Origin of the sequence: Roseofilum halophilum BLCC-M91 (assembly GCF_030068445.1) — a bacterium.
In the GTDB taxonomy this organism is placed as follows: Bacteria; Cyanobacteriota; Cyanobacteriia; order Cyanobacteriales; family Desertifilaceae; genus Roseofilum; species Roseofilum halophilum.
The window spans coordinates 1-48,147 of record NZ_JAQPOK010000118.1 but is presented as its reverse complement, the minus strand read 5'-3'; the positions used below and the strand labels follow the sequence as shown (position 1 = coordinate 48,147).

Annotated in this window: 40 protein-coding genes; 7 read left to right on the top strand and 33 right to left on the bottom strand. The window is 44.9% G+C overall.

Annotated elements, in window-relative coordinates; translation table 11 throughout:
• From PJF56_RS15910 to PJF56_RS15875, 8 genes are all read right to left on the bottom strand, one after another.
• The coding region (locus PJF56_RS15910; protein ID WP_347179560.1) for a glutamate synthase central domain-containing protein at window positions 1-2,670 on the bottom strand (2,670 nt) is incomplete at its 3' end.
• Window positions 2,671-2,930: 260 nt separating this feature from the next.
• Entirely contained in the window at window positions 2,931-4,313 is a 1,383-nt protein-coding gene (gene mnmE / locus PJF56_RS15905) for a tRNA uridine-5-carboxymethylaminomethyl(34) synthesis GTPase MnmE (protein WP_283763676.1), read from the bottom strand.
• A 19-nt stretch (window positions 4,314-4,332) separates the two neighbouring features.
• Window positions 4,333-5,286, bottom strand: a complete 954-nt coding sequence (locus tag PJF56_RS15900) for a lysylphosphatidylglycerol synthase transmembrane domain-containing protein (RefSeq protein ID WP_283763675.1) — start codon at window positions 5,284-5,286, stop codon at window positions 4,333-4,335.
• Window position 5,287: 1 nt separating this feature from the next.
• Window positions 5,288-6,883, bottom strand: coding sequence for a hypothetical protein (locus PJF56_RS15895; RefSeq protein WP_283763674.1), 1,596 nt, complete (start codon window positions 6,881-6,883; stop codon window positions 5,288-5,290).
• Between the two features lie 26 nt (window positions 6,884-6,909).
• A complete protein-coding gene (locus PJF56_RS15890) occupies window positions 6,910-8,679 on the bottom strand; it encodes an ArnT family glycosyltransferase (protein ID WP_283763673.1) in 1,770 nt (589 codons plus the stop codon).
• A 259-nt stretch (window positions 8,680-8,938) separates the two neighbouring features.
• Window positions 8,939-10,432 carry a glycosyltransferase family 39 protein gene (locus tag PJF56_RS15885; RefSeq protein WP_283763672.1) on the bottom strand — a complete coding sequence of 498 codons (1,494 nt, stop codon included), beginning with the start codon at window positions 10,430-10,432 and terminating at the stop codon, window positions 8,939-8,941.
• A 63-nt stretch (window positions 10,433-10,495) separates the two neighbouring features.
• Window positions 10,496-11,443 carry a glycosyltransferase family 2 protein gene (locus PJF56_RS15880; protein WP_283763671.1) on the bottom strand — a complete coding sequence of 316 codons (948 nt, stop codon included), beginning with the start codon at window positions 11,441-11,443 and terminating at the stop codon, window positions 10,496-10,498.
• A gap of 22 nt (window positions 11,444-11,465) precedes the next feature.
• Complete coding sequence (locus PJF56_RS15875; protein ID WP_283763670.1) at window positions 11,466-13,778, bottom strand: WD40/YVTN/BNR-like repeat-containing protein; 2,313 nt, start codon at window positions 13,776-13,778, stop codon at window positions 11,466-11,468.
• 368 nt (window positions 13,779-14,146) lie between these two features.
• Here PJF56_RS15875 and PJF56_RS15870 point away from each other — a divergent pair, with 368 nt between their 5' ends.
• The gene (locus PJF56_RS15870; protein ID WP_283763669.1) at window positions 14,147-15,250 is read left to right on the top strand and encodes a mechanosensitive ion channel family protein; all 1,104 of its coding nucleotides are present in this window, start codon (window positions 14,147-14,149) and stop codon (window positions 15,248-15,250) included.
• Between the two features lie 78 nt (window positions 15,251-15,328).
• Window positions 15,329-16,444, top strand: coding sequence for a mechanosensitive ion channel family protein (locus PJF56_RS15865; RefSeq protein ID WP_283763668.1), 1,116 nt, complete (start codon window positions 15,329-15,331; stop codon window positions 16,442-16,444).
• A gap of 30 nt (window positions 16,445-16,474) precedes the next feature.
• Here PJF56_RS15865 and PJF56_RS15860 read toward each other — a convergent pair whose 3' ends face one another.
• Entirely contained in the window at window positions 16,475-16,930 is a 456-nt protein-coding gene (locus PJF56_RS15860) for a hypothetical protein (protein ID WP_283763667.1), read from the bottom strand.
• A 318-nt stretch (window positions 16,931-17,248) separates the two neighbouring features.
• On the opposite strand from PJF56_RS15860, the gene cobS reads away from it, so the two are divergent.
• Complete coding sequence (gene cobS / locus PJF56_RS15855; RefSeq protein ID WP_283763666.1) at window positions 17,249-18,004, top strand: adenosylcobinamide-GDP ribazoletransferase; 756 nt, start codon at window positions 17,249-17,251, stop codon at window positions 18,002-18,004.
• 59 nt (window positions 18,005-18,063) lie between these two features.
• Here the strand turns inward: cobS and zds are convergent, their stop codons facing one another.
• Window positions 18,064-19,512, bottom strand: coding sequence for a 9,9'-di-cis-zeta-carotene desaturase (zds, locus tag PJF56_RS15850; RefSeq protein WP_283763665.1), 1,449 nt, complete (start codon window positions 19,510-19,512; stop codon window positions 18,064-18,066).
• A 140-nt stretch (window positions 19,513-19,652) separates the two neighbouring features.
• Here zds and PJF56_RS15845 point away from each other — a divergent pair, with 140 nt between their 5' ends.
• The gene (locus PJF56_RS15845; protein WP_283763664.1) at window positions 19,653-20,990 is read left to right on the top strand and encodes a glutamine synthetase family protein; all 1,338 of its coding nucleotides are present in this window, start codon (window positions 19,653-19,655) and stop codon (window positions 20,988-20,990) included.
• A gap of 55 nt (window positions 20,991-21,045) precedes the next feature.
• Here the strand turns inward: PJF56_RS15845 and PJF56_RS15840 are convergent, their stop codons facing one another.
• Together PJF56_RS15840 and PJF56_RS15835 are read right to left on the bottom strand one after the other, a co-directional pair.
• Window positions 21,046-22,314: a hydroxymethylglutaryl-CoA reductase gene (locus PJF56_RS15840; protein ID WP_283763663.1), complete on the bottom strand. Its 1,269-nt coding sequence runs from the start codon at window positions 22,312-22,314 to the stop codon at window positions 21,046-21,048.
• Between the two features lie 607 nt (window positions 22,315-22,921).
• Window positions 22,922-24,934 (bottom strand): CHAT domain-containing protein, encoded by a 2,013-nt coding sequence (locus PJF56_RS15835; RefSeq protein WP_283763662.1) that lies wholly within the window; start codon window positions 24,932-24,934, stop codon window positions 22,922-22,924.
• Window positions 24,935-25,098: 164 nt separating this feature from the next.
• Between PJF56_RS15835 and PJF56_RS15830 the strand changes: the two genes are divergently transcribed.
• Complete coding sequence (locus tag PJF56_RS15830; protein WP_283763661.1) at window positions 25,099-25,245, top strand: hypothetical protein; 147 nt, start codon at window positions 25,099-25,101, stop codon at window positions 25,243-25,245.
• 484 nt (window positions 25,246-25,729) lie between these two features.
• Here the strand turns inward: PJF56_RS15830 and PJF56_RS15825 are convergent, their stop codons facing one another.
• Window positions 25,730-26,305 carry a hypothetical protein gene (locus PJF56_RS15825; protein WP_283763660.1) on the bottom strand — a complete coding sequence of 192 codons (576 nt, stop codon included), beginning with the start codon at window positions 26,303-26,305 and terminating at the stop codon, window positions 25,730-25,732.
• Between the two features lie 59 nt (window positions 26,306-26,364).
• On the opposite strand from PJF56_RS15825, the gene PJF56_RS15820 reads away from it, so the two are divergent.
• The gene (locus tag PJF56_RS15820; protein WP_283763659.1) at window positions 26,365-27,243 is read left to right on the top strand and encodes a hypothetical protein; all 879 of its coding nucleotides are present in this window, start codon (window positions 26,365-26,367) and stop codon (window positions 27,241-27,243) included.
• 323 nt (window positions 27,244-27,566) lie between these two features.
• Here the strand turns inward: PJF56_RS15820 and PJF56_RS15815 are convergent, their stop codons facing one another.
• The 5 genes from PJF56_RS15815 to PJF56_RS15795 form a co-directional block, all read right to left on the bottom strand.
• A complete protein-coding gene (locus tag PJF56_RS15815) occupies window positions 27,567-29,294 on the bottom strand; it encodes a succinate dehydrogenase/fumarate reductase flavoprotein subunit (protein WP_283763658.1) in 1,728 nt (575 codons plus the stop codon).
• 86 nt (window positions 29,295-29,380) lie between these two features.
• The gene (locus PJF56_RS15810) at window positions 29,381-29,689 is read right to left on the bottom strand and encodes a hypothetical protein (RefSeq protein ID WP_283763657.1); all 309 of its coding nucleotides are present in this window, start codon (window positions 29,687-29,689) and stop codon (window positions 29,381-29,383) included.
• Window positions 29,690-29,884: 195 nt separating this feature from the next.
• Entirely contained in the window at window positions 29,885-32,119 is a 2,235-nt protein-coding gene (locus tag PJF56_RS15805) for a diguanylate cyclase domain-containing protein (protein ID WP_283763656.1), read from the bottom strand.
• A gap of 105 nt (window positions 32,120-32,224) precedes the next feature.
• Window positions 32,225-33,070 carry a ribosome biogenesis GTPase YlqF gene (gene ylqF / locus PJF56_RS15800; protein WP_283763655.1) on the bottom strand — a complete coding sequence of 282 codons (846 nt, stop codon included), beginning with the start codon at window positions 33,068-33,070 and terminating at the stop codon, window positions 32,225-32,227.
• A 19-nt stretch (window positions 33,071-33,089) separates the two neighbouring features.
• A complete protein-coding gene (locus PJF56_RS15795) occupies window positions 33,090-33,500 on the bottom strand; it encodes a universal stress protein (RefSeq protein WP_283763654.1) in 411 nt (136 codons plus the stop codon).
• 92 nt (window positions 33,501-33,592) lie between these two features.
• Here PJF56_RS15795 and PJF56_RS15790 point away from each other — a divergent pair, with 92 nt between their 5' ends.
• Complete coding sequence (locus tag PJF56_RS15790; protein ID WP_283763653.1) at window positions 33,593-34,795, top strand: phosphoglycerate kinase; 1,203 nt, start codon at window positions 33,593-33,595, stop codon at window positions 34,793-34,795.
• A 330-nt stretch (window positions 34,796-35,125) separates the two neighbouring features.
• On the opposite strand, the gene PJF56_RS15780 is transcribed toward PJF56_RS15790, so the two are convergent.
• The 15 genes from PJF56_RS15780 to PJF56_RS15710 all read right to left on the bottom strand — a co-directional run bounded on the left by PJF56_RS15780 (window position 35,126) and on the right by PJF56_RS15710 (window position 47,932).
• Window positions 35,126-35,392, bottom strand: a complete 267-nt coding sequence (locus PJF56_RS15780; protein ID WP_283763651.1) for a ribbon-helix-helix domain-containing protein — start codon at window positions 35,390-35,392, stop codon at window positions 35,126-35,128.
• A 55-nt stretch (window positions 35,393-35,447) separates the two neighbouring features.
• Window positions 35,448-36,533 carry a phospho-N-acetylmuramoyl-pentapeptide-transferase gene (gene mraY, locus PJF56_RS15775; RefSeq protein ID WP_283763650.1) on the bottom strand — a complete coding sequence of 362 codons (1,086 nt, stop codon included), beginning with the start codon at window positions 36,531-36,533 and terminating at the stop codon, window positions 35,448-35,450.
• Window positions 36,534-36,596: 63 nt separating this feature from the next.
• Window positions 36,597-36,845, bottom strand: a complete 249-nt coding sequence (locus PJF56_RS15770; protein WP_283763649.1) for a DUF3134 family protein — start codon at window positions 36,843-36,845, stop codon at window positions 36,597-36,599.
• A gap of 320 nt (window positions 36,846-37,165) precedes the next feature.
• Window positions 37,166-38,239 carry an alanine/ornithine racemase family PLP-dependent enzyme gene (locus PJF56_RS15765; protein WP_347179561.1) on the bottom strand — a complete coding sequence of 358 codons (1,074 nt, stop codon included), beginning with the start codon at window positions 38,237-38,239 and terminating at the stop codon, window positions 37,166-37,168.
• A gap of 25 nt (window positions 38,240-38,264) precedes the next feature.
• Window positions 38,265-39,386, bottom strand: coding sequence for an N-acetyltransferase DgcN family protein (locus PJF56_RS15760; protein WP_283763647.1), 1,122 nt, complete (start codon window positions 39,384-39,386; stop codon window positions 38,265-38,267).
• Window positions 39,387-40,081: 695 nt separating this feature from the next.
• Window positions 40,082-40,291 carry a hypothetical protein gene (locus tag PJF56_RS15755; RefSeq protein WP_283763646.1) on the bottom strand — a complete coding sequence of 70 codons (210 nt, stop codon included), beginning with the start codon at window positions 40,289-40,291 and terminating at the stop codon, window positions 40,082-40,084.
• Window positions 40,292-40,330: 39 nt separating this feature from the next.
• On the bottom strand, window positions 40,331-40,675 hold the full coding sequence (locus tag PJF56_RS15750) for a DUF5615 family PIN-like protein (protein ID WP_283763645.1): 345 nt from the start codon (window positions 40,673-40,675) through the stop codon (window positions 40,331-40,333).
• Window positions 40,672-41,022, bottom strand: coding sequence for a DUF433 domain-containing protein (locus PJF56_RS15745; protein WP_283763644.1), 351 nt, complete (start codon window positions 41,020-41,022; stop codon window positions 40,672-40,674). Before PJF56_RS15745 ends, PJF56_RS15750 begins: the two co-directional genes overlap by 4 nt.
• 208 nt (window positions 41,023-41,230) lie before the next feature.
• Window positions 41,231-43,936, bottom strand: coding sequence for an NACHT domain-containing protein (locus tag PJF56_RS15740; protein WP_283763643.1), 2,706 nt, complete (start codon window positions 43,934-43,936; stop codon window positions 41,231-41,233).
• A gap of 203 nt (window positions 43,937-44,139) precedes the next feature.
• Entirely contained in the window at window positions 44,140-44,469 is a 330-nt protein-coding gene (locus PJF56_RS15735; protein ID WP_283763642.1) for a type II toxin-antitoxin system PemK/MazF family toxin, read from the bottom strand.
• On the bottom strand, window positions 44,457-44,717 hold the full coding sequence (locus PJF56_RS15730) for an AbrB/MazE/SpoVT family DNA-binding domain-containing protein (protein WP_283763641.1): 261 nt from the start codon (window positions 44,715-44,717) through the stop codon (window positions 44,457-44,459). The genes PJF56_RS15735 and PJF56_RS15730 overlap by 13 nt, the downstream gene beginning before the upstream one ends.
• Before the next feature lie 110 nt (window positions 44,718-44,827).
• On the bottom strand, window positions 44,828-46,495 hold the full coding sequence (locus PJF56_RS15725; protein WP_430540893.1) for an NACHT domain-containing protein: 1,668 nt from the start codon (window positions 46,493-46,495) through the stop codon (window positions 44,828-44,830).
• A gap of 300 nt (window positions 46,496-46,795) precedes the next feature.
• A complete protein-coding gene (vapC, locus tag PJF56_RS15720; RefSeq protein WP_283763639.1) occupies window positions 46,796-47,203 on the bottom strand; it encodes a type II toxin-antitoxin system tRNA(fMet)-specific endonuclease VapC in 408 nt (135 codons plus the stop codon).
• Entirely contained in the window at window positions 47,200-47,448 is a 249-nt protein-coding gene (locus PJF56_RS15715) for a hypothetical protein (RefSeq protein WP_283763638.1), read from the bottom strand. Before PJF56_RS15715 ends, vapC begins: the two co-directional genes overlap by 4 nt.
• Before the next feature lie 349 nt (window positions 47,449-47,797).
• Window positions 47,798-47,932, bottom strand: a complete 135-nt coding sequence (locus PJF56_RS15710; RefSeq protein WP_283763637.1) for a hypothetical protein — start codon at window positions 47,930-47,932, stop codon at window positions 47,798-47,800.
• Window positions 47,933-48,147: the final 215 nt, after the last annotated feature.

The following is a 48,147-nucleotide window of genomic DNA, read 5'->3' as shown; positions in this document are numbered from 1 at the left end:
GGTAGGGGCGGGTTTCAAACCCTCGGTAGGGGCGGGTTTCAAACCCTCGGTAGGGGCGGGTTTCAAACCCTCGGTAGGGGCGGGTTTCAAACCCTCGGTAGGGGCGGGTTTCAAACCCGCCCCTACAGCGCGAACGGCCTTATGCAATGCCTTGGACATTTCCGGGGAATTCATGTGATATTCTAAGCCGGTGCGATACTGGACAAAGCCGCGATTTTCCAGTTTTTTGCCTTGCAATTCGGGGAAGGCCTTGGCATGGAATTGTAGGGTTTCTTGTGCTAACTCATCTAGGGATAGGCCGCCCACTCTGCTCACTGTGCCTTCAAAGGCTAGATCGAGCAAGTCTTCACCAATGCCGATCGCCTCAAAAATCTGGGCCCCATGATAGGACGAGAGTAGAGAGATGCCCATTTTCGAGAGGATTTTCAGCAGTCCCAATTCTACCGCATGGCGGTAGTTGTCTAAGGCTTGTTCCAGGTCAATCTTGGGCAGTTTGCCGCGCTCCATGAAGCCTTGAGTGCGATCGCTACTCCACCAATGGCGCACGGTTTCCAAAGCCAGATAGGGACACACAGCCGAAGCACCATAGCCAATTAAGCAGGCAACATGATGGGTACTCCAACATTGGGCTGTATCCACCACAATGGAGGTTTCGCAGCGCAGTTTATTGCGAATTAGATGGTAGTGAACTGCGCCGGTGGCGACCAGAGGCGGGATATAGGTTTGCTCTGGGGTCATGTTGCGATCGGTCAGAACAACGACTTTCGCGCCTTCTCGAACTGCTGCATCCACGCGATCGCACAATTGGTCAATTGCCACCTTCAAAGACTCTCCCACCGGGTAAAGCGTCGAAACTTCCCGCGCTTTTAGGAGGGAATGTTCCAGGGTGGATAACTCGGCCTCACTTAAAATCGGTGTGGGGAGGCGCAGTTGGGTCGTTTTCCGGGATTGGGGATCGAGCAAATTAGGATGGTCACCTAAGCGCATTTGCAAGGACATCACCAATTTTTCCCGCAGGGGGTCAATGGGGGGGTTGGTGACCTGAGCGAAGCGCTGCTTAAAGTAGTCATACAACACATGGGGCTTACTCGATAGCACCGCCAAGGGGATATCATCCCCCATGCAGAAGGTCGGCTCTTTCCCCATTTCTGCCATGGACTGCACCACCATGTCCACATCTTCGGAGGTGTAGCCAAAGGCGGTTTGAGATTTGAGCAGGGTTTTCTCATCCAGGTTCAGGTGAGTATTCCAAGGCAATTCAGCTAAATCATGGGTTCCCGCTTTCAGCCATTCGCCATAGGGGTATTGACTGGCGACCTGTTGTTTGATTTCCCAGTTGTGCAGTACCTGGTGGTTTTCTAGGTCAATGGCCATCATTTGTCCGGGGCCTAAACGACCTTTTTCGATCACTTCGGATTCATCGAGGAGGATGCTACCGGTTTCTGAGGCAATCACAATATAGCCATCTTTGGTTAAGCTGTAGCGGGCTGGACGCAGGCCATTGCGATCGAGGGCTGCACCTACATAGCGACCATCGCTAAACACCAGTAGGGCTGGGCCATCCCAGGGTTCTTGGATACCGGCGTAGTATTCGTAAAAGTCGATGATTTCGGGGTGGTCGTCGAGAGCGGGTTGATTGTGGAAGGCTTCGGGAACTAGGATCATTAAGGCTTCCATGGGGGTGCGTCCGGAGAGTACCATCAACTCGAAGACGTTATCGAGGTTGGCGGAGTCGGAGGCACTGCGGTTGGTGAGGGGCAGCAGTTCTTTGAGGCGATCGCCCCATACAGGAGAGGTGAATTCAACTTCGCGAGTCCGCATCCAGTTTAAGTTGCCCAACAGGGTGTTAATCTCGCCGTTGTGTCCCAACATCCGCAGGGGTTGTGCCAACGACCATCTGGGCATCGTATTTGTACTGAAGCGACGGTGAAAAATAGCATAGGAACTGGTGTAGAGTGGATTTTTCAGATCTAGGTAAAAGTCCCCCAGAATAACCGATCGCACCATTCCTTTATACAGTATTTGTCGAGTAGAAAAAGAAACAATATAGATCTCAACTCCGGAGCGATCGGCATCTAGATGGGTTTTCTTGCGTGTCAAATACAACAGACGCTCTAACTCCACTCCCGATAAACTAGGAGATTCTACCAGCAGTTGCTCAATTTGCGGTTCATTCTCCCTTGCTTGGGGCCCTAAAATCTCCAAGTTTACGGGAACCACACGCCATCCCAGTGGCTTCAACCCTTCTTCCTTCAAATGTTGCTCAAATAAGGCTTTGGCTTTATTTCGGGCTGCCCCATCTTGGGGTAAAAAGACCATTGCCACCCCCATGTGGCGAGTATTCGGTAGGGTAATACCTTCTTTCTGGCTCCAGTCTTGAAATAAGTCCCAGGGAATGCCCGTCATCACCCCTGCACCATCTCCAGAGTCTTGGTCAGCCATGCACCCTCCCCGATGTTCTAAGCAGGTTAACCCGGATAGGGCTTTGGTAATTAAATCATGACTAGCTATGCCTTTAGGATGAGCAATTACACCTACTCCGCAAGCATCTCGTTCTTCCGTCAGTTGGCGTAAAACTTTATCTTCTCGTCCTGAAGTTCCCAGGTCGGAAGAACCAGTGAGTGGGCGATGCAGTTGATCTTGATTGAAAGTGTTGTCCATGGAATTCATTAAGGGTGTTTTCGGATTGGGAGTTGTTTATTTTGCGTTCTTTGTGTGTTATGGGTGCTGGTAAAGTCAGCTATGCAGCCATCATATCCCTATTGATCGATAGAATTTCGTATCAATTACTGCTGGACGTTGACAGAGTTTTTGCTTTCGGTCGGGACAAGTGAATCCAGAGGGTGCTGTGGTTTGACTGGCCCCGATTTTGATGTGGATAATGATTGTATCGAATTCTAGTCAGTTCTGGCAATTGTTGGCGTTGAGAGTTATTTACCGATACAAAACTGGCTAAAGATCCGATCGAGGACGGATTCGGTGACTTCTTCTCCGGTGACTTCGCCCAAGGCTTGAATGGCTCCCCGTAAGTCAATCGTCCAGAAGTCGAGGGGGAGTTGTTCGGAAATGGTGGTTTGCACTTGTTCGAGGGAAAGTTTGGCGCTCTTGAGGGCGAAGGTTTGGCGCTGGTTAATGGCGATATCGAGATTGGCGGCTTGTAGGTTGCCTCCGTTGACTGCATTGAGAATGGCTTCTTCAATGGCTCCAATGCCTTGTTTGTGGACGGCTGCGGTTTTGACGATCGCCACGATATCCCCCGGCAAACCAGAGGGCAGCTCGCCCACTAAGTCGATTTTATTGAGGATCAGGATTACTTTTTCTGGGGGAACTTGTTCATAAATGGCTCGATCTTCGGTAGTCCATCCGGCTTGTGCGTCAATGGTAAACAGGATTAGATCGGCTTTTTGGGTGGCTTGGCGCGATCGCTCTACGCCGATTTTCTCCACGCGATCGCCGGTTTCCCGAATGCCTGCGGTATCTAATACTTGAATGGGAATACCGCCCACGACTAATTGGGTTTCCACAATATCGCGGGTGGTTCCCGGTAGATCGGTAACAATGGCGCGATCGCTTTGACTCCAAGCATTGAGTAAGCTGGATTTTCCCACATTCGGGCGACCGACGATCGCCACTTTTAAGCCACTGCGGAGCAATTCCCCCTGATTAGCCGTGGCTAAAATACTATTTAATTGGTCTAATACTTGATTAATTTCGGTGATGATTTGCGGCTCATCTAGGGGGGGCAAATCGTCCTCAAAATCAATCCGGGCTTCAATTTCTGCCAACAGCTCCACACAGGTTTTGCGAAGATGGCGAATGGGAGAGGCTAACTTCCCTTGAATTCCCGCTAAGGCTAATTCTGCTGCTTGGGGCGATCGCGCTCCCACCAGATCGGAGATACTTTCGGCTTGGGTTAAATCAATCCGTCCATTGAGAAACGCTCTTAGGGTAAACTCTCCCGGTTCTGCCAGTCGAGCGCCCTGCTCTAAGCACAGCGTCAGCACCTGTTGCACCACCATAATCCCCCCGTGACAGTGAAATTCCACCACATCCTCGCGGGTGTAGGAGCGCGGCGCTTTCATAATCATCAGCAGAGCTTCATCCACCGTTGCCCCCGTGTGTGGATCGCAGATATAGCCGTATAGGATGCGATGGCTCTCCCAACGCTGTTTTCCGGGAGCTTCAAAGAGCAATTGGGCGATCTGCAAGGCTTCGCTTCCCGATAGTCGCACAATGCCGACGCTGCCTGCTTGGGGCACAATAGCCGTGGCGATCGCGGCGATCGTATCTTTGGCTGCAACTGAATTCAACATCTCGTAAGTTTCTTCCCTCTCAAGAGTCAGTCTTTTTTACATTTTGCACTGCCGCCATCATTTGTCCTAGGAGGGGTAAACCAATGAGTGCTGGCAAGACATAGCGGGAAGTACAGAGCAATCCCAGGGCTGCCCCAGTTGCTCCATCAAAATAGGATTGATAGAAGAAAATTAAAGCGGCATCGCGAGTGCCAATGCCCGCAAAGGTGAGGGGGAGTAATCCGGCTAAAATGGCGAGGGGGGATAGGGCTAAATTGATCCAAAAGGGAACCCAAGCGTTTAAGGTGAGGATAAATAACCAAATCTGCAACAGATGTAAAAACCAAAGAAAGATCGAGGTGGCGGTAGTGAGCAGAAGTTGTTTTTTGTCTTGCCAGAAATAGTCGTGCATTTCGCCCCAAGAGTCTTGGAGGGTTTGCAGCTTGCTTTTCATTTTCCGGGGGATGATTTTAAGGGTGATGGTAAAAAATAAGCCCGCAAATGGTTTAGAGCCGAGCAGCAGTAATCCTAAAACTAATCCTAGGGCGATCGCCATCGTCATGGCCCAAAAAAAGACATCTTTTTGAGGATAAAGGATCAAGCCAAAGGCACACCATAGGAGTAAGGATAGCATGTCGCAGGCTTTTTCAAAGACCACTAGGGAAAGGGAGAGTGTACCACTTAAATGTCCTCGATCTTTCATGAAGTAGGCTTTAGCAATGTCTCCCATTTTGGAAGGCAATACCATATTGAGAACACTAGACCCTAAAATCAGACGGTTGGCTTCGATAAAGCTGAGGCTATTTCCCGATGGCATCAGTTGTTGCAGTCGCCAAGAGGTGACGAGGGTGATGGGAATTACCATGGCAAGGCTGGTTACCATCCAGAGGCGATCGCAGTTCTGGAAGACTTGGATTAAGCCCTGAAAGTCAATTTTAGAATAAATAATGAGGAGGATAACAACGCTGACAAAAATAGAAATAAATCGTTTCATTTTAAGGGGTTCGTTCTAGTTTTAGGACTTGACCGGGTTTAAGGGATTTAATCCGATCGGTTAAATTTAACCAGGGTTGCAATTGTCCCATCTGGAAGGTGCGACTCATGACGACGTAAATTGAGGTTTGATCGCATCCAATTCCGGCTGAAACAACATTTTCCCAAGATTTGCCATAGAGTTCATCGGTGATTTTCCAACCTTGGTTTTGCCATTCTAAGGTGCGCGAGAAGGTGAAGGGGGCGGGGGTTTTGCCGGTAATCAGAATTTTTTGTAGGGTTTTGCGAATTAAGTTGGGGAAGAAACGTCCTAGGGTGAGCATGATGATTCTTAAAATCATGAGGTTGAGGGGAGTCATTTGTTTTTGTTTGGCCCAACCGAATGCGCCATTGATTTTAATTTTATGCTCATCGACTTGAATATGGTAGTCTGAACTGACTAAATGGGCGACGGCATTTTTGATTTTTTTACCATCTTGAATTTGTAGGGAAAATTGGGTATCTGAGGCGATGAGTTTACCTTCTCGAAAGAGTTTGAAGACTCCTCCTTTGTTGAGAGCGAGATAGAGTTCGGTGTCTTGACGGCGATCGATTAAGAGTCCGGCTGCGGGTAACCAGAGGCGATCGCTGGGACGGGGGGCTGTAGGGGGGCGATCGCGGACAAAATCGCGCCAAGCAAGTAAGTAATTCCAGGTATGATGACCAATGATATGGTCGTCGGCATAACAAGGGGCTAAACCGTTGGCTAGTCCTTTGAGGAATTGATCGTTAATGCTTAAGGCTTCAGGTATCCATTTACCCACGAGTTCAAAGCCATGGGGAAAGAAGTTATAGGTGTTGCGACTGGTGTATTCTCCACCGTAGGAGCCATCAGGATGTATAAAATGACTAGCCAGCGTCACGGCTTTGGCGATCGCCTCTTGCAGTTGAGAACTAGGCGTGAGTTCATAAATCCGAGCTAGACAGGAAATGGTTAAGGTATGATACCCACAATCACATCCTTCATATTCCTGAAACCATCCTTCTGGATTTTGCCAGGATAAGACTTGTTCTAGACGTTGCTCTTTCTGTTCCTGCCAGCGATCGGTTTTTAGTAGTCTTGAAAGCAGTTCTAAACACAATACAATTAAGGCTTGATGGTTCGTCAGTCGGCCGCTTTCCTGGTGATGAGCCAACCAATCGGCTCGTTGGATAAAAAAATCGATCGCCCGTTGGTGATTGAGCTGTAATTGGGTGTAGCTTTCGATGCAAGCAAGCAGGGAAAAGGCGGCGGCTCCTCCTGCCCGTTCGTAAGGGAAATAGTCATCGCAGGAACCATCAGCATGACTCCTTTTAGCGGCAAAAATAATACCCGCTTCTACCCAATCTCGGAGAATGGGTTTTTGGTAGAAGGGGTTGCTAGGAATCTCGGTATCGTAGGCTAAAGCCAGGGGCCAAACGAACTCCTGAGCCATGCCACTGGGAAAATCAATAATTTTATACTGCCAGTAGTTGCGATCGAAGCAGCCATAGTTGGGGCTATGGGGATTCCGATCCTGGAGCGTCAGCAGTTTGGGAATTTGGGCGATCGCCTCTTGTGCAAATAAATCTTTACTCATCTGATTCTCACTCAACGTTTAGAGTTCTAAGGAGCTGCCAAAACAGAAATCGTTCTCTTCTGGTCTGATTCTTCTGACCAAGATTCGCGATATTGTTGGCCATCTATTCTAATCTGTGGGGGTTGCTTTTTCTCCTTGCCATTGATATAAATAACAGTACAAGGCTTAAAAATTCTATAAGGTAAACTCTCAGCTTTTACGGCTGATTCATTTCTGACACCAATATGCCTCAAAACGATCGATCTATGATCCTGCTGAAATCCTCTCCATAGGGGATATTCAAATGATGTATTTTCTAACAGTAATCCCACCTGAGTGCAATTTTGAGCTTCAACCGTTTCTACGGCTTGCAGATATCCAGATTGCAAACCTTTCTGAGTATTAAAGTATTGTTCAATTCTAGGAGTCTTAAAAATACTATTTTCACCCAAAAACGGTCTCACTGAGTTGTTCAATACCCAGGAATGAGACAAAAACAGAAGTAACAGAGCCAAAACATAATTGATCTTGGCATGGAACGTTTTTGAGAAAACCACACCCACCACCGCCGAAAAGAGAATAAACAAAGGTAAATGCAGGCGGCAACGGTAAGGAGACCAAGTGAGAAGAAAACAGAAGAGCAAAAAACCAGATAACACGCAGAAGGAATAAGCGATAAGATAAGGCTGTTTTCTGAGTCTATCTCGGACGATCAAAATGCCAAGAGATAGCATAATTAGCAATAAATGAAAGGGATTACCAGCCGTATCTTCATAGAGGGATAAAGAGGGAACATAAAACCCCTTTACTTTAGGACTGGTGATTCTCGGATCGCTAACATCTAAGCCTAAAAAACCATGAATAATTTCTACGACTTTATTCGTCAATCCCGTAGTTGGAGTGATGAATTTTTCTAACCATAAATTTCTGACAATATCTGCATGTAAGGATAAGTTTCTGATTATTCCAGAGACGAAAATAGCCCAGCTAAACTCTTGATTGGTTTCGTCGGATGGAACACCTAGAGGAGAAGCAAATAAGGCAAAGTTACGGGTATAATGACCCAGGTTAATAGCTAAAAATAGCAATGTGATGATTAGAAAAGGTTTCCAGGCTTTCCAGCGCAGGGTTTTGATTCCCCATAAACCGATCCAAATACAAAAAGGTAGGGCATAAATATAGGCGGTTCCTTTGGTTAACACGGCTAACCCTAAGCTCGATCCCAATCGGAATAGGTTCTCTGGGGTTGCCCCTGTTTTCAGGGTAATCAGGGTAAAGTAAGCGAAACAAACGAGCCAGAATCCCACGACATAATCATTATTGGTACTGGTGGCTTGTAAAATTCCCATGGGAATAGTGGCACAAAACACAGCCGCTAGGATTTGTCCTTTTAAGGAAGCGCCCAAGTTTTTGGCAATTAAGGATACACCGATTAAGCTACCCACCATACTTCCCCATTGAATGAGGTTGGCAAAGCGATCGCTATTGGTCAGAATCTGAAAGTGCATAATCGCAAATTCTGACCAGGGATTTTGATACAGTTGGAAAATGGTATGGGTGGGGTAGTGAGCCACACTAGCATTCTGTATCCAGTGAACCACACGACTCATATGATACTCCATCGAGTCCGAGTGATTCGGTGCTGCGGCGATCGCCAGTATCCCAAGAGCGATCGCAATTAGTCCTAAACCACTTAATAATATCCCTGAAGATACAGGAATATTAAATCCTTTTTGCGGCTGGAGATGAGGATGTTTTCGGTAAAATCGCCAATAAATAGCTATCACGGTAAAACTCACCAAAAGCCATAAAAGCATTACCCATCCGAATTGCAACAGTCTTAAAACACTGAGTAATTCAGTTATGGCCGTTACAATAACACCCCAAGCTACTAAAGCAGATAAACTCGAATCCCGCCAATCAGAATGTCTAGCTTGGAATATCAATCCTAATATAACTAAGGAAATGAAAGGAAGTATAAAGAGGATAATCATACAATTGACCCAAATAAGCTAAATGAAATAATTGCATCCGACACTTTTAAGTTACGACTCGTTACATTGAATAATTATGGATTTAACCTTGACTGAAATCATACAAATAGGCAGAAGAGCCATATTTTTCTAGAGATTCAATCTTTTTTGCTGTCCAATTGAGGCGCTCTAAAAAAACTTCTATCTCTTTTTTATTAACTTCTAGGGTGTAAGAAAAAACGAACCAAACCCTAGCATTATCTTGTAAACCTTCCAGGATGTCGATATACTCATTTTTTAAGCGTTCCCTTCCTTCTATTATCTTCTGGTTGGCAGACAAATCCAATTGTTTTTGATAGTAACTAAATTGATGTTTCGTTCTATAGTATAAATAAATCATATCAGACTCCTTTTGATTATTAAGAACATAATTGATTACCGGCCTAACTTCTTCTATCATTCTAGGATTTTTTAAATATTTCAATGAAGTTACTAGGGGATTTAGTAAAAGAATGATCGTTATTAACATTGCAATTTTTTGATCATTTTCCCAAGTCATATAGGCTAATCCTTCAGACATAACGATCAAGATAAAAGGAACTAAAAATAAAATTAACCTTCCCCCTTGACCATGTAAATAGTTAGTTAAAGTGGAAAAAGGATATTTTTGTATCATTGAAGCAAACAGGGTTAACCCAATGGGCAATAAAAGTATATATAGCTTATATCGACTTTTTAGACTTACTGTCACTCCAATACATCCTGTCAAAAATAACAGGGCAGCTAAACCAGGTGTAGTAAACCCTGTTGGAGCAATAAACATATTATTAAACGTAGTGATATACCATCGCAATGTTTCCGGAATTGATGAAAGAGTGGGTATAGGAGCAAATCCACCTTTCCAGTCCCAAGAATTTTGTAAACCTTGATTCTCTCCTTTAATAAACAAAAAGTATAAAACACAAAAACTTACCAAGGGGATTATATAGATAGTAATGGTTTGATATATTTTTTTCTTATCTTTAGAAAAAACATCAAACAAAAACTCACTGATAAAAGAACCCGCTAATACAAATATAAATGGAAAAGATAGCCATAATAAAACAGCATAAGTGAGTCCAAAAATAATAATTTTTGATCGATTTAAAATATTCTTATGTGTTTGATAAACAATCAATAATAGACATAGAGATGCGGCTAAGTCAGCAGAATATTGTTTGACTTCTGATGAATAGTATATTAAAGGATTGGAAATCGCAAAAAATGTTAGAAAGAATGGAGTTACTTTTGGGTGTGAATATCGTTTGATGACTTGATAAAATAAAAGGACTGATAAGATGCCAAAAATTAAAGAGGGTAATCTAAGAGCATATTCACTTGAACCAAACAAGTTTACACATATTTTTTCTGCAATCAAAAATAAAGGAGGCGCTTTTTGGCGAAAATCTAACGGTGTTAAAAGTTCTAAAAAAGACCTATTTACAATATTAAGTGACAGCATCGCTTCATCTAACCATAAGGAACGATTATAAAGATACTGATGCACCCGGAGAAAAACACCAAAGCTAATGATTATCCAAGCAAAGTTATTTTTCAATATTATCAAAAACGAATGAGATATTAACCTTATTTGATTGATTATAAAAATCATATCAATTTCCTAGTGATTTCTATTAATTTCCATAAAACGCAGCTTCATTTGTATATCTTCCAGTAACTTACGATTGATAGACATCAAATCAGCCACTAAACCAAATATCCAAACTTGAATTCCAATTAAAATCAGTATAGCTGTTAAAATCAAGCTAGGGGCATGAGATCTGGGACTACCACTAAAATACAAAATCAACCATCGGACTCCGATCAAAAAACCCAGGGTGAAAGGAATCGTACCTAAAATGGTAAAAAATTTCAGGGGTTTATAACCCATGAAGGAGCGAATAATGGTAAAAATAGAGAGCTTAATATACCGAGGAATACTTTTAACCAATCGAGAGGGACGAAGTTCTTCATTGGTTCTTATCGGTACAGAACAAATTGCTATTCTTTTTTGTCCTGCTTCAATAATTGTTTCTAAGGTATAGGTATACTCATTAAATACATTCAAGCGTATGGCAGCCGAACGACTGATAGCTCGAAAGCCACTCGGCGCATCAGGAATATCGGTTTGACTAGCCACACGGACTACCCAACTTCCCAAGTTTTGCAGAATTTTTTTAGTGAGCGAGAAGTGTTGAATTTCATGAATGGGTCTAGCTCCAATCACAATTTCGGCTTCACCATTCAAGATAGGTTCAATCAGTTTAGGAATATCATCAGCACAATATTGATTATCTGCATCTGTATTGACAATAATATCAGCTCCTAATTTAAGACAAGCTTCTATTCCAGCCATAAAACCTTTCGCTAATCCTTGATTATGATCAAAGTTAACAATATGATCGATACCAGAAGCTTTGGCGACTTCTACAGTTTTGTCAATGCTGCCATCGTTGATAATCAGCCATTCTACAACCTCTATACCAGGAATTTCGCGAGGTAACTGAGAAAGGGTCAGCCCTAATGTTGCTTCTTCGTTATAGCAGGGAATTTGAATAATCAATTTCATGGCTATGACTCCAATCTAGGTTTTAAGTGAAAAAGATGATTAACGCTAACACAAAGATAAGACTGGAACCAGCTATTTGCAGGGCATGTTTACCAATCGGCAATTTTAATCTTTGTTCTAACTTCAGAAATCCCAAAATAAAATAACTGACTAAAGCGGCAGCTAAGGAGACGATTATCTTCTTGATTTGACTACTATAGACATAAAGCATGAGATCGATAGTCGTCAAAAAATTGTAATTATATTCGTATGTGGGTATGGTTCGAGGAATGCTCAAGGTCTGCCAACTATTACCCCCATCGGTTGACTTGAAAATTTCTGTTTCTGCCGATCCAAAACCGTAAATGGTCTGATCGATTGCATAGGAAGGAGAAAACTGAATTGAACGATAGGCAGAGGGAACATTATGCATCCTAGATAAGGATAGGGAGGGATTACCAATGGGAGTAAATGTCTGTCCACCATCAACTGTTTTTAATAATCCTTGGCCTTTTACACTCAAGATTAAAGTCTGGTCTTGGCTATAGTTGGGTGAAATATTCATTCCTCCGATATATCCATTTTGAATGTCAAGAGAACTGGTAACTTGTTCCCATATTTTGCCTGCATCTTGAGTTTTAAATAGTCCTTGGTTAGTCCCTAAGAAAAGGGTATTATCATTGGCATAATTAGGGGAAATAACCAATTGATAATTATTTCTGGCTAGGATCTCATTGATATTGTTCGTTGGTTGCCAGTTTTGTCCTCCATCCGTGGTTTTATAAATCCCCTCAGAGGTAGAAGCATAGAGGGTTTGATCGGATGAAAAATTGGGAGAGATGACGACAGAAGGGGGATCGTTACCCGATACTCGCTTAATCTTGCCAATAATGGAGAAATTGAATCCACCATCAGTCGATCGAAAAATTATCCCTTCTTGGCTGGCTAAATAAACAGTTCGATCGTTGGCAAAGTCTGGAGAAGGGGTAATCGTGATGCCTCTGACTTCTTTGCTTAAGGGCACAATTTTCCAGGATTCTCCTCTATTATTAGAGACAAGAAATTTACTCCATAACACACTGGTAAATAGGGTATTATCTCGATCGTAGTTAGGAGAAAAAGCAATATCAAAAAATCTTCTCGGATCTTGATTTATACTAATTTCTTCAAATTTCCGAGTAAAACGAGGGATTTCTAACCCTTTATTCATGGGAGACCAGGTATTTCCTTGGTCTTTGCTGATATAGGTTTCTCCTACATAACTAACGGCTGCTATTGTGGAGTCATTATCATAATCTGGAGATACTGCCATGGCGACAATAGTACCTGGAGATAAGGTTTCTAGTTCCTCCCATACATTACCCCCATCTGTTGATTTAAACAGTCCATTAAACCCCCCTAAAAAGACAGTTTGATCTTGGTCAAATCTGTTGGAGATTTGTATGTTGCTAAAATGGGGTTGTTCAAGTGTATCTGCTTGATAATCTTGAGTTATTCCTTGATTATCATGATTCCAGGTTTGTCCGCCATCTGTTGATTTAAATAATCCATCTGTCCAGGTTGATACGAGCAAAGTAGACGGATTGTTCTGGCTGGGTATGAGAAGTATATCTCTAATGTTGAAATCGGATAGCCCATCATTAGCGGTTGTAAAAGATAATCCATTATTTTCTGTCTTGACAATCCCTCCTTTCTGAGTTCCTATCCAAAAGGTTGGATTGGTAGAAAAGTTGGGGGGAAATTCAAAGGCTGTAATCGCACCGCTATTTTGAACTGTAAAGGCTAGATTCCAGGTTTTACCTCGATCGAGGGAACGATAAATGTTCCCTTGAGAGTCTCCAATCATAATTTGATTAGCATCGACAAACTCTATGGCTGTGATATGACTGGAGTTTTTGAGCGTTTGTGACCAATTTTTTCCACTATTTTCAGTTTGGTAAAGTCCGTTTTCTGCTCCAGCAGCTAAGAAGATTTGATCGGAATAGGGGGAAATTGCAACCAAGCTAATCTTTAAGGGATTAATGCCTTGATTAATGGCAGACCAAGATTGACCTGAGTCTACGGATTTATAAATTCCATCTTGGGGAGATGAAAGCAATAATGTTTTAGGATTCTGATGGGAAATATCTAAAGAAGAAAAATCTGCTTTATTATCTATATTGTTGCTCAATCTTTGCCAATAAAACCCGCCATCAGTAGATTTAAATAGATTGTCTCTAACTAGGATAAATAAGGTTTGATCTCGATCGTAAGTAGGAGAAATTCGGACTTGGGAAACAACATCATGGGGGCGATGAGCTAAAGCGCGGTCATGATGATGGTAAATAAGTAGACTTAAAAAGCAAAGAATGCCCAAGAATAAGGTGTTAACAAACTTTTTGATTCTGGGTTTCCACGTTTTCCTTGGGTATTGCGTATGACTTTTAACTATCTGAGCTGTGGGATTGTTCATACTGAGACAGTTATTGTAATGGTGAAATATTGTTGCTTAAGTATATTCTATGATTTTTGAATTTTAGTGATAACATAATAAAAATATACAAATCTTTAAAATTCTTAGTTACAATTAGACTAATTGAATATACTTAATTTTCAGGATGATGGGGTATGATGGGGCAAATGGATGGGCGCGATCGCATCTCTTCCTAGGGCATCATTCACCTTCTGGCTGCAACCCGATATAATAACCCTGATATTATCCGATCCATTTTCTACCCATTCCCTATGGAAAATACTGCTTCCGATCTGGCAACTGTTCCCATCCAGTGGTGGGGCATTGTCTTAGTTGGCTTGGCGATGATCGCCTCCATTATTCTGGGCTTACGCGCCCTCCCTGGAATCATTTTAAGGGCGCTCCTCTCCGTGCTACCGAGCCAAGCTGCCACTATCTTAGAAAAAACTGTTAGTCCATTCAAGGGATTAATCCGCATTGTTTTCCTATTCGCTCTAGTCGATCTGATTCTAATTCTATGGGGCCCCGATTTTCTCAGTTCTTGGGGAGAGAGACTGGTGAGCTTAAACCTCACCGTCGCTACCAGCGTGTTAGCTTCGCGTATTTTTCAACAATTCTTTGATGTTTATCTGATTGATGCTGCCTTTCAGAGTGGACGCAAAGTGAATAGCGAGCTATTGATTGTCAGTAAATGGGCGGTGAATGCAGCGATTATCATTCTGGCGATTCTGATTTTTGCCCAAACCCATCAGGTGAATGTGATCGGATTATTGGCGAGTTTGGGTGTTGGGGGATTGGCGATCGCCTTTGCTGCCCAAAATACCCTCAGCCAGTTCTTAGGCGGTATCGTTCTTTATATCGATCGCCCCTTTGTTGTTGATGACTATATCGGCTTACCCGATGGCACATTTGGCAGAGTCGAATCCATTGGACTGCGATCGACCAAAATTCGCACCTCTGGCAAAGGAACCCTGATGATTGTCCCCAACAACTCCCTCACTCAAGTCAATATTGAAAACTTCACCGGAGCCAAAAAGGTGATGTCTTTACTCTATCTCACCTTTTATCAGCTCATCGAAGAGCAAGAACAAGCCCTAATTCGGGAAGTCATTCTTGCCAGTACCCAAGACATTTTTGGCATTAATCCCCGCAGTACCAACGTCACCTTTAGAACTTTAAACACTGGAGGTTCAGAGGCCAAAACCCAAGCCCAAATCACCTTGTTTATCCTCGGTTCTGGTAAAGCTTCCATGGACATTCGCCGACAAATGCTCGATCGCGCTCGCCAAAATATTACCGTAAAACTCAAGGAGTATGGCGTTCAGTTTGATATTGAAGAACCCAATATTTATGTGGACTCCCCAATTACCATATAATGATACAACAATTTTTAATGGGCGATCGGGGTAAAACTCCGCTTTTCCTATTCCCTATTCCCTATTCCTTATTTCCATATGAATCTTTCTGCCTGGACTCAATTGACGAATTCAACCGTGAATCTACTCGATCAATATAGTGTTCCCTATCCCCTAGTTTTTCTGGTGTTTGTCTTAGGATCGATACTCATCAGTAAAGCCACCCCTAACTTTGTTCGTTTTGTCCTTAACCGCACCTTTTCTGGACAAGTTAATCGCCTCTATGAAGACTTTGTAGAACCCCTCAAAAAAGAATTTCGAGTAGCGGGAAGTTTTATTTTAACTTATTTTTCCCTAGCCTGGCTCGAAAACAATCCTGGACTCTATAAGTTCATCCAGCCCTTTATTACCCTAGGATTAACCATTAGTTTATCGTGGCTCTGTTCCCGTCTCTTCCGTCAACTCGTTCGCATTTACGGTATTTCCATTGTCCGGAAAGTGGGGATAGAAGTTGATGATTTTATCTTAATTATTGAAACAGTCGTTAATGTGTTAATCGGCTTTTTTGCTGTCGTTGCCTTTGCTCAAAGCCAAAAAATTCCCCTAACCGCCTTACTCGCTGGGGTTTCCATTGGGGCTACTGCTGTAGCATTTGCTGCTAAAAGCACCTTAGAACAACTGTTAGGAACTATTGTTTTATACTTAGACCGCCCGTTTATTGCCGGGGAATATATTCGCTTACCCGATGGTTTATATGGGCGCGTCGAATCAATTGGATTACGGTCTACCAAAATTAGAACGGCTGCCAAAAGCACCTTATTTATTATGCCTAATAATACTTTAGCGAATCTGGGAATTGAAAATGTGACCAGAGGTAAAAAGGTGATGGTCTTACTCTACTTAGATTTCACTCGCTACTTGCAAGAGCGAGAACAAGCCTTGGTACAACAGGTGGTTAAAGAAAGTACAGATTCTCTGTTTGGAATCGATCCAGGTAGCACGAGTATTGTTTTGCTTAATGATGAAAATTCTCACCAGAACACCAGAGCTAGGGTTACATTTTTTATTCTTGGATCTAATGAGAATTCTATACAACTGAGGAAACGTTTACTTGAACTCGCTAATCAGAAAGTTACTAAAAAACTAATGGAGTTCGGAATTGAATTTACGCTACAAGAACCGAATATTTATGTGGAATCTCCAGTGACGATTTGAATCTGGTTAGCTTAAACAATACTTTTTCTCTTAGGCTAAGGGATCGTCATCATCCATTTGAACATCTAAATTAGCGGCTAATACTTCTGCCATCATTACTTCTAGAGCAGCAGTATTTAAAGAACTGACAGGTTGATTTTGTAGTGGATTAGAAAGAGGGATTAACCGCAGGATACGGTTGTCTTGGACTAAATCAAAATAGGTTTCTTGGTCGTCAGATTGTTGAAGTTCTAAATAATCAAAGCTTTGGATATTCAAATATAGGGTATGATTAGCCAGGATGGTCGATCGCAGGGGATCGGAAAAGACTTCTTGAATATAGGCTTCTCCAGTCGCTTGGGTTTGTTGATCGAACAGTTCAACGTAACGCACACGATGGAGATCCCCGATCGCCTTCTGAATATCCTGTGGATTCACAATAATGCCTCTGTTGAGAATGCAAGGAGCAGGTAACCGTGTATTGCCAGGCAATTGATCGTAATTCATGGGAAAAACTCTCTAATTTCAAAAGAGGACGACAAGACTACTGACGATTTGACATCCCAAGACTGCACCCTAGGATAAAATAGCCTATAAAGTAGCCTATGAGACAATTCTATCCTAACTCTTTGGCGAATACTTGCCAGATTCTACGGATTTTTGGATCGAATTAGAAGTATCGATCGCCCAGGTAAAACCGCAGCAATGGAGTTGCTGTGTTTCCGATCGGACTCACCCTGAAGCTAGGGAAGATTCAGATAAGCGACCAAGAAAACAAAGTATATGTCTATTTGCAGATTAACATAGAGCATGGGGGGAGTGGCAATGAAATGGATCTGGAATTTCTGGGGAGCGATCGCCTTTTACACCCGTATTCCTATCCCCCCCTCTTGGCCCTTAGAATTCTCTGGGATCGCCCGGTTTGCCCCTCTGGTGGGACTGTTGATTGGGGTCATGCTAGGGGGGATTTACTGGGGATTATGGGTTCTGGAAATGCCCAATTTAACCCGCAGTTCAGTCATGATTGCGCTCTGGGTGGGTATCACTGGGGGATTACACTTAGATGGAGCAATGGATACGGCTGATGGTTTAAGTGTTACGGATAGCGATCGCCGTTTAGAGGTGATGAGCGATAGCGTTACCGGTGCATTTGGAGCCATGTCTGCCATCCTGATTCTCCTACTGAAAACCGCCGCTCTGAGTTCCTTAGAGCTACAACACCTGTGGATTGTGCTGGCTATTCCCGCATGGGGAAGAGCGGGACAATTGATTGCTATTTGGCGCTATGAGTATCTCAAACCCACAGGAAAAGGAGCCTTTCATAAAACCGCCATTCAATCGTATAAAGACGTTTTACCCTCCCTAATGCTCCTCATGGTTCTGAGTAGTCTACAAACAGCCCTCCATCCCCAGGAGAGTCTCCAGATTCTCAGCTTAACCTTGGGATGGGCGGCGATCGCCTGGGGAAGCGGATGGTGGTTTAATCACCAACTCGGAGGACACACCGGAGACACCTATGGCGCAGTCGTCGAGTGGACAGAAGCCTGGGGTTTAGTCTGGGCCGTCTTAATTCAGTCATGATACTAGAGATAAGGACGGAATGCCCTACCGCCCTATATTTGATATTAATTACGGCATTTTCAATCCTGTCTTTTACCAGTCCGCACTAAAATGGCTTGAGCGGCTTGTCTTCCGGAAAGGGTTGCGCCTTCCATGCTGTCAATATAATCTTGCTGGGTATAGCTTCCAGCGAGGAAAAAGTTAGGAATGGGGGTTTTCTGCGCGGGACGATACAGATCCATTCCTGGTGCTTCCCGATACAGAGATTGGGCGAGTTTGACCACAGAATACCAGGTCATGTTGAGATGGCGGGAAGAGGGGAAGAGATCTTGCACTTGTTTTAGCACATGGTTGGCGATCGCCTCATTACTTTCCCGAATGAACGGATCTCCAGGCGTTAACACCAACTGTAACAGCGATCCTTGACCCTCTCGATAATAATCTCCAGGACTTGCCAGGGCTAAATCGGCAAAGCAGGAAAAATCAGCATCCGCCGTATAGAGCAAATTATCAATTCCGGCTGCTTTTTCTAATTGCTGGCGTTGAGTTTCATCATTCAATTCTGTCACCCAACCATCAAAGCGCAATTGCACCGTCGCCACCGGAACCGTATCCAACTGATAAATATTATCGAATTCCGGCCACTTGCGCCAATCGGAGGGGATAAGCTTTTGAATTCCCGGCACATCACAGGCACAGACATAGGCATCAGCCGTAATCGTTTCTTCCCCTTCTCCATCGGCAACTACTAAGCCAGTGACCTCAGTTTCGCCCTCAGTTTCTGTAAATTGAATCTCCCTCACCCGGCGACGAGTATAGATTTTTGTGCCCCGTTCTTCTAAATAATTAATAATCGGTTTATGCAGATATTCATGGGGCGAACCTTCCAACATTCTCAGCACCGACGCTTCCGTTTTCGCGGCAAAAAATTGGAAGATAGTCAGCATACAGCGAGCGGAAATATTTTCTGTGTCGATAAACCCTAAAGCATAGGCGATGGGGTTCCACATGCGCTTCAGGGAGCCATCCGAGCCACCTTGTTTGCGAAACCAATCGGCAAAACTGATAGAATCGAGGTTGCGAATCGTCCGCATTGCGCCGTCAAAGTCCACCAAACCGCGTACAATGGGACTGGTTCCTAGGGCGATCGCATTCATCGCCTTATCCTGAACCGAAAGTTGGGATGTGGTGAAAAACGCCTTCAACCCATTCAACGGCGCACCCACCGGAAACCGGAAATCCAACTCTCCCGTCATTCCCCCCCGGTTAATAAACGTATGGGTATGTTCCTTCAAGCGTAGATTCTCAAACGCACCCACCTTACGCATTAACTCGAACAGATTGTAGTAGCAGCCGAAAAAAACATGCAATCCCATTTCAATATGATTGCCCTCTGCATCCACCCAACTGCCCACTTTTCCCCCCACAAAGGCGCGGGATTCAAAAATCTCCACCTGATGACCAGCATCAACCAATTCAACAGCAGTAGAGAGGCCAGCTAAACCTGCCCCAACAATGGCAACACGCATCGAACGTCCTAAATATCCTTAACAGTTTCTTTACAGATTGTAACAGAGTTTGGCGAGGCTATAGGGACTTCTCCGGTTCATCTCTCAATCCCTCTTTATTCTATGATCGGGAGAAGCCCCCAAATCTGAACCCAATGGCCATGGATCGTGATATTGAAGCATCTCTCAAAAAAGCTGGAGTCCAATTTATCCGCGTTCTCTGGTGTGATAATGGCAACATGATCCGAGGAAAAGCGATTCATGTGGGCATGTTATCCGATTATCGAGAGCAGGGAGTCGGCTTGGCCATGGCTCAACAAGGGATGCCAGTCATTGGCACTACCCCAGCCCCTGGAAGTGGTTTGGGGCCGGTGGGAGAGGTGCAATTGATTCCGGACTGGTCTACACTGATGGCTCTGCCCTATACCCCAAGTCATGCGCGGGTGATGGGGAATATGGTTAAAGATGGCGAACCTTGGCCGGTTTGTCCTCGGCGGTTTTTACGGGATATGGCGGCTGATGCCAAGTTGGAAGGGTTGGAAGTCATCGCCTCCTTTGAAAATGAATTTTATTTACTCGAACGCTCTGGAAACGGGGAAATTATGCCCACTGACCAAGTGCCCTATGGTTCTACCTATGGCATGGATATTCAGCAACGGATGATTGATGATATTGCCACAGCGCTCAATGAGCAAGGGGTGTTGGTGGAGCAGTATTATCCAGAGTCGGGGCCGGGACAGCATGAAATTTCCGTGTTGTATACTCAGGCCTTGGCGGCCGCTGACCAGCAGGTGGTGTTTCGGGAAACGGTGAAGGCGATCGCCCATTATCATAATCGTATTGCTTCTTTTTTACCCAAAATTTTCCCCGATCAAGCCGGAAGCGGCGCTCATCTCCATCTGAGTTTATGGCATAAAGGGGAAAACTTACTCCCCGACCCCTCCGGACTCTTAGGATTATCCGATCGCGGCCGCTGGTTTATTGGCGGTATCCTCCATCACCATCGCGCCCTGATGGCCTTCACTAACCCTATCCCCAACTCCTATCGCCGTCTCCAACCCCATACCTGGAGCGGAGCCTTTTGCTGTTGGGGATTAGACAACAAAGAAGCCGCCATCCGGGTCATAAACAACCCAGAAGGCACGGGTTCGAGCCATTTTGAACTTAAAACCATCGATGCCGCCGCCAACCCCTATTTAGCCCTAGGAGCCATCATTGCCGCCGGTTTGGATGGGGTACGAAACCAGATCGAACCCCCAGAACCCGTTGATTGCGATCCAGGCACCTTACCAGAAGAGGAGCGCCAACATCTCGGCATTGAATGGTTACCGGCAACGCTTCTAGAGGCCATAACAGCTTTACAGGAAAATCAGGTATTACTTAAAGCCCTCAGTCCTCCCCTGGCTCAAGCCTATTTAGCGGTGCGTCAAGCCGAATGGGAAACCATGAAAAATTGGGATTTGCAGACCGAAGTGAAGATGCTGTTAGAGCGGTATTGAGATGGGGCAGAAGGGTAATCGGTAATCGGTAATCGGTAATCGGTAAAGAACACCCTCAACGCCCCCTTGCCAACCGAGCATGAGCCTGTACAAACTCCCCCGCAGATAACGCCCCAATAATCGACAACTCTCCCCCCAACGCCAACCCCGCACACATCTCAGCAAACGCCCTCGCCTGACCTGCACCCGCTAACCCCAAAATCTGCAAACAAGCCTGCTGACTCGGTAACCCTGTCCCTCCTCCCACCGTACCCACCATCAAATTCGGCAACGTCACCGCCGCATATAAATCCCCCTCTGAAGTTAACTCAAACCGCGTCACCCCCACCGCAGACTCCGCCACACAAGCCGCATCCTGACCGCAAGCAATATACAGCGCCGCCAACCCATTGGCATAATGGCCTTGAATGCCTATCGTCCCGCTCATAGTTCCCCCCAAAGCCGACATCCGCCAATAGTTCACCATTTGTTCCGGAGTGGTGTGCAACCGTTGCGCCACCAACTGAGCCGGTATCGTCACTTCTGCGGTCACTTTTTTACCCCGTACCCCAGAAAACGATTGGGCACTCGCCTTTTTATCCCCCGATAAATTCGCCTCAATAAACCAGTGTTGGGGAGCCACGGGACTCTCGCGGAGGATATACTGACAAATAGCATCCGTTGCCAACGTCACCATATTTTGACCCGCCGCATCCCCCGTCGTAAACTGAAAATCCAGATAAACATGATTGCCTTCTACCGTAATTCGGGTATCGATTAATTTCCCGTAGCGCGTGGTACTTTCTGCTTCTTGCTTAAACGTTTCCTGTTCTCCCACCACCCAAGCCAAAAATAAGCCAACCTCTTGTAACTTCCTAAAGGCAAATCCAGGAGTCCGGTTCACCGCTTCATTGAGTAATAAGGCTTGACATCCTCCCACTTCCGAAATCAGTTGGCATCCCCGCGAATAGGAGGCAACCAAGGCCGCTTCTGTCGTCGCTAAAGGCACATAATAATCCCCTTGGGCAAACAGTCCATTCACCCGCAGGGGGCCAGCAATACCCACCGGTAGTTTAACCGTACCGATGAAGTTTTCAATATTATGCTGATAGGCTTGCAGTTGCGAGAGGGTTTGTTCATCTAAGAGGTTAGCTTGGGTTTCCGGGGAAGTCTCCAGTTGCTTCCAATGCTGTTCTACCCGTTGAGGACTGAGGCGAAATGCGCCGCGAAACTTGCGCGGTAAGGGTTTGGGGTTGGGTTGGAGTTTTTGAGAAAGTTCCGTGAGTCGGTTCTGTTCTAGGAGTTCCCGGATATATTGGTTGGCTTGACGTTGGGAGGTAGACATGAGGGATAGGGTTGAAAGGCTGCATGGTTATTGTTTAACTAATTCGCCGTAAGTCCCCCACTGAATTCGGTACTCCGAATCAGTGGCGGGATATACAGCGCTTCGCGCGGCAGAAGGGTAATGGGCAGAAGGGCAGAAGGGAAAACCCTTTTTTACGCTATGCGTGCCCATTCTTCAGGCTTTTCATGGGACAACACTCTCAAGGAACATTTCGATTACTGTACCTCATAACATCGAAAAGCGCTGTAAGTAATGAGTAATGAGTAATGAGTGATGAGTGATGAGTAATGAGTAATGAGTAATGAGTAAGAAATACCACAAGTAAAAACCTAGGGAGTAAGTAGAAACCTAGGGAGTAAGTAAAAACCTAGGGAGCAAGATGCTCCCACTCCAGTAATATCAAGGGATTAAAGGAGTGCGGGCATCTTGCCCGCTTCTTGAATCCCATTAACTCCAGTAATATCAAGGGATTAAAGGAGTACGGGCATCTTGCCCGCTTCTCTTGTCCCATTAACTCCAGTAATATCAAGGGATTAAAGGAGTACGGGCATCTTGCCCGCTTCTTGAATCCCATTTTCATGTCCGCTTGCGGAAACTGGACTGGATATTACCGGGGATCGCCAATTAGGAGGAATGCCGACCAATAGAAGGGATGATCTTCATCGGTGGTATTAATTTGTGCTAACTTTGCCTCCCGTAGGGCTTCTCCTTGGCTCATGCCCGATCCTACATATCGATAAAAATTGCTCATCATGGTCTGCGTATGTTCATCGCTCACCGACCATAAGCTGGCCATCACTGCTTGCGCTCCAGCCCGTTCAAACAGGTAGGCCACTCCCGAAATCGAATTTCCCTCTAGGTCGGATTCGCGGGCGGTTTGGCAGGCGCTCAGGTTAATTAGGCGGGTGTGGTCTAAGCCGAGTAAGGCGGCATCGGCGATCGGCCACTGGGTATTATTGGCGAACAGAATAGTATGGGCTGTCATTTGTAGCGTTTCACACCCGTTTTCCTGGAAACAGCCGTGGGTGGCCAGATGGAGGAAAGCAAACTTAGGCACATCCTGCTTAAACTGGTCGAGGGTGGCTTGGTCGCCCAGATAGGCTTGACTGTTGGGGAACAGTTGAGTAATGGTTTTAACTTCCTCCTCCGCTCCCGGTAAGTTGTGCGGGTCGTGGGGAACCGGGTTACCCATGGCGAGAATGGCGTTGGTTTTGGTACTGGGTTCGCGGTTAGGGGGCGTTTTCGAGAGGCGAGTCAGGTAGTTGATGGGATATTTTTCAATCAGAAACTGTTCATTGGCTCGATCATAGAGGCTTTCAAAGGGAATGTAGCGCAGTTTCCCCGTGGCGATGATGCTCAGGTTTTCCGGGTTATAGGCGCTGATTTCTTTTTCGATAGGACGGATGAGGATGTCGTAGAGGTCGCTGCTGGTGCTTTTGTAAAATGGACTCAGTTCTTCCAGTTGTTCCGGGTATTCATCCAGGAGTCGGTTAAATTCCTCCACATCCAGGGAGGTTTGCACGACTTGGAAGCTGTCGCGGGTGAGCAGAAACAGAGCCAGGGTATTGGGAACGTTGTTTACATTGGCGAGGGGAACCGGTTGCAGGACAACGGTTCCTTCCGGGATAGTCGCTTGCAGTTGGGCAATATCGGTGGGAGTGGTTTCAAAAATATCCGCTACTTTGGGGAATTGTTGGGCTATTTGTTCTCCGAGTTGAATATTTTCCGTCTCTAGGTCACCAATGCGGCGGGAAAGTTCGTCATCGGAGAAGTCGAGTTGCAGTTGTCGTCTCAGGCTTTCAATTTGTTGCCATCGCTGGTTATATTCGTCGATAAGTGCTTGGGCTTCGGGGTTTTGAACTTTAGCATTGAGTAAGCGAGTATAGTCGGCGAGTTCGTAGGTTGTGACGCGGTTGATCCAGGTAAAGGCATCTTTAGGTTCCTTTTGTTGGATGAGCAGGGAGGTGAGGGCGACGGCTGGGCCTCGTTCAGATTCGATGAAGGTTTTCCGATGCTCTTGTTTCAGGTTGCTGCGAAAACTGAGAGTTATTTCTAGGGATTGTTCCCAGTGTTCAATCGCTTTTTCAGGTTGATTCGTATCTCTGTAAAACGCAGCCATATTACTCAATGTCGTCGCTTCTCCCCCTCGGTCTTCCACGTCTCGAAAAATGGGTAAGGCTTGTTCGTAATACTCTAGCGCTCGTTGCGGTTGACCGATGCTGTGGTAAACTAACCCCAAATTATTCAACGTCACCGCTTCTCCTGCTCGGTCTTCTACTGCTCGGTAAAGGGGTAAGGCTTGTTGGTAAGCTTCTATGGCTTGTCGCGGTTCTCCAATAGCATGGGCATTATACCCAATGTTGTTCCAGGCTAGAGCTTCAATTTCTGTGAGTTCTAGTTTTTGCGAAATTGCTAAAACTTGCTGCCAAACCTCTAAAGCTTGTCGCGGTTTTCCCTGTTGTTGCAGTTGTCTGGCTTGCTGTATTAATTGTACGATCGCTGCCCAAATTTCCTCCGCTGAAGGTTGCCGACTTTGCGCCCAACTGGGTTGCTCTGCCACCGTCACCATTACCGGAGTCATCCACACTCCCAGCGCTACCAGAGTTCCGACGATTCTCATATCAATGAACAATGAACAATGAACAATTAACAATGATGGTCTGTTGCTATTGTATCGGAAATTTCTCTGGGGGTGGGGTTGTTTGTCATGGCGAGGGGAACGGAGTGTAGCGAAGCCATCTCGATACGTCTCCGAGAGGATGAGATGGCTTCACTTCGTTCGCCATGACATTGGGGAACGCAGGGTGCGAGAAGTGCCAAGAAACCGGGTTTCTCGCTCTTCTCCATCGCCGGGTGCATCTGTGGGAAGAAACCCGGTTTCTAACGGCCGCTTGCAAGAGAGTGTTGCTCGTCAGCTTACCCCACTGTTAACAACATGGCAACTGCCCTCAATAGCGAATAATTTGCCAATCTCAAGGGACGGAAGGACTCAGGTTACTCAGACCGATTATGTCTAGCTTTCCCGATAATACCATCCTGATTCAGCAATTTGCTTACCTAAACACGATCTTATTCTTTGTGCAATCATCCAGAAAGCAAATCAAGGATAATGTGGCGCTGATTGCCGATGCTACCGTATCCGAAGAGAGGATTCAAGAGTCATATCAAATCCGCTTGAATACCATAATTAAAAATGTAGGGAGCAAGATGCTCCCACTCCAATATCAAATCCGATTAAAAATGTAGGGAGCAAGATGCTCCCACTCCAGTAATATCAAATAATTGAGGGAGTGCGGGCATCTTGCCCGCTAGTTTAACTCCAGTAATATCAAATAATTGAGGGAGTGCGGGCATCTTGCCCGCTAGTTTAACTCATTTTCATGTCCGCTTGCGGAAACCGGATTTGATATCATATTTACTCGTCTTTCTTCTCATAGCCAGTCAACTCAACCACCATCCGATTCTGATGCAAATCATATTGAATGATATCCACAACATACTGAAATTTATTCCTTAATTTGTAAAATTCTCCAATCTCGTCTTCGGAAATACCCGGAATTTCTCTTAAATCAATCACTAAATTCCCTTCTGGAGAATCCCCCAAAGCTTGCTGGGGTACATTCCGTAATCTAATCCGCGGCCCGCCTTTTCCGCGAATCTTAAATTCACCCACTGGAGAAACGATAATTCCGTCTCCTTTAAACTTCACAGAATCTACTTGGTTCCAGGAAATTTCTTCTCGACGACTTCCCAATCCGAGAAAGAACGTTTGCTGATTCATTTCCACAATTCTGCCGGATTTTTCACTGCCATCGATCAGGACAACTTCCGCCCGTTCCCGTAAGGCGATTTCCATCAAGTCTGCAATCGGCTGGACTTGCGCCAATGCCGGTAAATCGCCTATGCTTAAACTTGATACCCATAGGGGAAAACTGCTGACGCTTACTATTACTAATCCGAGTATTGCCGCTCTTCTAATTCCTATTTTCATGAGCCTACAGCTTGGAATTTTAGTTATAATTTTAGTATACCTCATCTTAGCGAAAAGCGGTGGCTTCTCCTGACTCTCAACACCCCCAATCCAATCCTGAACCGACGATTTTACGCCGGTTTGCTAGTTTAGTTGGCTTATTGGGAGCGTCCCTATTTTTCACCGGTTGGATTTATCGGTCGGTCTATTTCTTTCACTTTAATATCGAACTGACGACCCTGGATTTACCTGTGCAATCCTTTTTTATTGTCCCGATTCAGGTCTTGTTTGGGGATGGCCGGGCGATCGCCAGAACCCTACTCGCTCTGATCCTTATGATACCCACTCTTTACCTGAGTCTTTTAGGGGTTCGGGTTTTCGGTGATTGGTTTGCCTCTCGTTATTCCTCGTTCCAAAATTGGGTCAAACAGAAGCCTTCCCAAGGTTTTTGGATGCGCGGATACCAACTGATTATAGAGTTCGATCCGCTTAATTTCGACTCGATTAAGTTTCTCAGTTCCCTAGTGGATGAAAGCGTGATTGTGGCTTGGGTACTGATCATTTTATTCCACTTGGCCCACAGCCAAGGTGTTGCTGATGCTCAACGGGATATCGGCCCCCATTCTACGTTACCCGTGGTCACGTTCATTACTCCAGAAAATCGGATTCCCCTGGGTAGCTTCTTAGATAAGCCCTTTGACAAACAGCAAATTTCTCCTGGATTTCGTGTTTTTGGCACTCTCAAGCCTTTCGACTCTCTTCTGGGTTCAGAAGTGACGGATGGGACTGATACCCAAGAACCGACGAGAGTCTGGCGCTTATTGCTAGAGCGAGATGGCTGGATTTATTTAATCCCAACCGATCCAACGATGGAAAATCAGACGGAATTTCCTCCGGTGGTGGTGGTGCAAAAAAGTATGTATGGAGACCAAATGATGATTCTGTCTCCTACATTTTAAGGCGGATATAGGGCTTTGTGCGGTAATGGGTAATAGGTAATGGGTAATGGGTAATGGGTAGCTATAAAAATCGAGGGAGCGAGACGTTCCCACTCCAGTCATACAGCAGTAGCTATAAAAATCGAGGGAGCGAGACGCTCCCACTCCAGTCATACAGCAGTAGCTATAAAAATCGAGGGAGCGAGACGCTCCCACTCCAGTCATACAGCAGTAGCTATAAAAATCGAGGGAGCGAGACGCTCCCACTCCAGTCATACAGCAGTTTTCGCGCTTTATGGGGTACGTTTACCCTTCTGCCCATCACCCATTACCTTTCTGCCTCATTAATACTTCCGCTCTTGGGGTTCAAACTGGGTCAGCGTCACCGGTCGATATTGAATATCAATGCCTGCGGCTGAATAAAACGCCAAGGAATGTTTGAGGAAATTGGGGTCATCCCGTTGTGTATAATCTTCGCGGGAATGGGCCCCCCGACTCTCTTTCCGGTTGAGAGCAGAGGTGAGGATCATACGGCCAACCACCATAATATTTTTGAGTTCTAGGGCCTCGATAATCTCTGTATTCCATAAAGAACCGCGATCGCCAAGGTAAATGGTGCCATAGTTCTGTTGCAACTCTTGGGTAATCTCTAGGCCCTTTTCCATCAATTCTTGGTCGCGGAATACGCCACAATATTGACTCATGGCATCTTGAAACGCTTGGCGCAGGGGATTAATGCGCTGTTCTCCCTGTTGGTCTAGCAGGGCTTGCACTTGCTCTTTGGCCTCTTGCAGATAGGGGGCTTCCTCTAAGCTGGGTAACTTGCGATTCTGGACATATTGGGCGATCGCCGCCCCCGTTCGTTTGCCATACACCACACATTCGAGCAGGGAATTACTGCCCAAACGATTCGCCCCATGCACCGACACACAGGCACATTCTCCGGCAGAAAATAGAGCCTCTACAAAGCCTTCTACCCCACTGCGTACACGACCATCCGTATCCACGGGAATACCCCCCATAGAATAATGGGCCGTGGGACGCACGGGCATGGGTTCTTCCACTGCATCCACCCCTACCAAGCGATGGGCTTCTTCCCAGCAAAAGGGAATCCGGCTCATGATTTTTTCCCGGCCCATATGGCGCAGATCCAAATGGACAAAGGGGCCGCCCGCACTGCCATCGGTATGAATACCGCGACCGGCGCGAATTTCCAGGGTAATGGCTCTAGAGGTAATATCCCTGGGGGCTAACTCCATTTTGCTGGGGGCATAATTTTCCATGAAGCGATCGCCCTCACTGTTGCGTAAATAGGCCCCCTCGCCCCGCACTGCCTCGGAAATCAACACCCCCACCGGATACAACCCTGTGGGGTGAAATTGCACAAACTCCATATCCTGAAGAGGTAGCCCCGCTTGAGCCACCATCGCCAACCCATCCCCCGTCGAGGCAAAATCATTAGAGGTAGTGTTAAACACCCGCCCATAGCCCCCGGTCGCTAACATCACTGCTTTGGCTCGCACCACCTTTAACCGGCCATCGAGCATATGGTACATCACCAAACCCTTCGCTTCCCCCTCTTCCAGGATCAAGCGCATCACATACCATTCCTGGTAAATTTGCACCCCATAGCGTCGCAGATTATTCACCAACTCATGGAGGATGGCATGGCCCGTTTTATCGGCAGCGTAGCAGGTGCGGCGATAGGAATGGCCCCCGAAGGGTCGTTGGGCAATACGGCCATCCGGTAGACGGGAAAATAGAACCCCCAAATGCTCCAAATCGATCACCACATCTGGGGCTTCTTGGGCTAAAATTTCTACGGCATCTTGATCTGCTAAATAGTCGGAACCTTTGACCGTATCAAAGGCGTGGGCTTCCCAACTATCCTCAGAATCCACATTTTTTAAGGTCGCTGCAATACCCCCTTGGGCAGCCACCGAGTGCGATCGAATGGGGTGGGTTTTGGCAACAACAGCCACATTAAGGCTGCGATCGATGCGAGCAATTTCTAAGGCCGCACGACAGCCGGCCAGTCCACCGCCAACAATGATTACATCATGGTCTAACATGGTTTGGTCGATCTTCTCCAATTAAGTTAAGAAACAGACATGGGTAGGGGCTAGAGTCGCCCCCACAGTAATAACAGACGAATCAATTAGCCGGCCGCTTTGGCAGGATTTTGGGACGTTCCTGAACGAGACGGCCGTTTTTGCGGACTCTCTTCAACCGGTAAAAATTCAATATGGTTGAGTAAGGTCGTCACAAAACTAAATAGCAAGAAGGGTAGGGAAAGAACCAGAATTAATCCCACCGTCGCTAAGGCGTAAACCGGACTCCCTGCACCCATCAGGGCGAGAGCTGCGGCTAAACTGAGGAAAATTACAATTAACCAGACAATGATTTGCCCATAGATATCTCCAAAGGAGAGAGTGCAATGGAGACGATAGGTTTGTTGATTGTTCATACGCTTAAATGGAGCAAGTTTAACATTACTTAATCAACCAGGGTAAAGGGCACGGGGATGTTTGGGTGATTTCTCAATAGTTTTCAAAGAGTTGCAACATCTTGTTACATTTACCGGGGTTCACTGACAAAGAATAGAGCGTTTTTGTCTTCTCTTAGTTTAATTTCTTCTGGTCAATTCCTGAACTCCCCTAGCTTAAGATTTGACGACAAACCGATTTCTCCCTTGCTTCTTGGCTTCATATAAGGCTTCATCTGCTAGAGCAATTAAGCTTTCTTTCGAGAGTTCTGAGGTCGGAACCAAGGTGGCGATACCTAAACTCATGGTGACTGTTGCCGCAACTTTAGAGGTTTTATGGGGAATTTGCAGGTCATTTATTTTCGATTGAATTAACTGGGCTACCACTTTGGCTCCTTCTTCTGAAGTATTGGGAAGAAGAACCACAAATTCCTCTCCTCCATAGCGAGCAACCACATCACTAGAGCGGCGGACTGAATGTTGAATGGCGCTGGCTACTTGGATCAGGCAGTCATCCCCAGCTTGGTGTCCATAGGTGTCATTATAGAACTTAAAGTAATCCACATCGCATAAAACGATCGATAGGGGCAAACGATCGCGTTTTAAGCGCAACCATTCTTGATACAAGCATTCATCAAATTGACGACGGTTCGCTACTTTGGTTAAACCGTCTGTATTGGCGATCTTATGGACTTCATCGAGCATTTTTCGCAGTTCAAATACTGATTTTTTCCGATCGGTGATATCCCGAAAGTTAACCGATAAGCCATCTCCAAGTTTGACCGCAATCACATGAAACCAAGCCCGTTGATCTTGACGATCGTAGGGAAACTCTAACTCTAAAGAATGGCCGGTTTCTACGACGCTGACATAATGATCGAATAGGCTTCTTAGGTTAGGGCTATTGATTTCTTGGAGCCAATTCTTTCCGACTAAATTGACGGTGTTGATTTCAAAAAAATATGCTGCGACCTGATTGCTAACGATCCATTCAAAATCGATAATTCTACCTTGAGGATCTCGCAGGGATTGAAATGCCATAATCCCATCCATAGAACTATTAATTATACTTTCTAGAAGGGATTGGGATTGTTGTAGTTTTAAGTTGGCTTTATCTGCTTTTTCTACAGCTTCAATTAACAAGTTTGTTCCTGATTCTACCTTGTCTAATAACCGTTCGTTTTCATGACCGATAGACTGAACGAGTTGACACCAATATTGGATTAATTTTTCCAAACGATCGATTAAGCCCTGGAGGGGATAGACTAGAGAATGGGGGAAATTTTCTAGAGATAAATTACCCTCGATCACTTGTTGGGCGTTCTGGCTCAGTTGATTGAGGACAGAGCTGATTTTATGCAGGAAAAAGCTGCCTAAAGCGATGGAGATGCTGACTGCACCTAAATTCAGGAGTAGTTGATTGCGAAAATTGATTTCTACGGCTTGAAAAACTTGTTTTTCAGGAACAATAATACTAATCCACCATTGCCGATCGCCGGGCAAATTATAAGCAATACTTAATGTCCAATATTTTTGTTTATTGTGACTAAATATTTGAATGATTTCGGAGTTTTGTGCGATTAACTTTTGTTGGATCTTAGGAAGTAAATCAATTTCAATAATATTCTTTGTTCTTGAGGTGTTATCAGAATAAATAAATGGGTTTATCTGTCGATCGAAAACAATTATCTCTGCGGAAAAATCTAAATTAATATTTTGCAAATACTCCTGAAAAGAGTCTAAAGTGAAATCAATTTTACCTACCCCAATTAATTCTTGATTGGGATAATAAAAGGGCTGAATAAGTTGCAACTCAATAGAGGGATGAGATAGGGAAGGAAGGCGTGTAATGTCTAGAGTGACTTGTGCATCGATGATGCTGTTTTGATACCACAAATTTTTGCGAGCATCGTAGGAACTAACGGAAGAGTCAAGCAGCTCTTTGACTTCACCTCGATCGCCAAGACGATAGGTGGATAGCTGGTTATTGGTTTCTCCGTTAGCCAGGGCGCAAATCAGTTCCCCATCTTCCGTGCGATGGACGGCTATAAGTTCCCCGCTATCCTCTAGCCCGAAAGAAATGCTTTGAAGGGAGGGGAAACTGTTGAGAAAGGGCCAAAAACAGTTTTGATGGGAGAAGGCGATCGCCCCATCTCTACCCTCTAAGGGGAAATTTTCATAGGAGTTGAGCAGCTCTTGAGGAAAAGCGAGATCTTGACTCAGTTTAGTTTTGACGCGATCGCCCACTTCCTCCATCCATTGCCGGGATAAGTGTTGCACTAACTGATGATTGCGGCGTAAGGAGAGCCATCCCGTGACGCTCATGGCGACCAAGATGGGTAAGAGTACAGGCACAAGGATATAAATGGGCAAAGGAACTGTTTTCGGGTGGTGAAAAAGCCGATTAGCCATTAGAATTTTGGCTCCCTACGGTAGATGATGCCATCGCGGTGAGTTAATCTTAAGTTGAGTTTCAGGAGACTTCAACCCTGATTGTACTCAGTGCTGGCTATGAAATTATAGTGAAGGGGGCAATTCTAGAGGAAACCATCCCAATTGACCTTTGCGGAAATCGGTTAGCAGTTGGCAGGCAGTGCGTTCTAGATCTCCGAGATATTTGGCTTCGGCTAAAGTATGTAAATAGTCTTCGCTAGAGAGGTTTTCTGGATTGACCTCATAGCGCGATCGCAGTTTATCCAAGGTATTCACATGAGCATTCAGTTTGTGAAAGATATCCAGCAGGGCGATCGCCACCCGTTGATTATCATAACTGGCTTCACCAATATCATCACAGATGGCTAACTTGGCCGCATCCCGTTGATCCTCTAATCGGACGGGAATCACTCCAGGAGCGTCCAATAACTCAATATCTGAGGAAATTTTAATCCAGCGCAGTTGCCGAGTCACCCCCGGACGGGCCGCACTTTGCACTACTTTACGGTTTAAGAGGCGGTTAATGAGGGCTGATTTTCCCACATTCGGAAACCCGACCACCACCGCTCGCACGGGACGGGGACGCATTCCCCGCTTGCGTCGGCGCTCGTTCATCGATGCACCGGCGGCGATCGCCGCTTGGGTCACCTCTCGAATCCCCTTACCCAATTTAGCATTGGTAAAATAGGGCTGCTCTTGGCGATCGGTAAACCACTGTAACCATAAATCCTGCATCTCCGGCGAAATCATATCCATCCGGTTCAGCACCAGAACCCGCTCCCGACTCCCCACCCACTCCTTCAATTTTGGGTGTTGCGTCGTCAAAGGAATACGAATATCCCGAACATCTAAGACCACATCAACTCGCTTGAGTTGTTCGGCTAGAGAACGTTCCGCCTTAGCAATATGTCCGGGATACCATTGAATCATAATCAGCGCTTTACTAAACTTAAGGAACAATCAACACGGGACAAGGAGAAAGATTAATCACCTGATTGGTAATGCTATCTTTTGATCCATCTTCCGTCAGACCAACGCCCCGACTGCCCATGATAATCAGATTGGCATCGATTTCATCAGCCACATCACAAATGGTAAAGGCCGGTTTGCCTTCCCGTTCTAAAATTTTGGACTCAATACCACTCTTGGAAAAGCCGCTTTGAACTTTACTGAGCAGTTCAGCAATTTGGTCATGGGAGATCATGGGATCTCTAGACGCATCCTCTTCGGTGGTCTCATTCTCCAGCACAGAGAGCAGAATCAGTTGAGAGCCATAGGTTTTGACAATATCCATCACCACCTCTGTGGCTGCCAAGGTTTCTTGGCTTTTGTTAATCGGAAAGAGAACAGTCTTAAACATGGGTCTTACCTCCGAGACACGGACTCCTATACAATGTGGACGATAGCGTAATCAAAAACATAACGAAGAATTTTTTGAAGGAGGTTTATCCTGTGCCCAAGAAAACGGTAGCAAACTTGTCAGCATCTGACGTTTCTGGCAAAAAAGTGTTAGTGCGAGCGGATTTTAATGTTCCCATCGATAATGGGTCTATCACTGATGATACTCGCATTCGGGCTGCTCTGCCTACGATTCAAGAGTTGACTAGCAAGGGTGCTAAGGTTATTTTAACCTCTCACTTCGGCCGACCCAAGGGAAAAGTGAATGAGTCTATGCGTTTGACTCCAGTGGCCGCACGGTTATCTGAACTGCTCGGTAAAGAGGTGGCCAAAACCGATGACTGTGTGGGGGATGAGGTGGCCGCTGCGGTCGCTAAAATGCAGAATGGGGATGTGCTACTGCTGGAGAATGTGCGCTTCCATGCTGAAGAAGAAAAGAATGATCCAGAGTTTGCTAAACAATTGGCTTCAGTTGCCGATCTGTATGTGAATGATGCCTTTGGAACCGCTCACCGGGCCCATGCTTCGACGGAAGGGGTGACCAAGTACCTGAGTCCTTCGGTGGCTGGATTTTTGATTGAGAAGGAACTGAAGTATCTGCAAGCGGCGATCGAAAGTCCCCAACGACCTTTGGCGGCCATTATTGGTGGCTCAAAGGTATCGAGCAAAATTGGCGTGATTGAGACCCTGTTGGAAAAATGCGATAAGCTCCTGATTGGGGGTGGCATGATCTTCACGTTCTATAAGGCGCGGGGCATGAAGGTTGGTAAGTCTTTGGTGGAAGAAGATAAGCTAGAGTTGGCGAAATCTTTGGAAGTGAAGGCGAAAGAGCGGGGTGTAGACCTGTTGTTACCCACGGATGTGGTGGTGGCGGATAATTTTGCGGCTGATGCTAATTCCCAAACTGTGAGCGTGGATAATATTCCCGATGGCTGGATGGGATTGGATATTGGCCCGGATTCGGTGAAAACCTTTGAGGATGCTTTAGCTGATTGTAAGACGGTGATCTGGAATGGGCCCATGGGTGTGTTCGAGTTTGATAAGTTTGCAGCCGGTACTGAGGCGATCGCCCGCTCCTTAGCTGGACTGACCAAAACTGGCGCTTCTACCATTATCGGCGGTGGCGATTCCGTGGCAGCAGTGGAAAAAGTCGGCGTTGCTGACCAAATGAGCCATATTTCTACCGGTGGTGGCGCAAGCTTGGAATTGCTCGAAGGTAAGGAACTCCCCGGTATTGCCGCTTTAGACGAAGCGTAAGCCAACTCGATTCTGTAACTTTTGTCGATCTTCCCTTTTCCTTTTACCCAGGGAAAGGGAAGATCCATACAGCGATTTGCGCTGCGCCAGTAATAAGTAATAAGTAAGAGCGATAGCAGTTACAAATAGGACAAAAATTTCTAGAGTTTCTTATTCATCCAAAAACACGGACTCTAAATCTCTATAAGCACTCACCACCCGAACAATTTCCACGCCTTCTCCAACAACTGTATAAAAAATAATATACCCCATGATTGGAATTCCCCGTAAATCAGGTTTCAATAATTGTATCTAGGTCAGCCAGTGCCTCTGAAGAAATAAAATTTTGACTCACTGTTGACTCTCACGTAGTTTAGTAATCTTTCGATCTAATCTTTCAAACGCAACTTCAATCGGAAATTTTTCGCCTCTTTCCAATTGCGCCAATCCTAAATCTATTTTTTCGCGAGTTTCTTCTACCCATTCTTCGTAACCTCTACTTTGTTCTTCTAACAAGCGTAATGCTACCTCTATCGCCTGTTCTGCATTGGCAAAAATTCCCCGTTCAATTTGGGATTGAATAAATTGCTCTTGTTCTGGCTTGAGAGTAATATTCATCTTGGTTTGGTTCTATCCATTCTGTAAACTGGGTTGATCCACCCTACGGGATGACTTAAAGATAACTGAGAATGGCGAGGATACCGACAACGCCATAAAATACGCCAACAACCTGGGTTTCAGACCATCCAGAGAGTTCCAGATGGTGGTGGAGCGGGGCCATTTTGAGGATGCGTTTACCGATACCGTCGGGGCCTTTGGTGGCTTTGTAATAGCTCACTTGCAGGATCACGGAGAGGGTTTCGACAATAAACAGGCCGCTGAGAATAATTAAGCTCCAGAGGTTACCGCTAATGAGGGCGATCGCCGCTAAACCGCCGCCGAGAGCCATGGAACCCGTATCTCCCATAAACACTTGGGCAGGATTACGATTATACGCAAGAAAGCCCACACAACTGCCACTGAGGGCGCAAGCGAGGATCATTAAACTGGGGGAAGTGGGAGCAAGGAGAACGCCGAGGGCTAAAAAGGCGATCGCACAAGTTCCGCCTGCTAACCCATCTAAACCATCCGTGAGGTTCACCGCATTACTTTCCGAAACCAGGGTAAACGCGGCTAGGGGCCAAAAGAACAAACCCAGAGGCAGGCTAACGGCTCCAAAGAGGGCTACTGTGGTTAGATCCGGCGGTTGCGTCAAGAGCATCCACAGGCTAAAACTCACCGCCAAAAGAGTCTGTAGGATCAGCTTCATTCTGGGAGAAATGCCCTTATTGGAGCGACGGCGGAGAATTTGCCAATCATCAATCCAACCGATGGCCCCATAGCCTAAAATGACAACAGAAACGGCGAAAACGCTGCGATCGCCTCCTGAAGTCACCAAAGCCACCAGCACCGCCACCGGAATAAAAAAGATCCCTCCCATAGTTGGGGTTCCCGCTTTTTTCAAATGGTCTTGCGGCCCATCTTCGCGGATAATTTGGCCCGCTTTAATCCTTCTTAAAGTCGGGACAGCCCAAGCGCCCACCAGAGTGGTTAGGGCTAACCCACTCCAGAAGGGCAGACTCAGGGAAAGCCAGGGTTGAGACGGGTTCATCGGCAAATCAAGGGCTAAAGCCGTCAGTCCCAAACCCACCACTAAGATCCAGAATAGGCGGGTTCCCCCAGAAAAAGAGAATCCCCCAGAGCTAAATTTCGCGTCCACAGTTTTCCTCACACTCACACTCAACAGATTCAATGTCCAATTTACTCCATGGACAGGTCTAGCCTACTGCTGATCGTCCATGGAATCCTCCTCCTCCTCATAATTATCGTCATTTCCCTCCATCAGTTCGGAAATATCCGCATCATCATCAACAAAATCCTCATCTAGGACTTCGCGAACAGACATGCGTCCCGTTTTTTCTAACCAGTCTACAAGGGACTCGGTAGGAGGAGAAGGAAGGATGGGAGCCAGTTGAGAACGGGGGGTTTCCCGTAAGGAGGGGTTTTTGATCGGTACAAATTTGGAAGACATGGCCGAGACAATGGGAAAATAAAATCTTGGTACTGAACTGTTTTGAGTGTATCAGGATCTGACCAGAGAATTGTTAGCATCACATCGGAGTGACTTGAAATTGACTGACAATTTCGGGTTGAGCCGCCGAATGGTGTAAACGGGCTGGCATTGTAAACCTGCCCAGTTGGATCTAAATATTACCACCATACAATTCCTCATTGAAAGTCGTCGTTGCCGGATCGTCAATACCATCCGCTACCGCAACAGGCGATATGCCAACCAGAATGTTAACCGTTCCGTCGGAAGTCTAAGCTGAGTTGGACAACCGATAGTCAAAGTTAATGGTTATTGCCAATAACTTGTTTTGCAATGAAAGGAGAAGTCATTGCTGAGAGCAACCCACCATAATCTAAATTAAACTCCACTTCACTACCAACCTGGCAATCATAGTTATTGCTGTCAAGAACAACATGGTCGCTGCTAGATCCCAGTATTTCTAGAGCTTTATTAGGTTTTAAGCCAGATACTAAAATATCCTGCCTTCCCAAGGCGATAATAATTCTGCGACGAATACCGCGATCTAGAAAAGTGGGAACATTCCCAAAAGCATTCTGACAAATCTCTCCAAATGGCAAAGAAGGCTTTTCCTTTGACTCGATCACCTCAGCAATTAGCTTGAAGGCGCTGGTATACAAGCCCGGAATGGCTTTCCGATTAACAGTTTCACATCCTAAAAGAATCGATTCACCCAAACGTAGGTTGTTAATTCTTCCGACCGCTTGCGCGGCTTCAGACCATTCATAGTTGGCTGAATTGCCGCCCGAAATTATTTCTAAGTGAATCCGAAACTCCTTTTCGAGCGCATCAGCCAACTCAGATAACTGATACATATTATGGTTGTCGGGCTTAACTCCACCATAACAAGCTAAATTACAGCCAATTCCAATGACTTTGATATTAGGTAAGTCAATCGTTTTTTTGATGAATTGGGGAAGGTCACAAGGAAGTATGCCCTCTCGCAAATCGCCCATCTCCACCATGACAATAATCTGGTGAAGTGTATTGTGTATCTTGGCAAAGTTGGAAAGCTCTCTCACCGTCTCAAGTTCCGTATTGAGACTAATATCCACATTTTTAATTACCGCTTCCGCCTGACTGAATGCTGTGCGGAGAAGCACAATCTGAGTCGAAATTCCTGCAATTCTCATTTTTTGAATATTTTCGATGCGGGAGTCGGCAATGAATTTTACTCCGCCTTGAATCATTGCCTTAGCGATCTCCGGATCTCCTAGGGTTGCTTTGGAGACCCCCATCAAGGAAATTCCTTTTCGTCCATAATGCTCGGATAGCATCTGAGCATTATGCCGGATTTGAGATAGAGATATTTCTATCCTTGGCAGTAACGCTTTTATCTCTATTTGTCTAAGCATTTTGGGTCTATCTCACTGCCAATAAAGCTATTTCTTCTAAGCGCCTCTGCATGATTTTATGATTCAGATTTGGAAAGCGATCGCTTAAAACTTGAACCAGTTTTTGACATCCGTAGTTCAATATATCGGTGGTGGGTAAGCGGAAACGGCCTTCATAGTCCTCAATGATGGTCAGAATTTCTTCGCGGGTTAGGTTTTCGTGATTTAATGCGATCGCCATCACTTGAGATTGAGAAATGGATTCAATCAATTGAATTTCTTTTTCAACAGTAGGCATCAACAAATCAGGAAAATCACAGCGAAATTTTCGAGCAGGCGGATGTTGTAAGATCACTCCATTTGGCACACTTCCTTTCAAAATTCCAATGGAACTCATGAAGGCAGGATGGCTAACGGCGCTTTGCCCCTCGACTAAAATAATGTCAGGATTTTCGGTTTCAAAAGCCTGAATAACGGCATTTTCTAATTCACCGATCGCAAATTGGGAAATCAGCGCATCCATAGACACACCATACTTTTCACCTTGCATTAAGCCAGTTTGCCCTGTCACGACCAGAACCGATTTTAATCCTACATTTTTTAAGGCTTTGTTGAGTTCCACTGCGGTGGTTCTTTTCCCGCAAGCACAATCGGTTCCTAATACGGCAATAACCGGTATATTTACTTTAGATATTTGGCCAGTAAAAACGTGGGAATCTTTTAAGCTTGGCGGTTTTCTGATGTCTTTGATTTTGACATCGTACTCAATGGCCATACGGGCAAATTCTGGATCTTCAGAAAAGAATTGATGAAGACCGTTGATGATATCCATCCCTTTTCCCATAGCCTCCAGGATTAGACACCGTTCTTCTTCGGATATGTAAATATCTAAAGGTGCTTTACCATAGATATAACAGTCTGGAATTGTTGAAAGGCTGCTCAAAGATTCATCCAAGTTAGCAAAAATGGGGATGTTACTCTTTTTATCTCCTAGCACTTCTCCTGCATCTTTACCGGCTAATAAACTATCAATAACCCCAACAATAGTATAGATTTCCGAGTGTCTAACTAGTCCTGCGGCAACTTTTCCGTCTATCAAGCCAAATTCTTTCTCGCAGTAAATCAGGGCCGTTTTTTTAAGAATTTTCATGTAATTGATTTCCTTCAGTTTATATATAAAGCTTCCAAAAAGTATAAGAAAATCCTTGGAGACTACAAAGCTTCGCTAGTATCTAAGGCTCTATTTATAGGCAGAATGTTCGCTCCAACTTGAGGGGAATTTTAGTTTCAAGTTAGCCTGCCTCAACTGTAACACACATTACTATTCTGCGTTGGGCATTGGACTAGAGAGAGGAAGGAGAGAGAACCGAGCCAAAATGGAGGGGAGGTAGTGAAGGAGCAAACGAATCGAATAGCCGAGCATCTCAAGAGACTTGGAATACAGCGCTTTGCGCTTGAGTCGTGCGAGGAGATAATGGCGCAAGCGAGTATTCAGTAGGGCTGGGGAAGAAAGTCGTTGCGATCTTGCGATCGCTATTTTAACCCGTGTTCTCCCAAACCAGTGCAAGGAAAGGAGTGCGAGCATCTTGCTCGCTTTTCAACCTCAGCAAGCGAGCAAGAGGAAATGAATAAGGCATAGCTTATCCTGATGCGAAAGCTGACTAACTACAGGGAATAATTCAGTAAGAGGCATGGCTGTTAGAAAAGTGTTATATCACTATAGATCCGGGAGAGTCTACAAGATGTGTAGATATTCTTCTAAAACAACTCTTACCTAAAATAGGTAAGAGTTGATACTGTTATAGCCGAATGCTCAGAAACTCGGTTTCTTTGATTTCACTCAACCTAAGACATTTCTAAAACTTGTTGCAGAGGAGCGGATAGTTCAATGGGCATAAAATAGGAGTTAGGATAGAGGTAATCTTCCCCTGATTCATCAATTATCCGCAGCATTTGATGACTATTCGCTTTCGAGTCGGGTAAGACTTGATAAATCTTGCGAACTTCTAGGGAAGCGGCATAGTCTGTATTTTTGATGCAAACAACAAAGTTCATGGCTTTTCCTCTCATGGATAAAGCGGGGGCAGTTCAACATCAAACAAAAATTACTTGATTGGCGAAATCTTCTAATTCTCCAATTTTGGCGTAAACCTCTAACTCTTCTATCGCATAACCAATCGAAACTTTAGGACTTAAAAAGAAAATCCCTGTAAACGCTTCACCTTGAGCAACACAATTTTTAGCTAAAACTAAAAAATCGTGATCTGTGGTTACAAGAGGACGATTGAGTTGCACAGAACGACTCAAAATTATTTCATCAATAGCACTACTATTATTGTCTTCTTGAGCGGTCATAACCTCAACCCCTCTCAGTTGTAAACCAATTTTAATCGCTCGATGGACTGGAGCATCGAAATAGTAAGAGATTGCCATTTTCATCCTTGCTGCTGCCGTTTTTGCTGAAGCATTTGCTTAAAATCGGCAGTATGATGACCGACTCCCATTGTAATTAAATCAGCTTGCAGGTTCTGGATTTCTTCCTGTTCTTGAGCAATTTGAGCATCAATCTGGGGTTGATAGGTGTAGTAATAACTGAGGGCAGAATAAATGGCAGCCAGGGAAATTTCTGGGTGTTGAAAGTGCAGTTCTTCTGGACTCCAGCCGTGGGCATGTTTTTCTTGAATCAGTTGGGCAACTGAAACGCGACTATGGGCAATTCTTGCCTGATTTTGAGCATCAATGTCTAGGTATTGCCAAGTTACCGGAGTATCGGTGATGAATGTCATATTGAGGATGGGGATATGGGTTGATACTAGGGGGTTACAACTATTATAGCCAAGTTGCCAAAAACCGGGTTTCTATTACTATCTTTGTTAGGGTACAGAAAGCCTGACAGAAACCCGGTTTCTTAGAGTCAGATTTACTCTTTCTGGATTTCCAGTTTAGCGAAGTGTTCTTGCACGAGGCGATGGATGAAGCGGTAGCGATCGCCTTTTATCTGTCCAGGTTTTGCAACCACTGAAGGAGAGTTGCCATCAAATCCGGGTCGCTTTCTAGGAATTGCGGGAGTCGGCACTCCGGGAGGGGTTGGGGGACAACCACGGCGATGGGGGGATGGCTCAACCGGGCGAGTTGATTGAGGACGGCGATATCCAAGCCTTGGGGGGGTGGGTCGGTGGGTTCTTCGTAGAGGATGAGGGCGATCGCCTGGTCGCTGAGGTCATCTTCGCAGTAGGCTTGTAATTCGGCAATGGTACGGGGTTTACCGTCGGGACTGGGGGGACAACCTGCTTTTTTCAGGGTGGTGTAGATTTGCAGGGCGGGGTTGCTGGGGTCGCTGAAGCGGCTGCCATCAATGCAAATGGGTTGGCGGTTGACGGGGTGGGTTTGGATGGCTTGGTTGAGGATTTGGGGCAGAAGGGCGAGGTTGCACTGTTGGGTAAAGGGGGTCGGGGTTGCGGGGGTGTTGTCTTCCACTTCGGGATGGGGGGTGGTGGGGGGATTGTGCCATGCTTGGTAAAATTCGGGATAGGGGATATCTTGGGAGATGCCCCAAAAAACTTCATAGCAGTTATAAAGTAAGTCCAATTGCTCATGTTCAGTTTCATTAGTCATTATAGAGCGTAGATTTAAGAGCGCACTAATTTTGTGCTGATGATTTTTAAGAAAAATTTTAAAATAACTGTTAATGTATTGACGAATTGATATATTATGGGTTTTGCTGAGTATTCTGCATAATGAAATTCTTGCATTTTCATTGTTCTCATAGTTTTGCATCATGGCAAACATAACCAAGTTGTATATATCTATACAATTACAGTTATTATTGATCATTTCGGAAATTCCAAATAAATTTTCAGGGTCAATACTTAATAAAGTAATCGCCAAGTTCAATCGAATTTCTTTGTCATCACAAGACTCAAGAAGTTTCTGTAATTTAAAAATAATTTTAGAGTTGTGCTTATTAGTAATTTTTCCTATGCTGATTAAGATTTGAATGTAAGTATTTTTTGTTTTAGTATTTTCCATAGCTCTTACTAAAGCATCCATTGCTTTTTCATCATGTTGTCCTGTTTGCATCAAACCCACGGCAGCATCCCAGCAGATTTCTTCATCATTCGTTAACTCTAATGCTCTAATCCAAGCAAAATTAATCACTTGCAAATTATTTACTTCAAGTTGTCTGAGATTTTTAGCTACTGTCCTACATACTGTCGATTTTTCAGTCAAATATAAGATTTTTGTTAAAGCATTAATTGCTTGAGGATCATTTTTCCCTATTTTGCTCAAGGCATTGAAAACAAAATCATATTTCTTCTTGTTATTGGTAGATGCAAGAAAATGTATCAATATCTTGATACATTCAGGGTTTCCCTCTGCTATTTCGCCTAAAATTGTGGCAATTAAAAAACAAGTCGAATCTATATGTCCATTTTGGGCAATTTCAAAAGTGTGTAACAAATGATTAATTGCTTTTATATTGCCTTTTGATATTTTGCACAAACTATTTCTAAATAAATTAAAAATATGATAATCATTTGCCATTAATGTCCAAGAAATCCAGGTTTCAATAATTTTAAAGTTTTTGTGTGCCAATTTTTCTAAAACATCAAATACATAAGGAAATATGTTTATATTTTTCATTTTTTCAATTAGATAATTGACAACAAAATCTTCATCTTTCCATAGCCATTCGCTGAAGATTTCATAAATGCGGTTAGACATAGTTTCATGATTGTCAATTAAAATATTCAGCAAATAATCAACACATTGAATATCATCTATCTTAAACAAATTAAATCTATGTATTAATTCAATGATGTCTAGTTTTATATAGTCGGGAGATTTTGGGCTATCTATTATAAGTAACACTTGCTTTTTTAGTATTTTTCTATTGGTTTCTATTGCTGCTTTTCTTGCATTATTTCTAATGCTTTTTTCAAAATTCATCCACAGATTCTCGGATTCAGAGTATAATCCAAAAGCAAAAGCAGTTATTTTCTGTACAACAAAATTGGAGTAATAACAATTTGTGAATTCGTTAATTCCTGTTGCTGCCAGAAAATAGGCTTGATATCCATAAAAATCTTGGACTCCATCATTAAACTCAACCAACGCCCGAATAAACCCCTCCTTCTTCTCAGCCTCAATATCCCCACGCCCCAACCAACACAAAATCACCTGCTTCCACTGCTTCTCAAAAATCCGATACCGCTTCCCTGCCACCGGACAGTCCACATGATCCTTCGGTAAAAAATAATCCCAATCCTCCACCGCCAACGCTGCAAAATACTCCTGAAACGTGGCATGATAAAACGCAAAAATCCCATCGCCGCGCCCATCTTTGCCCACCCGATTTAACCAGCCCAACCGCAAGGCCAAATAACCCAAAGAAGTCCGATCCGATTCCTCCCCTAGATGCTGTTCCACCAAAGCCTGTGATAACCGAAATCGCTCCTGGGGCAAATTCAGCGCCGCCTTTGCCAGTTCCCCCAATTTACGATTCAAATTCTGCTTTAATTTTTTCAGTATATCTGATTGCTGATGCGAATCCTGCTTTAATTCCGTCGTAGTCGTGCCACAACGTTCCGCATACTTTGCCAACTCATGCAAATTCTGATTCCACTCATAAATCTTTCTCAGATAACGCTCATATAACTCCGCCTGAGTTTCCGGCAACGATGACCCATCCCAAGTCATGCAGAGCAACGTCAAACGCAAGGGATTTCGGACTAAATCAAGGAGGTTTTCCCGTCCCGGTTCATGGAGGGCGGCAATTAGCGCATCGGCAGGAGTTAAAGTGGAATTTGTCATGGCATTCTGGTTTGAGAAATCAAAAGCTAATCACTAAAGCATCGTTTATCGTCCGGGTAAGGAGCGATCGCATCCCCCCCTCGATTGGCTCATTCGGAAAACATTTCAGCCAAGGTGTCGAGAACTCCGCTTTGCTCATCTGGACTAATTTGACCCAGTTTTTTGACCAATCGAGTTTTATCAATGGTGCGGATTTGATCCAGAACAATTTGCCCTTCCTTACCCTGAAACTGGCAGGAAATTCGCGTCGGGTAGGCTTTCCCTTTTGTCGTCATTGGTGCAATGATCACCGTGGCAATATGGCGGTTCATTTCATCCGGTGAGACGATCGCACAGGGTCGTGTTTTCTGAATTTCACTGCCAATTGTCGGGTCAAGATTAACCAAAAAAACATCGAAACGCTTGGCTACCACTCCCATTCACTTTCCTCCCAGTCGGTACTGTTGACTCGATCGAGAAGAACATCATCTTGTTCTTTCGCCATTGCTGCAAAGGCTTGATCCCAGCCGTTGCGTAACCGTCGGGCGGTGCGAATCATGAGATGATCGCCCTCCACTTCAATTTCAACATCTGTCTGAATACCGCTTTGCTCTAAGAGTAGTTTAGGAATACGCACACCTTGGGAGTTGCCAATTTTAACAATTCGGGTTCTAATCACTGTACTCATACTTAGATGATCTCAAAAGCAGATGTGATTACATTGTAGCTACCCTCGAAAGGGTCGTCAAGGGTTGCTCGATGTTCAATCCTAAGATATCAAGGAGAATCAAGATCGAATCACTGTTCTCGATCGCTCTGGGCAAAGAACTGCCGGATAAAGGTTTCCATCTGCTCCGCCTCAAAGGGTAAATTCCGATAGACATCAAACCCCGAAAAGGCATTTCGATCCGCTTCCCAGACATTCACCCGACAGGTAATAATCACCCGTCCTAACCCCACCCACCCGGTTAATAACTGGGACACATGGGGCTGTTCAATCCGGGCTACCATTTCATCCAAGCCATCCATCAATAACCAGAGATGCTCTTTATGGTCTTGCAGAGACGCGATCGCCCCTGCAACTCCCGCCAATTTCAACCATTTTTCCAGATAATTCACCAGAGTCGGTTCGGTAAATTGTGCCAACTCAATCCAAATGGGGATGCCGAGATTTTCTGCCAATATCCAATCGGCGATCGCCTGTAACCGCGTCGTTTTTCCTGACCCCGGTTCGCCAATCACCGCAATCCGTCGCCCCTGACTTTGGGGACTTTTCCCCTGCCGCAAAACCTGGTTAAAAAACTCATCCTCGGCGATGGGAGTCATTTTCTCTTCTTCCCGTTCCCACTCTTCTGGATTTTCCAGACTTGGCCCCGGTTTCCGTTGCTGAGTTTGGCGACGTTCCACCAATGCCAACGGCACATAAACATCCACCCGCTTAAATGCCGGATTAGCCGTTAATGCCCGTCGGTTAGCCAGCATTAACTCCGCAATAGGTCGCCATTCTGCTAAGGAAAGATGGGGGTTAGCGGCATCAAAATGCGATCGAATTTCTGCCACCAAACTTTCGAGGGTGCTTTCCAGTCCTTGCAACAACTGAGTAATCTGGGTTTCCATCACCCCCAACCGTTGACAGACTTCTGCAAAACCGGAATCAATCCTGCCGGAAATATCGGTAAAAAATGCCTGTTGCTGGGTGACGTTTCCCCGTAACTGGGTTTCTACTTCCTGAAACTGTTGCAGTATTTGGCTGAATTCCTCAGCATTTACCGCCCCTGGACTGGCTTGCAGTTGGCTCAGTTGTGCCTGCATTCCCGTGAGTAACTGCAACGTTAACCCCGCAAAGGCTTTCCCATCCTTGGCAAAGTCTTCTTTTAGGGTTTCTCGCAAGGCTTTGGGGAAGGTGGTATGCAGTAAATCAGCGACTTGTTGACGTACCTCTGCGGCAATGGGAAAGCCACCCCCTTTACAAGCTGCCATGTTAAGGCGGATGAAGATATCCCCCCATTCGGTAGCGGTGAGGTTGCCTTGTTGGGTGAGTTGATATTCTTCCGGGGTGAGGAATTGGTCGAGTTTGGCTTCTCGGAGTTCGGGGTAACGTTGCTGGGTGAGTTCCTGTTGGGCGATTTTTACCCAGTTATCCTTGGCTTGGGCGGCGATTTTTTCGAGATGTTGGCGGGTTTTGCCTGGGTGTTGTTTGGCTGCGAGGGTGATGACGGCAGCGATCGCCTTCCCCACCGCCTTCGTTAAATCCTGATTTTGTAGGGATACCCTATCCGGGTCTTGCCCTGCGGTTAAGTCATCAAGGGCATTGGCTGTAGTGCTGATGGCCACGTTTCCTAAAAAGGAGGCTAAGATTGGACCCAAAACACTTCCCGCTTCGGTAAGAATTGGCGCACAGGTCAAGCCCATAAACGCGCAACCTGTCCCAATGCTTAATTTCAGGAGCGATCGCCCTACACCCATTGCCATCTCCTCAAAACTGTCATTATTTTACCCCAGAAACCGGGTTTCTATGTAAGTTTCGGTGGGGTGGCAGAAGTTGTCTTAGAGAAACCCGGTTTCTTGTCCCGTTATTTGTATTACCCATTTTTATTTTAGCAATATGAGTAATTATTAATGAATATCTATCCGGACTAGCAGGTGGAATAGATAAACACAAACTTTCATACCAATCTCTAAAAACCTCAACACAAGAGCTATATCGCAGACTCCATATTTCTTCTTCACAAAACAACTTAATATCTTCCTAAAAAAATACTAAAATTAAATGTTTTCCTCCCAATCTTCAAGTTGTAAACTTTTTACTCTTTGAAACTCTTTAGTATTATGAGTTACCAAAATCAGATTATTAGCTAAAGCAATAGCCGCAATTTGAAAGTCATAAGCACCTATGGGAGTACCTAATTTTGATAATTCCGAGCGAATTTCACCATAAATTTTCGCTGATTTTCCATTCAAGGGTAAACTAACATATTGAGAGAAAAATAACTCATATAAAGCGAGATTTTGCTCTTTTTTGACACTACGAAAAGCACCATAATATAATTCCGCTTTGACTACATCACATAAACAAATATCTTGGCGAGGCGTAATTTTAAATTTATTTATTACATTAAGATTACGCCCCGTTAAATATTGAATACAAGTATTAGTATCTAGTAAATAAATCATGATTCAATCTCCCAAATTCTCTCATCACAATTTACTAATTCTTCTCTAACTAAAACTTCACCTTCCCACTTCCCCGCAGTCTTTTCAAAAAAATCAGCAGGATAACCTAATTCTTCAGGTGTTGGTATTGTTTCTTCAACCAAATCACTAATAACAATTTCTAATTCTTTGTTAGCCAATTGTTGGGGAAGTTGTAATAATAACTTACCTTCAGGATCGGTTTTTGATTTGAGTTTGATTTTCATGGTAAAATTTCTCCCTAAAACTAATTTTTTTCTTGTTATCCTCATCATCAGGATTAACTAAAGGAATAGTTAAATTAAACAGAATTAATAAAACAACCGTTTAATCAATTCATCGCTGGTCGTTTTTTCCTGGGCTAAAATTTCCACTAAACGGGCTTCGGTTTCGGGGTCTAGTTGTATGTTCAGCATGAATTTCTCTGATTTGTGATTAATATCTAATTGTACCTAATTTATGCCAACTCATCCTTAAACTGATTTAAGTTGAGGAGTGGCTAAGGGGGTTACGACTATTATAGCCAAGTTGCCAGAAACCGGGTTTCTTTGAGAAAGGGTTTTCTTTGATTGGGTTTTACTCTTTCTGGATTTCCAGTTTGGCGAAGTGTTCTTGCACGAGGCGATGGATAAAGCGGTAGCGGTTGCCGACTCGTTGCAGGATGAGGCGTTCTGTGCAGTAGTCGAGGAACCGGGTGATATTCCAAGGCATTTGACCTGTTAGCCACAGGGTTAGGCGTAGTGAAAGATACTGGATGTACGGAAAGCAATTAAATAGACTAAATGATACCCCTCTTTTGTCACTCTGGGAAGAGTATAATAAAGAAAAAAGGCTGAAAGCCTGATCGGAACGATGATTGCACCACGACCTGCCCAACTGACCCTCTCTGTAATTGACGAATATTGCGACTTCTATAGAAATCTATT

Excerpts from the sequence above, each read along its gene's own strand:
- PJF56_RS15730 (WP_283763641.1), bottom strand. The coding sequence starts at position 44,717 with ATGAGTACAGTGATTAGAACCCGAATTGTTAAAATTGGCAACTCCCAA.
- PJF56_RS15770 (WP_283763649.1), bottom strand. The coding sequence starts at position 36,845 with ATGTCTTCCAAATTTGTACCGATCAAAAACCCCTCCTTACGGGAAACC.
- PJF56_RS15755 (WP_283763646.1), bottom strand. The coding sequence starts at position 40,291 with ATGAACTTTGTTGTTTGCATCAAAAATACAGACTATGCCGCTTCCCTA.
- PJF56_RS15890 (WP_283763673.1), bottom strand. The coding sequence starts at position 8,679 with ATGCTTTTATGGCTTTTGGTGAGTTTTACCGTGATAGCTATTTATTGG.
- PJF56_RS15725 (WP_430540893.1), bottom strand. The coding sequence starts at position 46,495 with ATGGGTGTAGGGCGATCGCTCCTGAAATTAAGCATTGGGACAGGTTGC.
- PJF56_RS15750 (WP_283763645.1), bottom strand. The coding sequence starts at position 40,675 with ATGAAAATGGCAATCTCTTACTATTTCGATGCTCCAGTCCATCGAGCG.
- PJF56_RS15745 (WP_283763644.1), bottom strand. The coding sequence starts at position 41,022 with ATGACATTCATCACCGATACTCCGGTAACTTGGCAATACCTAGACATT.
- vapC (WP_283763639.1), bottom strand. The coding sequence starts at position 47,203 with ATGATTTATTTACTAGATACTAATACTTGTATTCAATATTTAACGGGG.
- PJF56_RS15830 (WP_283763661.1), top strand. The coding sequence starts at position 25,099 with ATGACATTGGGGAACGCAGGGTGCGAGAAGTGCCAAGAAACCGGGTTT.
- PJF56_RS15760 (WP_283763647.1), bottom strand. The coding sequence starts at position 39,386 with ATGAAAATTCTTAAAAAAACGGCCCTGATTTACTGCGAGAAAGAATTT.
- PJF56_RS15795 (WP_283763654.1), bottom strand. The coding sequence starts at position 33,500 with ATGTTTAAGACTGTTCTCTTTCCGATTAACAAAAGCCAAGAAACCTTG.
- PJF56_RS15895 (WP_283763674.1), bottom strand. The coding sequence starts at position 6,883 with ATGAGTAAAGATTTATTTGCACAAGAGGCGATCGCCCAAATTCCCAAA.
- PJF56_RS15870 (WP_283763669.1), top strand. The coding sequence starts at position 14,147 with ATGGAAAATACTGCTTCCGATCTGGCAACTGTTCCCATCCAGTGGTGG.
- PJF56_RS15860 (WP_283763667.1), bottom strand. The coding sequence starts at position 16,930 with ATGAATTACGATCAATTGCCTGGCAATACACGGTTACCTGCTCCTTGC.
- zds (WP_283763665.1), bottom strand. The coding sequence starts at position 19,512 with ATGCGTGTTGCCATTGTTGGGGCAGGTTTAGCTGGCCTCTCTACTGCT.
- cobS (WP_283763666.1), top strand. The coding sequence starts at position 17,249 with ATGAAATGGATCTGGAATTTCTGGGGAGCGATCGCCTTTTACACCCGT.
- PJF56_RS15845 (WP_283763664.1), top strand. The coding sequence starts at position 19,653 with ATGGATCGTGATATTGAAGCATCTCTCAAAAAAGCTGGAGTCCAATTT.
- PJF56_RS15835 (WP_283763662.1), bottom strand. The coding sequence starts at position 24,934 with ATGAGAATCGTCGGAACTCTGGTAGCGCTGGGAGTGTGGATGACTCCG.
- PJF56_RS15710 (WP_283763637.1), bottom strand. The coding sequence starts at position 47,932 with ATGCCTTGGAATATCACCCGGTTCCTCGACTACTGCACAGAACGCCTC.
- PJF56_RS15825 (WP_283763660.1), bottom strand. The coding sequence starts at position 26,305 with ATGAAAATAGGAATTAGAAGAGCGGCAATACTCGGATTAGTAATAGTA.
- PJF56_RS15810 (WP_283763657.1), bottom strand. The coding sequence starts at position 29,689 with ATGAACAATCAACAAACCTATCGTCTCCATTGCACTCTCTCCTTTGGA.
- PJF56_RS15805 (WP_283763656.1), bottom strand. The coding sequence starts at position 32,119 with ATGGCTAATCGGCTTTTTCACCACCCGAAAACAGTTCCTTTGCCCATT.
- PJF56_RS15740 (WP_283763643.1), bottom strand. The coding sequence starts at position 43,936 with ATGACTTGGGATGGGTCATCGTTGCCGGAAACTCAGGCGGAGTTATAT.
- PJF56_RS15900 (WP_283763675.1), bottom strand. The coding sequence starts at position 5,286 with ATGAAACGATTTATTTCTATTTTTGTCAGCGTTGTTATCCTCCTCATT.
- PJF56_RS15840 (WP_283763663.1), bottom strand. The coding sequence starts at position 22,314 with ATGTCTACCTCCCAACGTCAAGCCAACCAATATATCCGGGAACTCCTA.
- PJF56_RS15865 (WP_283763668.1), top strand. The coding sequence starts at position 15,329 with ATGAATCTTTCTGCCTGGACTCAATTGACGAATTCAACCGTGAATCTA.
- PJF56_RS15815 (WP_283763658.1), bottom strand. The coding sequence starts at position 29,294 with ATGTTAGACCATGATGTAATCATTGTTGGCGGTGGACTGGCCGGCTGT.
- PJF56_RS15735 (WP_283763642.1), bottom strand. The coding sequence starts at position 44,469 with ATGGGAGTGGTAGCCAAGCGTTTCGATGTTTTTTTGGTTAATCTTGAC.
- PJF56_RS15880 (WP_283763671.1), bottom strand. The coding sequence starts at position 11,443 with ATGAAATTGATTATTCAAATTCCCTGCTATAACGAAGAAGCAACATTA.
- PJF56_RS15780 (WP_283763651.1), bottom strand. The coding sequence starts at position 35,392 with ATGAATATTACTCTCAAGCCAGAACAAGAGCAATTTATTCAATCCCAA.
- mnmE (WP_283763676.1), bottom strand. The coding sequence starts at position 4,313 with ATGTTGAATTCAGTTGCAGCCAAAGATACGATCGCCGCGATCGCCACG.
- ylqF (WP_283763655.1), bottom strand. The coding sequence starts at position 33,070 with ATGATTCAATGGTATCCCGGACATATTGCTAAGGCGGAACGTTCTCTA.
- PJF56_RS15715 (WP_283763638.1), bottom strand. The coding sequence starts at position 47,448 with ATGAAAATCAAACTCAAATCAAAAACCGATCCTGAAGGTAAGTTATTA.